Genomic DNA, 53,667 nt, shown 5'->3' with positions numbered 1-53,667 from the left:
ACTCTCCTACTTGTTAAAAATTTCATCCTGATAATTTTAAAATTATTAGGATGGATGTTTTTAAGGTTGTTAAACTCTTTTTAGATTGCAATCATTCTTTTAAAGTATTTTAAAAACTCAGCTAAGATTAACAATAAATCATTTTAAATTATTTTAATACGATTAAAAAGAAGTGAAGAGGATTGAAGATTAATACATTTGGTTGCGAAGGGGAGATTTGAACTCCCGACCTTCGGGTTATGAGCCCGACGAGCTAACCACTGCTCTACTTCGCGGCATATAAGATATTTGAAATATAAAATAAGAAGTGGATGGGGTAAAGGGATTCGAACCCCTGAATGACAGGACCAAAACCTGTTGCCTTACCGCTTGGCGATACCCCAATAAATATTTTTTAAAAGTGTAATTATAGTGAATTTTAATTTATTTGTCAAGCAATTTAAGTTATAATTTTAAAAATTTTAAGGAAATAAAGATGAAATTTGTTAACGTAGAACAAGCGATTAGGGATTTACAAGCAGGGAAAATGCTTGTAATGGTAGATGCAGAAGATAGAGAAAATGAAGGCGATTTAATCTTTCCTGCGCAATTTAGCACTCAAGAAAAAGTAAATTTCATGATAAAAGAAGCTCGTGGTGTGGTTTGCGTAGCTTTAGATGAAACTTTGGCAAAAAAATTTGAACTTCCTTTAATGGTGCCTAAAAATACTTCAAACCACGAAACCGCTTTTACCATAACCGTAGATGCAAAAGATGCTACAACGGGAGTTAGTGCTTATGAAAGAAATATGACTATACAAATTTTTGCTGATGATAATGCTAAAGCGAGTGATTTTGTAAGACCAGGACATATCAATCCTTTAATCGCAAAAAAAGGCGGAGTTTTAGAACGCACAGGTCATACAGAAGGTACGGTTGATCTTTGTAAATTAGCAGGATTAAAAGGTGCTTGTGTGATTTGTGAAATCGTAAAAGATGATGGAGATATGGCAAGAAGAGAAGATCTAGAATTTTTTTGCCAAAAGCATGATTTAAACATGATAGCCGTAAGTGATCTTATAGAATATCGCCTAAAACATGAAAGCCTTATTAAGCTTGAAGAAAAAAGTCAAAGTGTTTTAGCAGGCTTTAAAGCAGAAAAATTTATCTTTAGCGATCATAATCAAACCCAACATATAGCTTTTTGCTTTAAAGATATAAAAAAATGTGAAAATGTTAAATTTCATATCAGTGGTAGTGATTTTGAGCTTTTAACTTCAGATAAATTTTCAAAACTTTTAGAGCAAATCAAATTTCTTAGTGAAAATGGTGGCGTTATAGTTTTCATGCAAGGAGAAAAATCCAGTACCACTCAATACAAAAACTATGGTATAGGAGCACAGATTTTAAGATATTTTGGTATAGAAGAAATTAAACTTTTATCTCAAAGTTGTGATAAAGACTATATAGGCTTAGAAGGTTTTGGTTTAAATCTTAAAGCTTGTAATTTTAACTAAAAAGGAAAAAAATGACTTTAAAAGAACAAATTTTAAACGATATCAAAGAGGCAATGAAACAAAAAGATGATTTTAAAAGAGATAGTTTAAGAACTCTAAATGCAGCTTTTAAGCAAATAGAAGTGGATGAAAGAATAGAATTAGATAATGAAAGAATTTATAAAATCATTGCAAGTGAAATCAAAAAACGCAAAGACGCAATCGAACTTTATCTTAAGGCAAATCGTGAAGATTTAGCACAAAAAGAACAAAATGAAATAAGTCTTTTTGAAATTTATCTGCCTAAACAACTAAGTGATGAGGAGTTAACTTTAGCCTTAAAACAACTTATAGAAGAATTGGGTGTAAGTTCACTAAAAGAACAAGGTTTGGTAATGAAAGAAGCTAAAATAAAATTAGGTGCGAGTGTTGATGGTAAAAGACTTAATTTAGCACTTAAAGAGCTTTTACAATAATTTTTTGGAGTGTTATTATGAAAGAGTTAAGCGGTTCAGCAATGATTTGCGAGGCTTTAAAAGAAGAAAATGTTAAAATTGTTTTTGGCTATCCTGGAGGCGCTGCGCTTAATATTTATGATGAAATTTACAATCAAAAGTATTTTAAACATATTTTAGTGCGTCATGAACAAGCGGCTTTGCATGCTGCTGATGCTTACGCAAGAATGAGCGGAGAAGTGGGCGTAGCTATAGTTACAAGCGGACCAGGTTTTACAAATACTATTACAGGCCTAGCTACGGCTTATAGTGATTCTATCCCTTTAATATTGATTTCAGGGCAGGTGGCAAATTCTCTTATTGGTACAGATGCTTTTCAAGAAATTGATGCAGTAGGTATTTCAAGACCTTGTGTAAAGCATAATTATTTAGTTACTTGCATAGAAGAGTTTCCACGCATTTTAAAAGAGGCTTTTTATATAGCAAGAAGTGGTAGACCTGGGCCTGTGCATATAGATGTGCCAAAAGATGTAAGTGCAACTTTGGGACTTTGGGAATATCCTAAAGAAATTTCTATGAAAACTTATAAGCCTGTTTATAAGGGTAACTCAAAGCAAATTAAAAAATTTGCAGAGCTTTTAAAAGAAGCAAAAAGACCTTTATTTTACTTGGGTGGAGGTTGTATCAGTTCTAATGCAAGTGAGCAAATCAGAGAGCTTGTAAAATTTACAAAAATTCCAGCAGTTGAAACCTTGATGGCGCTTGGAACTTTAAGAAGTGATGATGTTTTTAATCTCAAAATGGCAGGCATGCATGGAAGCTATGCTGCTAATATGGCTTTAAGTGAGTGTGATTTGCTTGTGAGTGTAGGAGCGAGATTTGATGATAGGATTACAGGAAAAACAAGTGAATTTGCCAAACATGCGACTATAGTTCATGTTGATATTGATCCTAGTTCTATTTCAAAGATTATCAATGCGCATTATCCTATAGTAGGAGATATTAAAGAAGTTCTTAAAGAGCTTTTAGAAGAGCTTAAAAAGGAAAATTTCAACACAACTTTTAAAGAATGGCACGAAACTTTAAAGCGTTATAATGAACTTTATCCACTTTCTTATGAAGATAGCAATGAAGTTTTAAAACCGCAATGGGTGATTGAAGAATGTGCGAAGATGGCTCCTGATGCAAGGATTATTACCGATGTGGGTCAGCATCAAATGTGGGTAGCACAGTTTTATCCTTTTAATTATCCAAGACAGCTTGCAACAAGTGGAGGGCAAGGAACTATGGGATATTCTTTGCCTGCTGCTTTGGGTGCAAAGCTTGCTGTGGATGAAGAAGTGGTGATTAATTTCGTAGGTGATGGATCGGTTTTAATGAATATCCAAGAGCTTATGACTGCTCGTGAGTATGGTATAAAAACTATAAATATTATTTTAAATAATGCCTTTTTAGGTATGGTAAGACAATGGCAAAGTATGTTTTATAAAGAGCATTTTTCACAAACAGATTTAAGCACTCAGCCTGATTTTATCAAAATTGCTCAAGGCTTTGGTTGCGAAGGTTATGAAATTTCAAGCAAAGAAGAATTCATTCAAGCTTTTAACCAAGCTTTAAAAAGTGATAAAACCTCTCTTTTAAATGTAAAAATTGATCGCTTTGAAGATGTTTTACCTATGGTGCCTGCAGGAAGTGCGATTTATAATATGATTTTACCAAAGGCAAAGGATAGACAATGAGAAGGGTTTTATCGGTAATTGTTTTAAATGAGCATGGGGTTTTATCTCGTATAGTAGGACTTTTTTCAGGAAGAGGTTATAATATTGACTCGCTCACAGTAGCACCTTTGGAAAATAAAGAATTTTCGCGTATTAATATAGTCACTTCAGGAAATGAAAGAACTTTTGAGCAGATAGTCAAACAACTTCATAAGCTTATTCCTACTTATAAAGTGATAGAAAGTGAAGAATTTATTGACAAAGAAATGGCTTTGGTGAAAATTCCTTTAAATGAAAATTTAGGTGGACTTGATGCCGTTTTGAAAGCTTATAATGGTACTATTGCAAATAGTAATGAGAATTTTTTGTTTTTAATGGTTGCTGATGATGCAAATCGCATTGATAATTTTTTAAAAACAATTAAAAAATACAATCCTAGTGATATAGTTCGCAGTGGATCTGTTTTGATGGAGATTAAATGAAATTAAGTGAAATAGCAGAATTTTTAAGCTTAGAGTATAAAGGTGAGGATATAGAAATCAGTGCTTTAAATTCTTTATTGAAAGCAAATTTTACAGAGCTTACTTATTGTGATGGTGAGAAAAATACCAAAGATATACCTCACACAGGAGCTGCTGCTATTTTAGTATCTAAAGAATATGAAAATTTAGTACCTAAGGACACTAAAGCTTTGATTACTCAAAATCCACATTTGAATTTTGCTTTTTTAAGCAAGCTTTTTGCTAAGCCTTTGATAAGCACAGCTAAAGAAAAAGTGCAAAATATCGCAAAAAGCGCAAGAATTATGCCTAATGTCTATATAGGTGATAATGTAAATATAGGTGATAATGTAATCATTATGGCAGGAGCTTATATAGGCGATAATGTCAGCATTGGTGATGAGAGTATTATCCATCCTAATGTAGTGATTTATAATGACACTAAAATAGGTAAAAAATGTCATTTGCTTGCCAATTGTGTAATAGGAAGCGATGGTTTTGGTTATGCGCACAATAAAAGCGGCGAACATTATAAAATTTATCATAATGGCAATGTGATTTTAGAAGATTTTGTAGAAGTGGGGGCTTGTACAACTATAGATAGAGCAGTTTTTGATAGTACTATTATCAAAGCAGGCACTAAGGTAGACAATCTAGTTCAAATCGGACATAATTGCAATATAGGTCAAAATTGTATCATTGTAGCACAAACTGGAATTTCAGGTTCAAGTGAGTTAGGACGCAATGTTATTATGGGTGGTCAAAGTGCAACGAGTGGACATTTAAAAATAGGCGATTTTAGTACTATAGCTGCAAGAGGCGGTGTGAGTAAAAATTTAGAAGGCGGGCGCGTTTATGGTGGTTTTCCTATCATGCTTCAAAAAGATTGGCTAAAACTTCAAGCTAAAATAGCAATAAATTTTAAAGAAAAATCACAAGATTAGCATCGCATCGCCATAAGAGTAAAAGCGATATTTTTCTTTTATGGCAAGTTCATAAAGTTTTAAACACTGTTCTCTACCGATAAAAGCTGAAACTAGCATGATAAGAGTAGATTTTGGTAAATGAAAATTGGTCAAAAGATGATTTTGTCTTATAGGTGGATTTTGCGGGTGTAAAAAAAGATCACAAAAACCATTTTTTGTTTTAGTTCTTGCGTAATATTCTATAGTTCTTGTTACCGTTGTTCCTACGCCTAAAATAGCTTGTTTTGAATCTATAATTTCACATGCTTGCTGCGGAATATTAAAAAATTCGCTATGCATTTTATGCTCTTGTATATTTTCACATTCTACGCTTTTAAAGGTTCCAGCTCCTACATGTAAGGTTAAATGGTAAATTTCGTGTTTTTTTCTTAAATTTTCAAGCATAGTCTCACTAAAATGTAAACTTGCAGTTGGAGCAGCTACCGCGCCTAAATTTTTTGCAAAGATACTTTGATAATCTTTCAAATCACTTTTTTCATCCTCCCTTTTAATATAAGGAGGCAAGGGTATATGTCCTATCTTGTCAAGCAGGTTATAAAGATTTGAGGTGTCTAAGGTTTTATCATTTTGAAAAAATTGAACTTTTCGAAGACCATCATCTAAAAGTTCTACAACGCGCGCTTTTAAATCCTCTTTAAAATATAAGATTTCATCTTTTTTAACACGCCCTTTAATTTGAGCTAGAAAAAGCGGATTGTGAGAATTTAAAAAAGGTTGATGTAAGAAAAGCTCTATTTTTCCTCCGCTTGCTTTATTGCCATAAATTCTTGCTTTAATAACTTTAGTATCATTGAAAAAAATCGCGCAGTTGGGTAAAAAGTCTTGTAAATTTTTAAAAGTAGTGTGAAAAATTTCTTTGTTTTTGCGATCAAAAACCAAAAGCCTAGCATCTTCTTTTGGATTTGTAGGATAGTTGGCTATGAGTTCGTTAGCTAGAGTGTAATCATAGCTTGAAAGAAGTAAGTCTTTATTCATCGCTTTCTTTATCTTTTGGGGCAGGATTTACCTTTTGAACAATTAAAATAGAAAGTCCATAAAGTCCACAAAGTGGTCCTGCCATTAAAAATTGAGATAAAACATCAGGTGGAGTCATAAAGGCTGAAAAAACAAAAATAACTAAAACAGCTATGCGAAAATGGCGTTTTAAAAAACTATCATCTATAAGCCCGATTTTAGCAAAGAAAAAGGCAATTACAGGCATTTCAAAAGCTAAACCAAAAGCCACAACAACTTTTGTAAAGAAATCTACATAAGTTCCTATGGTAATCACAGGATTAAAATCTTCATTTAAACCAAAATTAATCAAAAATTTAAAAGCCAAAGGCACTACAACAAAATAGCAAAAACAAGCCCCTAAGGCGAACATAATGCTTGCAAAGCTAACAAAAGGCACCACAAGGCGTTTTTCATTATCGTAAAGTCCCGGAGCTACAAATTTCCAAAATTGCCAAAAAATTACAGGTAAAGAAAAGATAAAGGCCGCAAAAAAACTAACTTTCATTGCAGTAAATAAGGCTTCTTGTACTTCAATTACATTCACATGTTTGGCTACTTCGGGCAAAACAGCTATAAGTGGAGCTTTTAGAATATCTAAGATATAGCTTCGTAGAGCAAAACATACAATAAACATAACTACAATGCAAGCAACGCTTATAAAAAGGCGTTTTCTAAGTTCTATTAAATGAGGTCTTAATTCTTCAAACATTTATTTTTCCGTTTTATCTTGTGTTTCTAATTTGCTAAGATTTGGTTTTTCTTCTGTATTTAAATTTTGTCCGCTAAGGTTATTTTTTGTGTTATCATCTCTGCTATCAAAGGTTAAATCTACCTTTGTTTTATCTAAAATATCTCTTTTAAGGTCATCAAATTCTTCAAAACTGAGTTTTTTGCGTATGTTTTCATTAGTGCTTGAAAATTCATCTTTGTATTTCTTAGCTTCTTCTTTTAAGTCATTGATGCGTATTTCTTTTTCTATGCTTGATTTTGCATCATCTATGTTGCGTTTTACAGCTTTTAGAATTTTTGCTATTTGTACTATAGCTTCTGGAAGTTTATCAGGCCCTAAGACTAAAATCGCTACAACTAAAATAACTATAATTTCACCAAAACTCATTAATCGTTACTCTTTGATTTGATATTTTAAATAAATATTTTACTTAAAAAACTTAAATTTAAGATGAGAGATATAAAGCAAGCTCATCGCTAATGAGAAAATTAGGATTAAAATATCTTTTATTTTTGTAAAAAAGTTTTTTTTCTTTTAATAATATATTTATTTTGTCTTTTTGCCATTGATTGAGTTTTGTTTCATCAATCCCTACTATACTTCTAAGTCCTAAAAATAGGTGTTCTAAATTCAAGTCTTTAAAACTTAGCTGCTCTATAGATCTAAAAGTGGGATTTTCTATGTAATTTTTTAAATTTTTTGCTGTATAAAAACGCTTGTTTTCATAAAATCCTACCGCACTTAATCCACAAGCTAGGTAGTTTTTTCCTTGCCAATAAGCAAGATTATGTTTGCAAATTTGGGCTTTGGTTTTTGAAAAATTACTGATTTCATATTGAAAAAAGTCAAGCTCTAGGAGTTGTTTGATGAAAAATTTCATTAAATTAGGAGCATTTTTTTTAAAGTGTTCTTTTTTGGCAAAGGCTGTGTTTGATTCTATGGTTAAATTATAAGCACTAAGGTGTGTGATTAAAGCCTTGATTTGTTTTAAGTATAAGAGTTCAAATTCAAGCATTTTTTTATTGTCTAATTTTGTATCATAAATAAGATCTAAATTGATATTTTTAAAACCTACTTTATTTGCGTTTTCTAATGCTTTGATAATCATTTCTTGATTATGAATTCTTCCAAGAAAGTGAAGTTTTTTAGGATGAAAACTTTGAGCTCCAAAAGAAATGCGATTAACTCCTAGATTTTTCATATTTTTAAGCCAATTTAATGTTGCTGAGTTGGGATTAGCTTCGCATGAAATTTCTACATTTTTATCTAGTAAAGGATATAAAATTTTAAAAATATCTTCATAATTATACGCATCAACACAACTTGGTGTTCCTCCGCCTATGAATAAGGTTTTAATTTGATTTGATTGAATGTTAAATTGTTTTAATTGAAAAACAATATCTTCTTTTAAAGCCTTAAAATAGGCTTTTTCATAATCATTTTTTTTCAAACTTGTAAAAGCACAATAATTACATTTGCTTTCACAAAATGGAATATGGATATAAAAATGCATAAAAACCCTAAAATATTTTATTAAATTTTTTTAATGTATTTTAATAAAAATTTGATTTGATTTAGGTTAAAATTATTTCCTTTAAATTAAGGAAAAATATTGTGGAAAACGAGAAAAATTATAGACCAAATGTTGCAGCTGTTATTTTGTCAAGTTCTTATCCTTTTGAGTGTAAGATTTTTATAGCTAGAAGAAGTGATATGGATAATATTTGGCAATTTCCACAAGGAGGTATTGATAAAGGTGAAAGTGTCAAAAACGCTTTATTTAGAGAACTAAAAGAAGAAATAGGCACCGATGAGGTTGAAATCATTGCTGAGTATCCAGAATGGTTGAGTTATGATTTTCCGAGTAAAATTGTTAAAAAAATGTATCCTTATGATGGACAGATTCAAAAATATTTTTTAGTGCGTTTAAAGCACAGTGCTACAATCAATATCAATACCAAGCATCCTGAATTTGATGATTATCAATTTGTGAGTGTTAAACAAATTTTTGAAATGATTAATCATTTCAAAAAAAATATTTATGTTAAAGTGATCAAATATTTTGAAGAGAAAGGTTATATCTAAAATGCTTATAGTTCAAAAATATGGTGGAACAAGCGTTGGAACACTTGAGCGTATCGAAGCAGTAGCCAATAGGGTTATCCAAAGTGCGCAACAGGGTAATCAACTTGTTGTTGTAGTATCTGCAATGAGTGGGGTGACAAATACTCTTATCGAGCAAGCTGAATATTTTAGTAAAACTCCTAATGGCAAAGATATGGATATGCTTTTAAGTAGCGGAGAGCGTGTAACAAGCGCTTTACTTTCTATTGCTTTAAATGAAAAGGGTTATCCTGCTATATCATTTTCTGGGAGAAAAGCAGGAATTATTACAGATAGTGTTTTTACAAAGGCAAGAATTCATCATATTGATACAAAAGCGATAAAATCAGAACTTCAAAATGGTAAAATAGTCGTTATAGCGGGTTTTCAAGGTGTAGATGAGGAAGGTAATGTAACTACTTTAGGGCGTGGCGGAAGCGATTTAAGTGCTGTGGCAGTAGCAGGTGCCTTAAATGCGGATTTGTGTGAAATTTATACCGATGTTGATGGGGTCTATACAACAGATCCAAGAATTGAACCAAAGGCAAAGAAATTGGATAAAATTTCTTATGAAGAAATGCTTGAACTTGCAAGTTTGGGTGCAAAAGTTTTGCAAAATCGTTCTGTAGAGCTTGCAAAAAAATTAAATGTTAACTTAGTAACCAGAAGTAGTTTTAACAATAACGAAGGAACAATGATAACAAAGGAAGATGGAATGGAACAAGCTTTAGTAAGTGGTATTGCTTTAGATAAAAATCAAGCAAGAGTGACTTTAAGAAATGTAGAAGATAAACCTGGAATCGCAGCTGAAATTTTTTCTGTTTTAGCAAATGAAAATATTAATGTAGATATGATTATACAAAATGTTGGAGTTGATGGTGCTACAAATTTAGGTTTTACAGTTCCTCAAAATGAACTTGAATTAGTCAAAAATGCTATGCAAAAAATTTTAAGTCCAAAAACAACCATAGAAAGCGATAGCGCTGTGGTAAAAGTTTCCATAGTGGGTGTAGGTATGAAGTCGCATTCAGGGGTGGCAAGCAAGGCTTTTAAAGCTTTAGCTGATGAGGGTATTAATATCGGTATGATTTCTACTAGTGAAATAAAAATTTCGATGATAGTTCATGAAAAATACGGAGAACTTGCAGTTAGAGCACTACATGAGTGCTATGGGCTTGATAAATAAATGAGTGATTTTTTAAGCTTTACTCTTGAAAATATTCGCAATGGCGGAGCTTTTATGGCATGGTTGGAGTCGCGTCGTTTAGAATGGGCTCCTTTGATGGCTGCAAGACTTAAATATCTTTTAGAGGGACGCACTTTTGTCTTAATGTGTGATGAACAAAGATCTTGGTATGAAGAGTATTTTTTAAAAAATATAAATTCAAAAGCCGCTCGTCCCATGCTTCCTTTTGTGTCGTTAAATTCTTTATGTAAAAAGAAAGTGCAAAGTTCAGAGGATATAGCTTTGCTTAACGACTTGCTTGACATTTCTTTTCCTAATGGTTATGTGTATTTTTATATAGGAAGTGCTTCTGATAATAAATCTTTAATCGCTAAATCAAGAGATGATAGTTTATTGTGGCTTTTTGATGAGCAGTTGCAAGATAGTTTTTATTTAAATTCTAAAGATAAAGACTTGGATATCAAGCTTATTAGTTTATATCAACTTTTTGATGTAAGTTTGGATGCAATATTATTTTCCAAGGTGCAATTAGGATAAATATTTTGTTTATTAGTAAGATTATTATCAGTGAAGATTTTTTAGGTATTAAAGAAGAAATGATTAATAATTTTGGTATTAAAAAATTAAGATTTTTTATGCCACAAAATGAATTTTTACTCGATGATGCAAGAGCAGTTGAAAAAGAAAGCTATATCGCAGAAACTGAAGAAAAAATTATTGTTTTAATGGCGGATTCTTATAGGGTAGAAGCACAAAATTTTTTACTTAAACTTCTTGAAGAACCTCCAAAAAATATTAAATTTCTTATCGTGGTACCTTCTAAAAATTTACTTTTGCCCACTATAAAATCACGTCTTATTTGTGAAAAAAGAAAAGTTGAAAAGGAGGTTAAACAACTTGATTTGGATCTTAAAAGAATGGATTTAAGAATGCTTTTTGATTTTTTGCAAAAAAATGAAAATTTGGATAAAAATGAACTTATGGAACAAATTGCATTACTTGCTAAAGAATGTGTAAAATATAAAGATTTTAATGCTGAAGAATTAGAGTTCTTTTATGAAAGCTATGAGCTTGCAAAATTAAATTCTAAAAGTGGGGTGCTTTTAGCTACTCTTTTGCTAAATTACTATACAAAGAAATAAAATGAAATTTTTTAAAATCAATCCAAATACCGATTTTAATTTACTTTGTTCTTTCATAAACCCTCATAAAATGGGGCAAAAGATTATGAGTAAAAAAACAAAAATTCATTTTATTTTTATCAAAGATATTTCTACTCCTGCAGCAAATATTTTAAAACAAGATGCCTTAAGAGTAGGAGCTGAGCTCATCACCCATAAAGAAATAATTACCGCAAAAATCACTCATTCAAATGCACTTTTAATGGCAAGTAAAGAACAAATTCAAAAACTTATTGCTAAAGAAAAACTTCAAGATTTTGGACTTAAAAATTTGGCTCTTTTTTTGCAAAAAGATTTTTTAAAACCAAAAAAAGCTGAGCTTATGGCAGTGATTAATGTCAATGAAGACAGTTTTAATGCAAAAAGTCGTGTGAGTGAAGAAGACTTTGAAAAAAGGCTTAATGACTTTCTTGCTTTAAAGCCTGAGTATATCGATATAGGTGCGGTTAGTTCGAGACCTGGGAGTGAGTATTGTGGCAAGGAAGAGGAATTTAAAAGACTAAAAAAAGTACTTGATTTAATTTATGAGAAAAATTATCATGAAAAAGCGATTTTTAGTTTAGATAGTTTTGATGAATATTGTCTAGAATATGCTTTAAATAAGGGTTTTAAACTTATAAATGATATTACAAGTTTAAGAAATCTTAATCTGGCTAAACTTGCAAGTAAATATGAGGCAAAATATTGCTTAATGCACATGCAAAACAATCCGAATAACATGCAAGATAATCCTTTTTATGAAGATTTGCTCGATGAGATGACTTTGTTTTTTAAAGAAAAACTTGAACTTTTAGAAAGTTTTGGAGTAAAAGAAAGTATTTTAGATGTAGGTATTGGTTTTGGAAAGAGTGCGGAACATAATATGATTTTAATCAAACACTTAGAGCATTTTTTGCAATTTAATAAACCTTTACTTATAGGTGCGAGTCGCAAAAGTGTGATTAATGCGTATTTTCAAAGCGAGATTAAAGATCGTTTAGCAGGAACTTTGTATTTGCATTTAAAGGCTTTTGAAAATGGTGCTAGTATTATAAGAGTGCATGATTTATACGAGCACAAACAACTTTTTGCTTTAGTGCAGGCAATGGACAATATAGGAGTTTAGATGAAAAAAGAAGAGTATTTAGAAAAAGTTGCTTTAGCAAATTTGTGGATGAGGGCATATTATGAAAAAGATGAACCCTTGGCTAGTGATGAAGAATACGATGCTTTAATCAGAGAATTAAGAGTTTTTGAAGAACAAAACAAAGATGAAATTTCAAAAGACTCTCCAACGCAAAAAATAGCTCCTGCCATACAAAGCGAGTTTAAAAAAATAGCTCACTTAAAGCGTATGTGGTCGATGGAAGATGTGTTTGATGAGAGTGAGCTTAGGGCTTGGGCAAAACGCACAAAATGTGAAAAAAACTTTTTTATAGAGCCTAAATTTGATGGAGCGAGTCTAAATTTGCTTTATGAAAATGGTAAATTAGTAAGCGGTGCCACTAGAGGTGATGGCGAAGTGGGCGAGGATATAACACTTAATGTTTTTGAGATAGAAAATATACCTAAAAATATAGCCTATAAAGAAAGGATAGAAATTCGTGGAGAAGTGGTGATTTTAAAAGATGATTTTGAGAAAATCAACGAAAAAAGAGCTCTTTTAAATCAAAGTTTATTTGCTAATCCACGCAATGCTGCAAGCGGGAGTTTGAGGCAGCTTGATACAAGCATCACTAAAGAAAGAAATTTGAAATTTTATCCTTGGGGAGTAGGGGAAAATACCTTAAATTTTACTAAACATAGTGAGGTGATGCAATTTATCAGAGAGCTTGGTTTTTTAAAAGATGATTTTGTAAGACTTTGCGCTAATTTAGATGAGGTTTTAAAAGCTTATGATGAGCTTTTAGCTTTAAGAGAAAAAAAGCCTATGATGATGGATGGAATGGTGGTAAGAGTTGATGATCTTGCGCTTTGTGAAGAATTAGGCTATACGGTAAAATTTCCAAAATTTATGGCAGCTTTTAAATTTCCTGCACTTGAAAAAACCACGCGTTTAACAGGGGTAAATTTACAAGTAGGAAGAAGTGGGGTGATCACTCCTGTGGCGGTTTTAGAGCCTGTAAATTTAGATGGGGTTGTAGTAAAATCAGCCACCCTTCATAATTTTGATGAGATTGCAAGACTTGATGTTAAAATCAATGATTTTGTAAGCGTGATAAGAAGTGGCGATGTTATCCCTAAAATTACTAAGGTTTTTAAAGAGCGTAGAGAAGGTTTAGAGATGGAAATTTTACGCCCTAAACTTTGTCCTACTTGCCAAAGTGAGCTTTTGGATGAAGGAACTTTAATAAAATGTCAAAATATAGATTGTGAAGATAGACTTGTAAATTCTATCATTCATTTTGTTTCTAAAAAATGTCTTAATATCGATGGACTTGGAGAAAATATAGTAGAACTTTTATACAAGCACAAAAAAATCACTACACTTGAGAGTATTTTTCATTTAAAATTTAGTGATTTTGAAGGTTTGGAAGGCTTTAAGGAAAAGAAAATCAACAATCTTTTAAATGCTATAGAACAAGCAAGAGAATGTGAGCTTTTTCGTTTTATCACAGCTTTAGGGATAGAGCATATTGGCGAGGTTGCGGCTAAAAAATTAAGCTTAAGTTTTGGTAAAGAGTGGCACAAGCAAAGCTTTGAAGCTTATGCCAATTTAGAAGGTTTTGGAGAGCAAATGGCTTTAAGTCTTTGCGAATTTACGCGCGTTAATCATACAAGAATTGATGAGTTTTACAAGCTTTTAAATTTGAAAATAGAAAAACTTGAAATCAAAAGCGATGGTGTGATTTTTGGTAAAACTTTTGTGATTACAGGTACTCTTTCGCGTCCAAGAGATGAGTTTAAGGCTTTGATAGAAAAGCTTGGGGGTAAGGTAAGCGGCTCGGTTTCTAAAAAGACTGACTATGTGCTTTTTGGAGAAGAGGCAGGTTCTAAGCTTAGTAAGGCTAAAGAGCTTGAAGTAAAATGTATAGATGAAAGTGCTTTTAATGAACTTGTTAAAGAATAGTTCTTATATTTTAACACTTTTAAGCCTTTTTGGATTTTTGCTAACTTGGCAAAGGAGTGCTTTTTCTCTGTTTTTTTTAATTCCTATTTTCTTAACACTTTTTTGGGAATTCTTTTTATTTTTAAAGCTTAGAAAAAATATTATAAAAGAAGCTACTTTGATTAAGGGAAGTTTGTTTTATCGTATTAGTATGGGGGATTTTTATCTTTATATTTTTAGTTTTTTCTTGGCGATTTTTGGACTTATTTCTTTATTTTTAAATTTTTTAAATCTTGAAAAAATTGATTTAGTTTTTATATTTATAATTTTGCCTTTATTGATGATATTTTTAAAAAAAGAATTGCATTTGCAATTTGTAAATAATGCTTATAATGATTTTAGAATAGTTGTTATCGCTAGTTTTTTTACCGCTTTATTTTATGCATTTTATGGGCTTTTTTTTACTTACAATGAGCTTTTAAATTTAGAACTTTTTTCTAGGAAAATCATTGCTTATAAGAGTGCTTCTTTTGTTTATTTTGATTTTTTATCTGAATTTTTGTATTTTGTTTCAAATTTAAAACTTTTTATTTTTTCTCATTTTGGATATTTGAGCTTTAGAGCTTTAAATTTTATTTTTGATTTTTTTAATTTTTTTATGTTTTGCTCTCTTTTGGCTTTTGTTTTTAATTTTGTTTTGAAAATAAACATAAAAATAATTGTTTTATTTTTATGTTTTATCATGGTTTTAGGAAGTTATTTTTTAAAAGAGCAAAGAAATAATGCCTTAAAATCTGAACAAGAACAAATACTTTTATGGATGAATAATTTTAATTTTTTAAAAGATAATAACTTAAGTTTAATTCAAAAAGAAAAAGATCTTTTTGAAAAAGATCTTAAAGATCTTAGAGAAATTTTTAAAAAAAATGCTTTTGAAATAGGAATTTGGTGGTTTTCTAAAGAAAAAGAAGACTTGGAAAAAAGAATAAATGAGAGTTTAAAATGAGATTTGATTTTTTTGTTTCAAAGCGTTTAAATATCAGTAGAAATAAAGCTTTAGAGCTTATAGAAAATGAAGAGATTTTACTTAATGGTAAAAGTTTTAAAGCTTCTTTTGATGTGAAAAATTTTTTAGAAAATTTAAAAAAAACGCAAGATTTAAATCTTGAAGATATACTTTTAGCCAATGAGTTAAAATTGGATCTTTTAAGTGAAATTTATGTTTCAAGAGCAGCTTTGAAATTAAAAAATTTTTTAGAAGAAAATGATATTGAAATAAAACATAAAAATTGTCTTGATATAGGATCTAGCACGGGCGGTTTTGTGCAAATTTTACTTGAAAATCAGGCTTTAAAAATCACTACTCTTGATGTGGGTAGTAATCAACTCCATCCAAGTTTAAGAGCAAATGAAATAATTATCTTGCATGAAAATACAGATCTTAGAGCCTTTAAAAGTGAAGAAAAATTTGAACTTGTTACTTGTGATGTGAGTTTTATTTCTCTTATTAATTTACTTTATTATATTGATAATTTAGCTTTAAAGGAAATTATTTTACTTTTTAAACCTCAGTTTGAAGTGGGAAAAAATATCAAAAGAGATAAAAAAGGTGTTTTAAAAGATGACAAGGCAATCTTAAAGGCAAGAATGGATTTTGAAAAAGCATGTGCTAAGTTAGGTTGGCTTTTAAAAAATACGCAAAAATCAAGCATTAAAGGAAAGGAAGGTAATGTTGAATATTTTTACTACTATATCAAAAATTAATATTACTTCTTTAGCTATAGGTTGTTTTGATGGTATACATTTAGGGCATCTAAAACTTGTAAAATGTTTAGATGAGAATGGGGCTTTGTTGGTTATTAATAAATTTAAGGGTCAATTTCTTTGTTCAAATCGTCAAAAAGAAGAAATTTCAGGAAAAAAAGTTATAGAAGTGGATTTTGAAAGTATAAAATCTTTAGATGGTAAAGATTTTTTAAGCTTTTTGAAAAAAGAATTTATCAATTTGAAATTTATAGTAGTGGGATATGATTTTTCTTTCGGGAAAAATAGGGCTTATAGTGCTAAAGATATTGAGTCTTTAAGTGGGATAAAAACTATAATAGTTGATGAATTTAGTATAGGCGGAGTAGGTGTTCATGCAAGTTTAATTAAGGATTTTTTATCAAAAGCAAATTTACAAAAAGCAAAAGAATTTTTAGGAAGAGATTATAGTATTAAAGGAAAGTTGATTAAAGGACAAGGTTTGGGCTCTAAAGAACTTTTTGCGACTATAAATTTAGATTGTAAAGGCTATTTTTTGCCTCAAAATGGTGTTTATGCTACTTTGTTAAAAAGCCAAAAAAATATTTATAAAAGTGTGAGTTTTTTAGGTGTAAGATCAAGCGATGAAAATTTTGCCATAGAAAGTCATATTTTAGAGGAATTGGGTGAAAATTTCACACAAGGGGAGTTTTTCGAACTTGAGTTTATATCTTTTCTAAGAGAGAATCAGAAATTTCAAGATCTAAAAAAACTTAAAAATCAAATTGCCAAAGACATAGAACAAGCTAGAGAATTATTAAGGAAAAATGATGAAAGATGAACTTTTTAAACAAAGCCCTAAAAAACAATTTGAATTTGATAAAAGCGTGGCTAGTGTTTTTGATGATATGATTAATCGTTCTGTACCATTTTATAGGGAAAATTTAGAACTTTGTGCTAATTTATTGGCTAAAATTTTACTTGCAAATGCAAGTATTTGTGATTTGGGCTGTTCAAGTGCTAATTTTTTGATTTTGTTGGCAAATCTAAGAAAGGATTTTAAACTTTTTGGCGTGGATAATTCTGCTTCTATGCTTGAAGTTGCAAAGTCAAAAACTAAAGCTTATGGACTTGATATAAGTTTTTTTGAAGCTAATTTATGCGAATTTGATTTTTTTACTTGCGATGTTTTTGTGGCAAATTATACCATGCAGTTTATTCGTCCTCCTAAAAGACAGGAATTGCTTGATAAAATTTATAAAAATTTAAATCCTAAAGGCATTTTGATTATGAGTGAAAAAATCCTTTATGAAGATGCTTTTTTGTCTAAAAATATCATAGAACTTTATGCAGACTACAAAGAAAAACAAGGCTATTCTAAATTTGAAATTGCAGCTAAAAGAGAAGCCTTAGAAAATGTTTTAATTCCTTATAGTCAAAAAGAAAATTTAAACATGCTAGAAAAGGCAGGTTTTAAGAAAATAGAAAGTATTTTTAAATGGGCAAATTTTGAAACTTTTATAGCTTTTAAGGATTAGAGATATTTTCATTTTCCCATTCATCTTTTGGAAAACCTACCTTATACGCATTAACACAATCTTGACTGATGATAGCTTTGTGCCTGCATTCTAAACTTCTTTTTTTTGCTTCTTCAGGGTGATTTTGATAATATTCTACACTTTTGGTTTGTTCGCATGCTGCAAAAAATATACCAATAAGGCTTAAAAAAAGAGTTATTTTCATGGTAATTTTTCCTGTGTTATATTAATATCATCACTAAAGATAGAACTTTGATGGTTTTCTGTTGTTTTGGAAGGATAAATTTCAGAAGGTGTTTCTGCTATGGGCGGCATTATAATACTTTCATTATTTTCTGAACTTTGGTTAATATCTTTTGTGATTTTTTCTTTTTTTAAATCATTTTGTTTTAAAGCTTCTAATATCTGATTATCAGATTTTTTTGGTGTGTTTGGACTGTATTTACTCTCTTCATTTGTTGGCTTAATACCAATTTCTAATGCATTAATACAATCTTCGCTAAGAGTTCCGCTTTCTTTGCATTCTTTTGCTTTTTCTTTTGCTTCGCTAGGATGATTTTTGTAGTAATTTTCTGTTTTGCTATCGCAAGCTGTTATATTAATAATTATTAAAATTGTAAGTAAAATACTTAGTCTTTGCATTTATCAATCTCCTAAAAATTTTTAGCATCTTAGCAAACTTGTATAAAGCAACGATAAATTATTTTTCTTCATTATAAGAAAAAATAGGTAAAGACCATTGATATTTGATAGCTAAAAGCCTTGCAATAACTCCTATAAAAAGAGTTAAAAGTGTGCAAACTAGAGCATTAAGCTCAAGCCACATTATTAGAGAATAATAGATTGCTCCTGCAATTATGGCAATTCCTGCATAAATTTCTTTTTGAAATACCAAAGGGATTCTCATACATAAAATATCTCTTAAAATTCCACCAAAAACACCCGTAATTACAGCAGCAGCAACGGCTATGATAAACCCATGATTTTGATCTATGGCTATTTGAGCTCCAAGTATGCTAAAAACAACAAGTCCTATAGCATCAAGAGTTAGAAATAAAGTTTCAAGTTTGGTTACTACACGTGGAATTTTTGTGGCTATAAGGGCGCAAAAACAGATTAAAATAATATATTCAGGATGTTTAACCCAAGTTAAAGGATAATGTCCTAAAAGCACATCTCGTATGCTTCCACCTCCAATTGCTGTTACGAGAGCAATAAAAATAACTCCAAAAAGGTCCATTTTATGGCGTCCTGCAGCTAAAGCCCCTGTCATTCCTTCTGCGGAAATACCTATGATATAAAGAGTGGTTATTGTAAGAGCATTTATCTCCATAATTTATACCTTAAAATTTATCACAATTTATTTGATACTGTTTAATATTTTCATCATTTACTTCGTGGTTTGGTACTTGATAGCATTCTTTAAATTTCGGAGTTTTAATAATTTTTACATAAAAACTTGGTATAGCAATACGGTTTTTAATGTATTGTGGTTCTTTATCGTAAAGTACCAAATTTAAAACCTCGATACTTTGAAATTTGAAAGCCAAATTTCTTTCTCTTTGCTCGATTTCATTCCAAATTTTATTATTTATTTGTGCAATTTGTGGGGTAATATTACTCATTAAAAATACTGAATTTTGAGCAGCTTTACTAAAGCTAAAAGAAGCATTGGGTGCAGTGTGTCCTCGCGTGTAGCCGCTGTTTTTATAATCACTCCAAGTAGTGCGGTATTTTTTAGGAATATTTGTATCATCTTCAAAGCGAGGGCGTTTTTTAATTTGTTTATTTTTTAAATTTGAAGCTTCTACTTTATAAGCAACGGCTTTTGTACCTTTGAGTTTATAATCATAGCAATTTAGATAAAAAAACTTATCTAAGATTTGCGAGCAATTTATGTTGTTAAAATAAGAAGAAAAAACAGCACTAGGCTCGTAAGATTCTAAGGCGAAAATATTAAGAAATATAGCGAGTAAAAAGATGAAAATTTTCATTTAAGTTCCTTATCTTTACTTTTGCAAAGATGATTTAAAAAACATTCTTTACATAAAGGTTTTTTAGCTTTACAAGTGTAGCGTCCAAAAAGAACCATGGCTTGATGAAGATAGTTAAGATTATCTTTAAATATGCGTGTTAAATCTTCTTCTGTAGCTTCTGGAGTTTTTGCTTTGCTAAGTCCTAAGCGGTGAGAAACTCTAAAAACATGAGTATCTACAGCCATGAAATTTGCTCCACACCATTCTATTAAAACCACATGGGCGGTTTTTTGTCCCACGCCTGCTAAGGATTTTAATTTCTCTTCTTCAAGGGGAATTTCTCCGTCAAAATTTTCACAAACTGATTTTGCCATTTTTATAAGATTTTGTGCTTTATTATTAAAAAATGAACAAGTTTGTATGTAGGTTTTAAGGCTTGATAAATTTGCATTTGCAAGAGATTTGATATCAGGATAAGCTTTAAAAAGATCAGGAGTGATGAGATTAACTCTTTTATCAGTGCATTGGGCTGAAAGCATCACACAGACTAATAGTTCGTATAAATTTGAAAATTTAAGTTCTGTTACAGGTTTCTCAAAATGTTTTAAAAAAAGCTCTTTGATTTCTAAATTTCTTTTCATTTTTTAATTTTAGTTAATTAGCTTTAAACCAAGTTTAGATATAATCGATTTTATATACATTTTATTAAAAAGGAAACCCAATGAAAAAAATTTCTTTAGTTGCAGCAGCTTTGATTGCAGGTGTAGCTTTAAATGTAAATGCAGCTACAGTAGCCACTGTTAATGGCAAGAGCATTAGTGATACAGAAGTAAGTGAATTTTTTGCCCCTATGCTTAGAGGACAGGATTTTAAAACTTTGCCAGATAATCAAAAAAAAGCTCTTATTCAGCAGTATATTATGCAAGACTTAATTTTGCAAGATGCTAAAAAACAAAATTTAGAAAAAGATCCTTTATACACAAAAGAACTTGATCGTGCAAAAGATGCAATACTTGTTAATGTTTATCAAGAGAAAATTTTAAATACAATTAAAATTGATGCGGCTAAAGTTAAAGCTTTTTATGATCAAAATAAAGACAAATACGTAAAACCTGCGAGAGTGCAAGCAAAACATATCTTAGTAGCGACAGAAAAAGAAGCTAAGGATATTATTAACGAACTTAAAGGTTTAAAAGGTAAAGAACTAGATGCTAAATTTAGTGAGCTTGCTAAAGAGAAATCAATTGATCCAGGTTCAAAAAACCAAGGTGGTGAGCTTGGTTGGTTTGATCAATCAACTATGGTAAAGCCTTTTACAGATGCTGCTTTTGCACTTAAAAATGGTACTATTACTACAACTCCAATAAAAACGAATTTTGGCTATCATGTAATCTTAAAAGAAAATTCGCAGGCTAAAGGTCAAATCAAATTTGATGAAGTAAAACAAGGTATTGAAAACGGACTTAAATTTGAAGAATTTAAAAAAGTTATCAATCAAAAAGGCCAAGATCTTTTAAATAGTGCTAAAGTGGAATATAAATAATGGGTGTTTTAGACATTGTAAAAGCAGGGGTGATTAGCGGAGATGAGCTTAATAAAGTTTATGACTATGCTAAAGCAGAGGGTTTTGCTATCCCTGCTGTTAATGTTGTAGGAACTGATTCTATTAATGCAGTTTTAGAATCTGCAAAAAAAGTTAACTCTCCAGTTATTATCCAGTTTTCAAATGGTGGGGCAAAATTTTATGCAGGGAAAAATTGTCCTAATGGAGAAGTTTTAGGTGCAATTAGTGGGGCTAAACATGTACATTTACTTGCTAAAGCTTATGGTGTACCTGTGATTTTACACACTGATCATGCCGCAAGAAAACTTTTACCTTGGATTGATGGGCTTATTGAGGCAAATGCACAATATAAAAAAACCCATGGACAAGCTTTATTTAGTTCCCATATGCTTGATCTTAGCGAAGAAAGTTTAGAAGAAAATCTTAACACTTGTGAAGTCTATCTTCAAAAACTTGATGCTTTAGGTGTCGCACTTGAAATAGAACTAGGTTGTACAGGTGGCGAAGAAGATGGAGTGGATAATACAGGTATTGATAATTCTAAGCTTTATACCCAACCAGAAGATGTAGCACTTGCATATGAAAGACTTGGAAAAATTAGTGATAAATTTTCAATTGCAGCAAGCTTTGGAAATGTACATGGAGTTTACAAACCAGGAAATGTTAGCTTACAACCTGAAATTTTAAAAAATTCGCAAAAATTTGTCAAAGATAAATTTGCTTTAAAAAATGATAAGCCTATAAATTTTGTATTTCATGGTGGTAGCGGTAGCGAGCTAAAAGATATTAAAAATGCAGTAAGTTATGGCGTAATTAAGATGAATATTGACACAGATACCCAGTGGGCTTTTTGGGATGGGGTACGTGAATATGAACTTAAAAATAGGGCTTATTTGCAAGGACAAATTGGAAATCCAGAAGGTGATGACAAGCCAAATAAAAAATACTATGATCCGCGTGTTTGGTTAAGGAGTGGTGAAGAAAGCATGATAAAGCGTCTTGAAGTCGCTTTTGAAGATTTAAACTGTATAAACAAAAACTAAGCATTTTAAAGGCTTAGTTTTATTTTGTTTTAAAAATTTTTATCAAATTAAGTAGCAATCTTTAAAATAAAATTTTTATTGAGGTATTGGTTTCATGGAGATTAAATCAGATGAAATTTCAGAACTTGTTTTGCCTGAAGGCAAAGATGCAAGAGGTTCTTTGGTTTATTTTAAAATTATTTTTATTCCAGCTTTTCTTTATATTTTGATTTTATTAGGTTATTTTAATGTAATTGATTTTAAGGTTGAATTACATACGGTTATTATGACAGGTGTGATTTTTTTTACAGCATTGATTTTTGCTAGACATAGTGCTGAGTATGCGTATAGTATTTTTGAGCAACAAAAAGATGAATTTAAACAGGCTTTAAAAAGACATATTATGAGGCATTTTCTTGCCATAGGGAAAGACACGAAATCAAATGCCAATTTTGATGACTTTGCTTATACATATATTAAAGGTGCAAGAAATGAGAATTTTGCTAGTATAGGTTCGGCAATTTTTCCAATGATGGGAATTTTAGGAACTTTTATCAGCATAGCTTTTTCAATGCCAAATTTTAGTTCTAGTGATACAGCCGCTTTAGAACAAGAAATTGCAGATTTGTTAAGTGGAGTAGGAACTGCTTTTTATGTTTCAATTTATGGAATTTTTCTTGCATTATGGTGGATGTTTTTTGAAAAATATGGTAAAAGTAAAATAGATCGTTTACTAAATCGTCAAAAAAACGCTACAAGTGGATTTTTTTGGACAAAAGAAGAGCTTGATCAAAGATATTTAACTGAGAGTTTGCAACATTTTGAAAAAATTGGAGCAATTTTTAAACAAGTTAGCAATGATGATTTTTTTGCAGAGCTTGATCATGCTATTGATAGAAAATTTGGCATTTTTCAAGATATGCTAAATGTAGAAGAAAAAGCTATTAGATTAAGTAGTGAACACATCAAACAAACCATGGGTGAGCTTAGTAAAGCACAAAGAGATCAACGCGATCTTGGAAAGCTTTATAGTGAAATGTTAAATGGCATAGGTTTGCTCAATCAAAATTTGAAAGAAATCAATACAAGAATGTCAGAACAATATAATCGCTTGCTCGATATCAGTAGTGATAAAATTCATCATCTTGATAAGACGCTAAGTGCATTCGATGAAAAAGTAGAGCGTTTTGGCAAAAATTTTGAACTTTATGAAAAAGCAATGTTGGAAAGTCAAGAAAAGGTTTTTGAGGGATTTAAAGCAAGCTTGTTTGAAGGTATGCATAAATTTAAGGAAGTATATGAAGAAGAAAAAAGTATCGATGCTAAAATCAAAATGATGGATGAGCTTAAAAAAGAAATGAAAGCACTTGATGAAGAAACAAGTCAAATGATGAGTAAGCTTTCTGGGGATGGAAATCAAAATAAAGAAAATGAAACCAAACAAATAGAAGATTTTTCAGAGTCTAAGACTGAAGAAAATCAAGATGAAATTCAAGCAGAAATATCTAAGCAAGAAAGCAATGATGAGTTAAAAAATGAAGATAAAGAAAATAAATGAAAAATGAGTCAAAAGAAGATAGCAATTTTTGGATAGCTTATGCTGATTTAATGGCAGGATTGCTGTTTGTTTTTATTTTGCTAATAGGTGCTATTGTTGTAAAATATGTTTTAACTCAAAGTGATTTAAAAGAAATTAAAGACAATCTCAATAAACAAGAGGCACGCTTAGAGGAGAGCAAAGAAGAGCTTAGAAATAAAGAAGCTATAGTGTTTAAACTAAGTTCTGATTTAAACAATGCTTCTAGTGCTTTAAATCTTGCTAATTCTCAAAAAGCAGAATTAGAGGCTAATATTACAAATTACAAGCAGTTAAGTAAAGATTTGAACTCAACTTTAGATAATAAAGATAAGCAAATTTTGATTTTACTAGGTCAATTAGAGAAAAAAGATGAAGAGCTTAAAAATTTACAAGAAGATTTTCAAAAAGCTAAAGAAAAGGTGCAAAATCTTGGTTTGATTCGTGAAAATTTAAGCAAGGAATTGCAAAGCAAACTTGATAATAATATCACTATAGATGAAAAGACAGGATCTATTTCTTTGCCTGCTGAAGTACTTTTTGATAAAGATTCTTATGTGTTAAAAAATGAAGCAAAGGCAAGTTTGAGAAAAATCTTAAGCGAATATTTTGATGCTATTCTTGAAGATCCAAAAATTTTTTCTAACATTGAAAATATCATTATTGAAGGACATACTGATAGTGATGGATCTTATATTTATAATTTAGATTTGTCGCAAAAAAGAGCTTATGAGGTGATGAATTTTATCTATACTTTTTATAAGAGTGATAAGCTTCAAAAGCTTTTAATGGCAAGTGGACGTTCTTTTTCGGATCCTGTGTTTGTCAACGGAGTTGAAGATAAGGATAAGAGTCGTCGCATAGAGATAAAATTTAGCATTAAAAATGATAATGCTTTAAAAGATGTAGAAAAATTCTTTGAATTTCATTAAAACAATTAGTCCTATACAAAAAATCAATTTTAACGGATTTGAATTTTATATTAAAAGAGATGATTTATTAGGAGAAATTAATGGAAATAAAGCTAGGAAACTTGCTTTTTATATCCATCAAAGATATCCTAAAAATCAATCTTTTATAAGTTATGGAGGAAGCCAAAGTAATGCTTTGGCGGCATTAAGTATTTTTGCTAAACAAAGATCATATAAGCTTGTTTTTGCTTGTGAAAAAATTTCTACTTTTCTTAAGAATAATCCTTGTGGAAACTATGCTTTAGCTTTAGAAAATGGTGTTGATTTTGTAGAAAATATCCATTCTTTATCCTTAAAGCAATTTGCCTTGTCTTTGTGTAAAAAAGATGATATTTTTATAGAACAAGGCATGGCTAATTTAGAAGCTCAATATGGCTATATGGAGCTTGCTCAAGAAATTCAAATGCAAAGTCAAAGTTTAAAGCTCGATTTTGATATTTTTTTACCTTCGGGTACAGGCACTTCGGCAGCTTTTTTGGCAAAGTATTCTAAATTTAAAGTATTTACTTGCGCTTGTGTAGGTGATATTAAATATCTTAAAAAACAAATTTTAACATTAGATCCAAGCTATGATTTTTCAAATTTAGAATTTTTAACAAGTGATAAAAAATATCACTTTGCTAGACCGTATAAAGAATTTTATGAGCTTTACATGGATTTAAAGTTAAAGTGCAATATAGAATTTGACTTGTTGTATGATATTTTAGGATTAAGTATAGCATTAAAACAAGAGTGGAAAAAACCATTGCTTTATATACATCAAGGTGGAATTTTAGGAAATTCCACTATGTTAGAGAGATATAAATTTAAAAAATTAGTTTAAAATTCCATAGATAAAAATGATTAAAATAATCAAAGGTACTATATATTTTACATAATAAAACCAAATTCCAAACCATGAACTTTTAAGTGTATTGTTATTGCTAAGTTCTTTTAGACTTTCTTGTTTGCCTAAAATCCAACCTACATAAATGCAGCAAAAAAATGCAGTTAAAACAAACAAAATATTTCCACTAATGAAATCAAAACTATCAAAAATGTTTTTTCCTTTGATGATAACAATATCACGCCAAGGCCCATAAGTTAGAATACAAGGAAGATTGCCAAGTATGAAGATAAACCCTAGAGTTAGGTTAATAGAAAGATTTTTAGAATATTTAAATTTTTCTTCTAATACGCTAATAATAACTTGATAAATTGGCAAGCTTGTGGTTAAAGCTGCAATCAAGAGTAAGACAAAAAATAAAATACACACAATGGTACCAAAATGGATATGAGAAAATGCTATAGGTAAAGTTTCAAAAACCAAAGAAGGCCCGCTATCTGGAGCAAGTCCTGCTGAGAAAAGTGCTGGAAAAATCATAAAACCAGCCAAAACAGCTATAATGGTATTTAAAACCCCTGTATAAATAGCGGTTTTTGCCATATTTTCATTTTTATTAAGATGAGATGAAAGTGTTATCATCACCCCAAAACCTAGGGATAAAGCAAAAAAGACTTGCCCTAAAACATCGATTAAAAGTTTTGATGATAAAATTTTACTAAAATCAGGTTCAAGATAAAATTTAACTCCAGCTATAGCTCCATCAAGGGTTAAATTGCGTCCCACAACAACAATAAGACAGATAAATAATAAGGGCATTAAAAATTTGACGGATTTTTCTATACCATCTATAATGCCTCTTTTTAAAATAATATAATTAATAATTACAAAAACAGTGGTAAAAATACCAACTCCTAAAGGATTGAAGGCTATTTTGTCGTTAAAAAACTGATGAGTAAATTCTTTGCTTACTACATTGGCAAGACTAAAATTCCCTAGGGTTAATTCCCAAATATAAACTAAAACCCATCCTCCAAGTACCATGTAGTAAGCCATTATGCCAAAGCTTCCTAAAAGTCCCATATATCCAATACTTTGCCATTTTTGTTTGAAAGCATCTACGCTATTTGTCATCGCTTTTCTGCCTATGACATTTTCAACTAAAATAACAGGAATGCCTATGATAATCATGGCTATACAAAAAACTAATACATAAGCGCCGCCACCATTTTCTCCTACAAGATAGGGAAAACGCCAAGTTGCTCCAAATCCTATGGTTGCTCCAGCAACTGTTAGAATATAAGTTAGTGTGCTACTCCATGTTTGTCTTTGCATGATTATCCTTTCAAAAAAGGATTATTTTATCTAAAAATAACTTTAAAAACTTATAAGCTATCCATATAGCTTGTATCGTAAGTATTTTTTAAGCGTTTGTGTATCGTTTCGTGCCAATTTTGAGATATGAGAGAGTTTAATTTTTCTAATTTATCTAATTAAATTTGGATTTTTCTTAAGAATTTGATGTGGGGAGTAAAAAAGTTGATTGAGTTTAAATATACTAAGTGAAGTAGATTTTTTTTCTAAAATTTTAATGTTTTCATACTTTCGTATTTGTTCAACTTGTAAAACTTTATAATACCATCCACTCAAGCCCATTTTAAAAATTTCATGTGTAAAATTTGAATTATTGTGAATTCTAGAAATTTTTACACAAGGTTTTCTAGGTTCGCTTACTTGCAGTTTTGCATTTGAAATTTGATGTATATCATCTATGCAAACATTTTGTTCATAAAGCCCATCGATGCTCAAATTTTCACTCATTGAGCCAAAATTTAGCTTTTTATTAAGAAATCTTTCTCATATAGGATAGTTTTGACAAGAGTTGGCAAAAATACCTTATGGTAGCCTCCGTGATGAATTTTATTAGCTATTTGATCATCTAAAATACCCAGAAAATCAATCTATGTTTTTTCTAGGTAAATATCTTTAATAAATGCGTTTTGGAAATTTTTATGGTTTTTTTAATTTTCCCTATTTGCAAACTTTGAATTTTCATGGTTCTAGTTTTTTTAATAAATCATCAGCACTGATAAAACCCGTGATTTTTAATTTTTCTTTTCCATTTTCAAAGAAAATTAAAACAGGTGGGCCAAAAACATTAAATTCTTTCATGGTTTTAATTTGTTCATTATTATTTTCGCTTACATCAACTTTGATAAGTTTGTAATTTTGCATTTTTTGTATGATTCTTTCATCGCTAAAGGTTAATTCATCTAAAAGTTTGCAATTTTCACACCAAGATGCAGTAAAATCAAGCATTATGGGCTTTGTATTTGTTTGTATTTCTTGCTTTAATTGTTCAAAATTACTGATATAATCATAGCTTAGAGCAGGTTTTGAGGTAGATGTAGTATTGAAATTTAAAGGATTTAAGAAATTTTTAACCCCAAAAATTCCCCCTAGGAAAATGCTTAGAGAATAAGCTAAAATAAGAATTAAAATACTTTTTTTAATTTTAGAAATTATCGTAAAACTTTTTTCAAAAATTCCCATAAAAACACTAAAAAATACACCTAAAATTCCATAGGCAATTAAAATGTAATTTTCTTCAATAATTCTAGAAAGTATCCAAATAGCCATAGCCAACATAACAAAAGCAAAGAAAATTTTTACTTTTTCCATCCAAAAACCAGGCTTAATAAAACCTAATCCTAAGCCTATGAAAAGCAAAGGTATACCCATGCCAAAACTCATGATAAAAAGTGCACTACCACCTAATAAAGCATTGCCTGTATTGGCTATATAAATTAAAGCACCTGCTAAAGGGGCTGCTACGCAAGGACCTACTATTAAAGCAGATAAAAATCCCATAATAGCTATACCTACAACTCCCTTTCCTTTTTCGCTTTTTTTATGTATAAAGGTTTGAAATCTTAATGGTAATTCGAAACGAAAAGCTCCAAACATAGCAAAAGCAAAAGCTATGAAAATTAGAGCAAAAAGAATTAAAATAATAGGTTTTTGCAAAATTCCTTGAATACTTGCTCCTAGAAAACTTGCTATAACTCCAGCAATAGCATAGGCTAAAGACATGAAAAAAACATAGATAAAAGAGAGAAAAAAACTATATTTTTTTGAAAATTTAGCATTACTTTTTGCTACGATAAGAGAAGATAAAATCGGAATCATAGGTAAAATACAAGGCGTTAAGGAGAGTAAAAGTCCATAGCCAAAAAAACTTAGCAAAATCCAAAAAAAGTTATCTGTTGCTAAAAAATTTGCTATAGAGCTTTCTTCAGATTCAATTTTAGTTTTTTTATCTGTTTTTTGAGCTTTATAAGGTTTTGAAATTTCAAAAGTATCTTTTTTAGAAATGAGATCAAAGTACCAAGTTTGAGGATTATAACACAAGCCTTGTTCAGAACAACCTTGAAATTCGAGTTTGATTAAATTTGTAGTATTTTTTGCAAAGCGCTCTAGTAGTAAATTTGGCAAAGCTAAATTTAATTTTTGATAATAAACATTTTCATTGCCTCTTGTAGAGCTTTGAGGTAAATTAATCAAAGAACTTATATCTTTTTCATTTATATATAATTTAAGTTTATTAGAATAAAGATAAATATCTTTTCCAAGTTCAATATCAATTGAGATAGAGTTATTATAAGAGTTTGATTTTACATTAAAAGCTTCATTTAAAGACAATATAGAAGCAAAACATAAACAAAAACTTAATAAAATAATACCAAAAATACGCATAAATTTCCTAAAAACTTATTTTTCCTTTATCTTTAGCTTCAATTATAATTTATTATGGTAAATTTGCTTTAAATACTTTATAAAGGTTTGAAAATGCAAGAAAATAATTCTCTAAAAACACAAGGGGCTGTTAAAAAGAATGAAATTTATATTTCCGTTAAAAGAAAGAAAAGTACAATAGAATATGAAAAAGATTTAAAGAATTTGCAAATTGAACTTTTGAAATTTCAAAATCATGTTAAAGCCAAGGGTTTAAAGGTTCTTATACTTATAGAAGGACGCGATGCAGCTGGAAAAGGTGGGGCGATTAAACGTTTGATTGAGCATTTAAACCCGCGTGGTTGCCGCGTTGTGGCTCTTGAAAAACCTAGCGATGTGGAAAAAACACAGTGGTATTTTCAGCGTTATATAGCACATTTGCCCTCAGCCGGTGAGATTGTGATTTTTGACAGATCTTGGTATAATCGTGCAGGAGTAGAACCGGTGATGGGTTTTTGCACACCGCAACAACATAAAGATTTTTTAAGAGAAGTGCCTTTGTTTGAAAATATGATTTCAAATAGTGATATTACTTTTTTTAAATTTTATTTTTCGGTATCAAAAGATGAGCAAAAAAAACGTTTTGAAAAACGCCGAAGTGATCCACTTAAACAATATAAATTATCTCCTGTAGATCAAAAATCGCAAGAATTATGGGATAAATATACTTTAGCTAAATACTCTATGCTTTTAGCATCTAATACCCCAACTTGTCCTTGGACTATTATTTCTTCTGATGATAAGAAAAAAGCAAGATTAAATTTATTGCGTTTTATACTTTCTAAGGTAGAATATCCAAATAAAAAAACTGGAGATTTTTCCAAAATTGATGCAAAATTAGTGCGTAGTGGAGAAGAAGAAATACGAAAAATGGAGGCGAATTTGGAAAAACTTGACAGTAAAAAAGCAGATGAAAAAATAAAAGATTTAGATTAAGGAAAAGAATGCATAAGCTGGTTGAAAATTTAGCACTAAAGTACTATGATAAAGTAGTTGATTTAAGACATCAAATTCATATGCATCCTGAGCTTGAATTTGAAGAAGAAAATACAGCTCATTTAGTGTGTAAAATTTTAGATGAGTTTGGCATTAAATATCAAAAAAATATTGCAAAAACAGGAATTTTAGCTATTATAGAAGGAAAAAAGAAGAGTCAGAAAAAACCAAAATGCGTTCTTTTAAGAGCGGATATGGATGCTTTGCCTGTACAAGAAAAAACTAATCTAAGTTATGCTTCAAAAATTGATGGTAAGATGCACGCATGTGGACATGATGGACATACAGCAGGACTTTTGGGAGCTGCTTTGATATTAAATGAGCTCAAAGATGAATTTTGTGGCACGATTAAATTTATGTTTCAGCCCGCAGAAGAGGGAAGCGGTGGAGCTAAACCTATGATAGAATCAGGTGTATTGGAAAATCCTTATGTTGATGCAGTTTTTGGTTGTCATTTATGGGGGCCTTTGCTTGAAAATACTGCTCAAATTGTAAGTGGTGAAATGATGGCTGGAACGGATATTTTTGATTTGGAATTTATTGGCAGAGGAGGACATGGAGCTCATCCGCACACTTGTATAGATCCTATAATTATGGCAACGCAATTTGTAAATAATATACAAAGTGTTGTTTCTAGGCGTTTAGCCCCTTATGAAGCAGGGGTGATTACCGTAGGTCAAATTTGTGCAGGAACTACTTATAATGTTATTCCTACAAATGCTTATTTAAAAGGAACTGTGCGTTTTTTAAATGATAAAACACAAGATATTTTAAAAAGTTCTCTAGAAGAAGTGGTTGCTGCTACGGCAAAATCTAATGGTGGAGATTATAAGCTTAAATATACTAAAGAATTTCCTCCATTGATTAATGATGAAAAAGCTGCTTTAATAGCAAGAAAAGCTTTTGCAAAGGTCTTAGGAGAAGAAAATATTATTATTTCTTCTAAGCCTGACATGGGGGCTGAAGATTTTGCTTTTTTAACACGAGAAAGAATGGGGGCTTATGTATTTGTTGGAATTTCAAAGGATTTAAATCATCCAGCTTTGCATCATAGTTCTACTTTTTGTTGGGATGATGAAAATTTAAAAGTTTTAATGCAGGGTGATGTGATGATGGCTTTAGAATTTTTAAATTTATAAAATAGAATTAAAAATTCACAAAAAATTCACAAAAAATGAGTAAAATTTAATCTTGATTTTTCTTTAGGATTTGTTATTATGAAAAAGAAGATTGTTTTAATCATTTTAATTGCAATACTTGGAAGTGTTGGGGCTTATTTTATTTTTTTTAATAATGATGAAAAAATCAGCTATTTAACTCAAAAAATACAAAAAAAAGATATATCTCAAACCATAGAGGCAGTAGGAAAGGTATATGCCAAAGATCAAGTCGATGTGGGTGCTCAAGTTAGTGGACAAATTATAAAACTTTATGTTGATGTGGGAACTCATGTAAAGCAAGGTGATTTGATCGCTCAAATTGATAAAGATAAACAACAAAACGATTTAGATATTACAAAAGCTCAGCTTGAAAGTGCTAAGGCTAATTTAGAGAGTAAAAAAGTTGCCCTTGAGATTGCGAATAAGCAATATCAAAGAGAGCAAAAACTTTATGCAGCTAAAGCAAGTTCTCTTGAAAATTTAGAAACTCAAAAAAATAATTATTATACTTTAAAAGCCAATGTTGCAGAGCTTAATGCTCAAGTAGTTCAGCTTGAAATCACTCTTAAAAATGCACAAAAAGATTTAGGTTATACAACCATTACTGCTCCTATGGATGGTGTTGTGATTAATGTAGCTGTAGATGAAGGACAAACAGTTAATGCTAATCAAAACACTCCTACTATAGTCCGTATAGCTAATTTAGACGAAATGGAAGTAAGAATGGAAATAGCAGAGGCTGATGTGAGTAAGATAAAAGTAGGAACAGAGCTTGATTTTTCTTTGCTTAATGATCCTCAAAAAACTTATCATGCTACTATTGCAAGTATAGATCCAGCTGATACTGAAGTGAGTGATTCTAGTACAAGCTCAAGCTCATCAAGTTCGAGTTCTTCAAGCTCAAGCTCATCAAATGCTATTTATTATTACGCAAAATTTTATGTAGCCAATAAAGATGATTTTTTGCGTATTGGTATGAGTATACAAAATGAAATTGTCGTAGCGAGTGCAAAGGCTGTTTTAGCAGTGCCAACTTATGCAATTAAAAGCGATCCAAAAGGCTATTATGTTGAAATTTTAGAAAATCAAAAAGCTGTTAAAAAATATGTCAAACTTGGCATTAAAGATTCTATCAACACTCAAATTTTAGAAGGTGTAAATGAAAATGAAGAATTGATAGTAAGTTCAAGTGCTGATGGCTTAGCTCCTAAAATGAAGTTGAGATTTTAATGATTTTTCTTAAAAATATTTGCAAGAATATAGGCGAAAATGCCATTTTAAAAAATGTAAGTTTAAGTATAGAAAAAGGTGAATTTGTTGCTATTATAGGACAAAGTGGAAGTGGTAAAACTTCACTTTTAAATATCATAGGAACATTAGATGCGCCAAGTAGCGGAACTTATGTTTTTGATGAGTATGAAGTCACTAAACTTAATAACGACGAAAAAGCAAGATTAAGGCGTGAAAAAATAGGCTTTATATTTCAAAGATATAATCTTTTAAGCTTGCTTAGTGCTAAAGAAAATGTTTCTTTACCTGCAGTTTATGCGGGAAAAAATTTACAAGAAAGAAGTCAAAATGCTAAAAAACTCTTAAATGATTTAGAATTAGTTCACAAGTTAGATTCTAAACCGAATGAATTAAGCGGAGGGCAGCAACAACGCGTTTCTATAGCAAGAGCTTTAATCAATGGTGGAGAGCTTATTTTGGCTGATGAGCCAACGGGAGCTTTGGATAGTAAAAGCGGTATTATGGTGCTTGAAATTTTACAAAAACTTAACGCACAAGGTCATACTATAGTCTTAGTAACTCACGATCCAAAAATTGCAGCACAAGCTAAAAGGGTTATAGAGATTAAAGATGGAGAAATTTTAAGCGATACTAAAAAGGAAAAAGCTCAAGAAAAACTTATTTTAAAAACAATGCCCAAAGAGAAAAAAACACTTACTTTGCTTAAAAATCAAGCCTTTGAGTGTTTTAAGATAGCTTATTCTTCCATACTTGCACACAAACTTCGTTCTATTTTAACTATGCTTGGAATCATCATAGGTATTGCTTCTGTAGTTTGTGTTGTAGCTTTGGGGTTGGGCTCTCAAGCTAAGGTGCTTGAGTCCATTGCAAGACTTGGAACAAATACTATTGAAATTCGTCCTGGAAGGGGTTTTGGAGATTTGCGTTCGGGTAAAACAAGGCTTAATTTTAGCGATTTAGAAACGCTAAGATCCCTAGAATACTTAGAAGCAGTGGATGCTCATTCAAATACTTCAGGAGTAGCAACTTATACTAATATTTCTTTAAGCGCAAGAGCTGAAGGAGTGGGGGTAAATAATTTTGCTATAGAAGGCTTAAGGATAGATGCGGGAAGAATTTTAGATAATGATGATGTAAAAAATAGCACCAATGTTGCTGTATTGGATTTTAATGCTAAAAAAAATCTTTTTCCTGATGAAAAAAGTGAAAATATTTTAGGTCGTGTGGTACTTTTTAATTCTCAACCTTTTAAGATCATAGGAGTTTTACAAAAAGATACAGACAAACCTATAGAAGATAATGTAGTGCGTCTTTATATACCCTATACAACACTGATGAATAAGCTTACAGGAGATAGAAATTTGCGTGAAATCATAGTTAAGGTTAAAGATGATGTGAGTTCAACTTTGGCTGAAAATGCTATCATAAGAATTTTAGAAATTAAACGCGGACAAAAGGATTTTTTTACTTTTAATTCTGATACCTTTAAGCAAGCTATTACAGCAAATAAACGCACTACAACCATACTTACCGCTTGTGTGGCTGTGATTGCTTTGATTGTTGGGGGTATAGGAGTGATGAATATCATGCTTGTTTCTGTAAGTGAAAGAACAAGAGAAATAGGCATACGTATGGCTATAGGGGCTAGAAGAGAAGATATTATGATGCAGTTTTTAATCGAAGCGGTTATGATTTGTACTATAGGGGCGATTTTAGGTGTGATTTTATCGATTTTTATTATTTTTGCTTTTAATACTTTAAGTACGGATTTTCCTATGATTTTAAATGCTTATTCTGTGCTTTTGGGACTTTTAAGTTCTATGTTTATCGGTGTGGTTTTTGGTTTTTTCCCTGCAAGAAATGCAGCAAATTTAAATCCTATTAGTGCATTATCAAAGGAATGATATGAAAATAATACTTAGCATTTTTTTAGCATTTTTCTTGAGCGCTTGTGGTGCAAAACTTAGCTTGCCTAAAGAAGTTGATTTAACTCAAGAACAAATGAAAGATTTAAATCTCACTTATGATTGGTATAAATCCTATGATAATGCAAAATTAAATGAATTTCTAAATTTTGTTTTATTGAATAATAGTGATATTAATATTGCTAGAAAAACTTTGCTTTCAGCTTTGGCTAGAGCTGATTTGATTGATTATGATTTATATCCGACTTTAAGTGGAAATTTGGGTTTTGGTGGAGATAAAGATTTAAATTCAGGCAAACAAAGTAAAAATTTCAATAATTCTTTAAATTTAAGCTATGAGCTTGATATTTATGGCAAATTAAGAGATAGCGCAAGTGCAAGTGAATTTAGTGCGAAAGCAAGTGCTTATGATCTTGAAAATTTAAAAATAAGCATGATCAATACAGCTTTAAATAATGTGTTTGAGCTGGCTTATTTTAACGATGTAGATAAATTGCTTCGAGTCTATCTTTCAAATTTAGAACAAATGAAAGAGCTTTATAGCTATAAATACAAGCTTGGAAAAATAGAAGAATTAGATCTTTTAAACATAGAACAAAGCTTATTAAGAGCTAAACAAAATTTATTAAGCAATGATAAAAATCGTAATTTACTCATAAAAAATTTACAAGATTTATTGGCAAAGCAAGAAGGTTTTGCCTATATAGAGTATTTTAAAACTTTATCTTTAAATGATTTTAAAACCTTAAGTCCTGATTTTAATATACCTTTAAAAGCCTTAGCATACCGTGCAGATGTGAGGTCTAAACTCAATAGCTTAAAATCAGCTTTTAAGGATTATTCTTCCATGCAAAAATCTATTTTGCCTAGCATTTCTTTAGGTGGAGCATTAAGCGGAAGTGATAAAAAAATCGATGATAGTTTTAAATTTGAAATTTTAAGTGGCAATGTTAAGATTTCTTTACCTTTCTTAGATTATGGTAGAGTAAAGCAAAATATCAAAATTTCACAATTTACTTATGAGCAACTTTTAATTTCTTATGAACAGGCTTTGCAAAGTGCGATGAATGAATTTGCATTGAATTATAAAGACTATCAAAGCGACACCTTGCTTTTGCAAAATTTGCAAAATATTAACATTAAACAAGAGCTTATCGCTAAGGCGTATTATGAAAAATATATTTTAGGAAAAAGCGAATTAAAAGATTATTTGGATGCAAATAATACTTTAAATTCTACCCAGCAAGAATTTTTAAGAGCTAGATTTAATCTTTTAAAAACCATTAATTCTTACTATCAAATCACAGCTTTAAGTTTTAATGATGAAAACTTAGAATTTCCTAAGTATTAAATTTAATAATCGATGATATTTTTTAAATCCTCGAGTAACTTTTTAGCCATCAGCTCATAGCCTTTTATAGTAAGATGTACATCATTGAGCGAAAGCTTTTGTTCTATCCATTTGTTTTTTCCCCCACTATCTTGCATAAACTGATGCATATCAAAGATAAGAGTTTTTTCTTCTTTAGCAACTTCATATAATGCTTTGCGTATGGTAAAAAAATCAGGAGCAAGCTTATAGTTTTTACCCTGTTTTTGAACTACGGTTGGTGGAGAGATTAGCATGATAACAGCGTTTTTATTGTAAGTTTTTAAAATGCTAATCCATTTTTTTAAGTTATTTTTGAATTTTTGTTTTTCAAACCCTTTAAAGAGTGCATCATTAGAACCATAAGCAAGAATAATTAAATCATTGTGTAAAAGTACTAGTTCTTTTTTTACAACTGCTTGATTCCAAGAGAGCCATAAATCACTTTTGGCACCATTGATTGCAATGGTATCTAAGAAAACATTATTATTTTTATTTGTGATGAAATATCCTCCTAGCTCAGCATCCTTTTGTAAGGCTGAAATTTGCAAAGGAAGATCAAGTTCTAGTTCTTTATAGGACCATTTATTAATTTGTGTGGTTCTTAACTTATAGCTTCGGTTTTTTGCATCTTTGATGCTAAAAGCATTGGTATTTTGTTTGGCTTTAAATAAAAACCCTATTTTGAATTTTTTTTTATCTAAGGTTGTATCAAGGTTGATTTTTGCACCTTTGATTTTTGCTTTGGCTATTATCCCACCTAGTGGAAAATTATGTCCAGCATTAGCAGGATTTCTTGAGTTTAAAATTTCAAAGTTTTTATAAGAATAAACAAGATTAAGATTTTGCTGATATTTAGGTTGTAAAGGATAGGCAAAACCTATAGAGTTAGAGCGGATTAAATATCCTCTCATGACACGCGGAAAGAAATCAGCCGCCATATGAGAATCTCCATAAATTCTAATTCCTATCTTTTGATTTTTTTCTAATTTTTTTTCTAGATTTTTAAGATCTTTTTTTGATACATAATTTGTTAAAGCAGGGTGATTTTTGTTTTGATTGAGTATGGAATCTATTGTGTCATTTGTATTTAAATTTTGTGCATAAGAGCTAGTAAAAATAATAAAAAACAATAAGATAATTTTAAATTTATTTACTAGCATTTTCTTCCTTAAGTTTTATGTGTTCTAATAAAAGTTTAGACATTTCTCTTGCGCCACTTGGAGTAAAATGAACCCCATCATCTGTTCTTACTTTTATACTTCTATTGTTTTCATCTTTTATATAAGCTGAGTATTCATCATTGACACTAAAAAATAGCTTAGTGTTGATAAAAATTTCTTTATTTTTAAGAATTTCATCGCTGTAAATTTTATTGAGCACTTGTATTTTTTTGTTCAAATCTTCTTTTTTTACAGGAGGGATTTCAAACCAAAAAACTTTGGCTTTATGTTTTTTAGCGATTTTAATGATTTCATCTACACGATTTGTATAAATATCTATCCAAGAAGGGGAACCAAAACGATGGTAATTTCCTCCTTTTTTAATATCCCAAGGATCATTAGCGCCAAGAAGAACAACAAGATATTTAATATTTGAGTTTTTAACAAAAGCTTCATTGGTCGCTTTTGACCAGTTAAAATAGGATTTATAAGAAAGGCCTGTATTTTGTTTACTAAGATCGGTTACCTTAAGATTTAAATTTCTTAAATCTCTATTTAAGGCTATTGCAACACCTTGCATTAAAGAATCTCCGATAAATAAAAACTCATCTCCATTTTGCAGTTCTAATTTAGTATTATCGATAAAACTAATATTTGCATCTTGAACTAAAGTTAGATTTGCTTCTTTATGAGAAGTGTTTTCATCATTTTCTAAAGTGTTTAAAACTTTATCTATTTTACTTAAGTTTTCATCTGTTGATTTATTTTCTTGATTTATAGTTTCTTCATTAGCTTGAGGTAAGGGTTCGTTGCTTAAAATTGCACGAATTTGTTCTAATTTAATTTTGAAGCCATTGGCTTCTTTTAAAAGATCATTATGGGGATAGAATGCAAAGTGATATTTTTGTTCTATATAAGAGCTAATGCTCTGATTCATAACTACAACAACCAAGCCAAGCACTATAATCAAAATGAAGAAAAATCTAACTGCACTCATCTAAAAACTCGAATAAATAAAATCAGGAATTCCATCTGGCATAAAAGCAAAAACCAAAAGTAAAATAAAAGCTATGATAAAAGGTTTTAGTAAAAATGGAGTAAGGTTTAAAATCTTAATGCAATATTCTTTAAAATTAATAAATAAAGGATAAATCATAAAAAGAACCCCAAAAGCAACCAACATATAAATATCATCATAAGATGGAATTTGGAAGAAATTATAATAACAAGCTTTAAAATATTCTATTGCATCTTCTAGATTTTTGCTATAGTAAAAGAAAATCCAAGTAAAACATACAAATTGAAAGGTTAAAAATCTTCCTAAAGCTGGAATTTTTTGTAAACTAAATTTGCTTAAAGCTAGCAAATGTATAAAAACTATGCCAATACCATGCAATAAACCCCAAACAATAAAAGCAAGTGTATTGCCATGCCACATACCTGAAAGTATAAAAGCGATGAGTATGTTAACTATAGTGCGTGGCATTCCTTTTCTATTGCCCCCTAAAGGTATATAGATATAATCTCTTATAAAGGTTGAAAGACTGATATGCCATCTAGTCCAAAAATCTTTTAGGTTTTTTGCAAGATAAGGCATGTTAAAGTTAGACGGAAGGGTAAAACCTAACATTAAAGCAAAAGCACAAACTAAATCAACATATCCGCTAAAATCACAGTATATTTGAATCGCATAGGCGTAAATTGCGCTTAAAAGTTGTATGAAATTATAAGATTGTGGAAAGTCTAAAATACTTTTAGCATAAATTCCAAGGTAATTAGCTATTAAAACTTTTTTAACTATACCAAAAACAAGCAAGATGATGATTAAATTTGCATGTTTAAATTCGCGTTTTTGATAGGCCTGTTCAAAGAAAAAAGAACTTCGCATAATAGGCCCTGAAAGTAGTGTTGGAAAAAATGATAAGAAGGTTGCCAAATTTAAAAAACTTTCTAAACGGCGTTTTTGATAAACTTCTACAAGATAAGTGATAGAAGTAAAGGTATAAAAACTAATTCCTATTGGAAATACTAAATCAATATTTAAAAATTCTAAACCGAAAAAATTTAATATCTCATCAACACTTCCTTTGATGCTAGGAAAGTATTTAAAAAAACACAAATTTAAAATAATAAAAGCCATACAAGTAGCGAAAATATAACGCTTGCGACGCACAAAAATTAGCAAGGCAAAATAATGTATAAAAAAGGTATATATAAATAAAACCAAGGCGAAATAAGGATTGATTAAAATATAAATAATATAAGAGAAAATTAAAATTAAAATATTTTGTATTTTGTAATCATTTTTAAAAGTCCAATAAATAGCAAAAAAAGCTATCATTAAGATACTAAATTCTAAAGAAAAATAAGTCATACCTTATAATCCAAAGCGAGATTCGCCCATAGTAGGGCAAAGATTATTTTTTTCTGCTTAATGCAATATTTTTGATGTATTGATCAGCTAAATAAAGTCCATTTCCGTGTTCTCCGATTAATTTAATCTTGTCAACTATACCGCGGAAAAGTGCTTCTTCTTCGTGTTGTTCGCTTACATACCATTGTAAGAAATTAAAAGTAGAATAGTCTTTATGTGTTAGCATGTGTTCAACTAAAGTATTGATTGATTTTGTGATAAATTGCTCATGTTCATAGGTTTTTTCAAAAACATCAAGCAAGGATTTGAAATTTTGTTCAGGCTGTTTTACTTCTTGAAGCTCTACATGAGAATCTGTTTCATTAAGATAAGTGATAAGCTTTTTAGCATGATCGCTTTCTTCGCTTGCATGTGCAAACAAGAAGGCTCCAGCTCCATCAAGACTGTTTTCATAGCACCAAGAGCTCATACTAAGATATAAGTTCGCTGCATACATTTCTTTGTTTATTTGTTCATTGAGTAATTTTACAACTTCTTTAGAAAGCATTCTTATCTCCTTATTAAAATTTAAAATGTTTTATAATGATATATTATTTTTTTAAAAACAAGCTAAATTTTTTGATAGTTAAAAATTATATTTAAGAAAAATGCAAAATAAAAAATGTTTCCAAAATGTTTCCAAGTTTTTTTAAACTTCCATTACTTTTTTTAAAGTTAAGGAGAAAAAATGAAAAAAATTCTATCTTTAAGTGTGGCAAGTTTTGCGCTTTGTGGTGCTTTAAATGCAGCAGATTTAAAAATCGCAGGTTCATCGACTGTGTATCCTTTTACTTCTTTTGTAGCTGAAGAATACGCTTCGATTAAAAATACAAAAACTCCTATAGTAGAGAGCTTGGGAACAGGGGGTGGATTTAAGGTATTTTGCGAAGGAACTACTGATATTTCTAATGCTTCAAGACCTATGAAATTAAGTGAATTTGAAACTTGCAAAAAAGCAGGAGTAACTGATATAGTAGGGATTATGATAGGTTATGATGGTATAGTTTTAGCTCAAAATAAAACCAATGCTCCATTAAATATCACAAAAAAAGAACTTTTCTTAGCATTGGCAAAAGAAATTCCACAAAATGGAAAACTTATACCAAATCCTTATACAAACTGGAATCAAATCAATAAAAATTTACCAAATCGTAAAATTAGTGTTTATGGTCCACCATCAAGTTCAGGAACAAGAGATACTATAGAAGAGCTTGTTATGAGTGATGTGTCTAAAAAAATTCCTGAGTATAAAGGCGAGTATAAAACTTTGCGTCAAGATGGTGCTTATATCCCAAGCGGTGAAAATGATAATCTAATCGTTTCAAAACTTACTATTGATAAAGATGCTTTTGGAATTTTTGGTTATAGCTTTTTAGTGAGCAACTCAGATAAAATCAATGTCGCTACTATCGATGGTGTTACACCAAGTGAAGAAAATATTGCAGATGAAAAATACGAACTTGCAAGAAGCTTGTTTATTTATATCAATGCTAAGAAAAATCCAAAAGAAGCCTTTGATTTTGCAAAAATTTACATGAGTGATGATTTGGCAAAAAGTGGCGGAGAACTTGAAAAAATAGGACTTGTTCCTTTAAGCGATGATAAATTAAAAGCTTCTCAAAAACATATAGAAGATAGAAAAATTTTAAATGATGAGCTTGTAAAAGCTGGAAAAGTTTTTTAAGGAAAAACTTTGCTAAAAGAAAAAATAATCAAATTTGCACTTTTTTTATGTGCTTTTGTAAGCGTGATAGTAAGCTTTGCTATCATGCTTACAATTTTAATTGAAGCTTTAAAATTCTTTCAAAAAGAAAGTGTTGCTACCTTTTTATTCTCAAGTCAGTGGGCAGCTGATGCAGCTTTTATGAATGCAGATGGCACGAGCAAACAAGGTGTTTTTGGAGCGCTATCGCTTTTTTGGGGAACTTTTTATATTTCATTGATTGCTATGCTAACGGCTTTACCTTTAGGGGTTATGTGTGCTATATATTTAGGTGTTTTTACTGGCAAAAAATCTAAAAATTACTTAAAACCTATTTTAGAAATCATTGCAGGGATTCCTACTGTTGTTTTTGGATTTTTTGCAGCTATAGTCGTAGCGCCTTTTATAGTGTGGTTTTTTTCTTTATTTGGCATACAAGCAAGTTTTCAAAGTGCTTTAGGCGCAGGTTTTATCATGGGGATCATGATAGTGCCTATAGTGGCTTCGTTATCTCAAGATTGCATTGAAGCAGTAAGCGAGAAAAGGATTAATGGCGCTTATGCTTTAGGTATGACAAAAAAAGAAGTGGTTTTTGCTGTGATTTTACCTGAGGCTATTCCTGGTATAGTTGCAGCTTGTCTTTTAGGACTTTCAAGAGCCTTAGGCGAAACTATGATAGTGGTAATGGCAGCTTCTTTGCGTCCAAATTTAACGATGAATTTTTTAGAAGATATGACAACAGTAACGGTAAAAATCGTAGAAGCTTTAAGCGGAGATCAAGCTTTTGATAGCTCTTTGGCTTTAAGTGCTTTTTCTTTAGGTTTGGTGCTTTTTATCATCACTTTAATCATCAATATGTTTAGCGTTTATCTCATCAATCGCTTTCACAAAAGGAAAAATTTATGAAAAAACTTTTTAAAAAAAGACAAAAAGCTTCAAAGTCTTTTAAAAGACTTTGTAAAATGGGGCTTTATATTAATTTAATTTTTCTTTGTATCTTTTTAGGAAGTGTGGGTTATCTTGGAATTGGAGCTTTTAAGCAAACTTATATTTTTGTAGAGGCTAATAGAAATTCTCCTGTTTATGATCTTTTATCTCGTGCTGAGCAAAGAAAAATAAGAACAGGGCAAATCACTGAAAAAACTTGGCTTTTGGCAAATTCAGAAGTGGATCAATATATGAAGCAAAAATATAATCGCCTTAGTGAAAAACAAAGAACTTTAGTCGATGATCTTGTGCAAAAAGGCGATATAGAGCTTAAATTTAATAGCAATTTCTTTTTAAATGGGGACTCAAAATCTCCTGAAAATTCAGGAATTTTATCTTCAGTTGTAGGGACTTTGCTTGTTATGCTTGTTTGTATGGTTGTGAGTGTTCCTATAGGCGTTGCAGCAGCAATTTATTTAGAAGAATTTGCACCGCAAAATTTATTTACACATTTTATAGAAGTGTGTATTAACAACCTTGCAAGTATTCCAAGTATCTTGTTTGGACTTTTAGGACTTGGAGTGTTTATCAATCTTTTTGGAATGCCTCGATCAAGTGCTTTAGTGGGTGGGCTTACTTTGGCGATCATGAGTTTACCTATTATCATTGTTTCAACCAAAGCGGCTTTAAAAAGTGTGGACATTAACATGAAAAATGCTGCTTATGCCTTAGGTATGACAAAGGTTCAAATGGTAAAAGGTATTATGTTGCCTTTGGCTATGCCTATGATTTTAACAGGTTCTATTTTGACTTTAGCTGGGGCTATAGGCGAGACTGCACCTTTGATGATTATCGGTATGATAGCATTTATCCCTGATGTAGCTAGTTCGATTTTTGATCCAACTAGCGTTTTGCCTGCTCAAATTTACTCATGGTCAGCTATGCCAGAGCGTGCATTTTTAGAAAGAACAGCAGCGGGTATTATTGTGCTTTTAGGACTTTTAGTCGTGTTAAATCTTAGTGCGATATTATTAAGAAAATATTTTCAAGGAAAATTAAAGTGATAGCAAAAACAACAAATTTAAATTTATTTTATGGAAAAAAACAAGCTTTATTTGATATCAATATGCAAATAGAACAAAACAAAATTACCGCACTCATCGGTGCTTCAGGATGCGGTAAATCCACTTTTTTGCGTTGTTTTAACAGAATGAATGATAAAATCGCAAAAATCGATGGTTTGGTAGAAATTGAAGGAAAAGATGTTAAAAATCAAGATGTAGTAGCTTTGCGTAAAAATGTAGGCATGGTTTTTCAACAACCTAATGTTTTTGTAAAAAGCATTTATGAAAATATCTCTTATGCACCAAAACTTCATGGTATGATTAAAAATAAAGATGAAGAAGAAGCTTTGGTGGTGGATTGTTTGCAAAAAGTAGGACTTTTTGAAGAGGTTAAAGATAAATTAAAGCAAAATGCTCTAGCTCTTTCAGGCGGACAACAACAACGCCTTTGTATCGCAAGAGCTTTAGCAATAAAACCTAAGCTCTTGCTTTTAGATGAGCCAACTTCCGCACTTGATCCTATTAGCTCAGGTGTTATAGAAGAGCTTTTAAAAGAATTAAGTCATAATCTTTCTATGATTATGGTAACGCATAACATGCAACAAGGCAAACGCGTGGCTGATTATACTGCATTTTTTCACCTTGGAGAGCTTATAGAATTTGGTGAAAGTAAAGAATTTTTTGAAAATCCAAAACAAGAAAAAACCAAGGCTTATCTAAGCGGTGCTTTTGGATAATAAAGCCACTTTTTAGCGGTTTTTTATTTTAAGAAAAATTTGTTAAAATTTGCCTTTTATCTTTGTAAGGCATTAATTATGGCAAAAAAACAACTTTCTTTAACAAGACTTAGTATTCCTATATTTTGGGATTTGCTTTCTAAGTATTTAACTGTGATTATCAATACTGCTATGGTGTCTCATTATTCTAATTTTCTTGTCGGTGCTATGGGGGCTGGAAATCAAATTTTAGATCTTTTTATCACTATTTTTTCATTTTTAAGTGTGGGTTGTAGTGTGGTGATAGCTCAGGCTATTGGTGCAAAAGATCATGTTTTAGCAAGAAAAGTGATTCATCAAAGTTTGTTTTTAAATGCGCTTTTAGGCTTTGTGTGTGGCGCGCTTATTTTATGGCATGGGAAGTATTTGCTTTATCTTTTAAAAATCCCACAAGAATTGCTCAAAGATAGTGAAATTTACTTGCATATGCTTGCAATTTGTTTGTTTTTTGATGCCATAGGAATTGTTTTAGCTGCTATTGCAAGGGTTTATAATATGGCTTATTGGGTCATGCTTATAGGCTTTTTGATGGATATAGTGGTGATTTGTGGAAATTATTATGTTTTGCATCATACAAAATCAGAACTTTTTGGAGTGGGGCTTAGTAATATTTTTGCTCGTATTGTTGCTATAGTGGCTTTACTTGTGATACTTTTTTATAAACTTAAAATTCATCTTAAAATCAAAGAAATGATAAAACTTGAAAAAGAGGTATTAAAAAAGGTTTTAAATATAGGTGGATTTTCAGCAGGGGAAAATCTTTTGTGGATAGTCCAATACACTATAGCTTTTGCTTTTGTAGCAAGCTTAGGCGAAGCAAGTTTGAGTGTGCAAACGATTTATTTTCAAATTTCAATGCTTATCATGCTTATAGGACAAGCTACAAGCATAGCTAATGAAATCATAGTAGGTAAATTAGTCGGTGCTAGATATGAAAATATCGCTTATAAACATGCTTGGCGTGCTTTGTATTTTAGTGTGGTGGCAAGTGCTTTAGTGGCACTTTTGAATTATCTTTGCCAAGATTTTACTATGCAAATTTTAGGACTTAAAGAAGAGTTAAAAAATTTAATGATACCTTTATTTGCCCTTTCAATCTTTCTTGAAATTTCACGAACTTTCAATATAGTCATGGTTAATTCCTTACGTGCAAGTGGCGATGCTAAGTTTCCATTTTTTAGCGGACTTGTTTTTATGATGGGAGTATCTTTGCCTGTGGGTTATGTGCTTTGTTTTCATTTTAATCTTGGAATTTTAGGGGTTTGGATAGGATTTTGTGCGGATGAGTTTTTGCGTGGAATGGTAAATTCATACAGATGGAAAAGCAAAAAATGGCAAGGCAAAGCTCTAGTTTAAAATCATTTACTTATAAAGATGAGTGTTATTTTTATTCTAAAAAACGCATAAAAACTTTAAGATTAAGGCTAAATGAAAGGGGTGAATTTGTTCTTAGCATTCCTTATTTTTGCACTTTTAAAAGTGTTTATGAGTTTTTAGATAAATCAAGTTCTTGGATAAATGAGGCAAAAAAAAGATTTGAAAAAAAAGTTTTAAAAGATGATGAATTAATCTTTTTAGCTAAAAAATATAAAATTATATTTGATGAAAATGCTAAAAAAACTTATTTTGATAAAGATAAAATTCTTTGTCAAAATAAAGCAAAATTAGATTTATTTTTAAGACAAAATGCCAAAAAGATTTTTACTTTTTATCTTAAAAAATGGAGCCAAAAAACAGGTTTATTTTACACGCATTTAAGCATTAAAAATATGAAAACGCGTTGGGGTTCATGTAATCACAATAAAGCTTATATTAACTTAAATTTAAAACTCATTCAAAAGAGTTTAAGGGCTATTGAATATGTGATTTTGCATGAAATAAGCCACTTAAAATTCCCCAATCACAGCAAAGAATTTTACGCTTTTATGGAGCATTTTATGAGCGATTTTAGACAAAGAGAGAAAGAATTTTTAAGTTAAAAATGTTATATTTATAGTTTATTTTTCAAAAAAGGCATAATATGACTTTGAATTTTGATTTTATTTATAATGCAGATAATAATATTTTTGAATATTTATTGCGTTTTTATGCGAAAAATTATAACTACACCCTTAGCAAAGAAGAAAATATTTATCATTTTTCTATTGATGCAGATGAAGAAAATTTAAAGACTTTTTGTGATTCTTTAAATTTCATGAGTCATAGTGTTTTTTTGAAAAAATTTGATGTAAAAGCGGGGCAGGATTTTAACCCTTGTATGCCAGAGGATAAAGAATTTTCAAGATTTTCTTATATTACTCATTTAAATTCTAATGCCTATCAAGAAAAAAAACTTTTAAACAAAAACGAGTGGGGCGTGTTTTGTGAGTGTGAATTTTCAAGCAATTTATCAGAATTTGAAAAAATCAATGAAGAAAATTTCAATACTTTTTTAAATCTTGCCTTTGATTTGTTAAGTCAAGAAAAAAAGATTTATTTAAAAGATAAAAATGGCATTTATGAATTTTCTTTGTTTAAGAACGAATTTATAGGAGATTTTTTACTTCCTTGTGATATTAAGGCTATAAATTCAGTTTTTGTTTGTTCAAATGAAAATTTAAAACTTCTTGCAAGTTTAGAAAAACCTTTGATGAAGCTAAGACTTAATGCCATGTTTAGAAAAAATCACAATCTTGATTTTAATGATTTTAAAATCAGACTTGCTAGAGATTTGTTTTGCTTTGCTTTAGGTTTAAAACTTTTTGAAAATGAATATAAATTTTTAAGCGTAAAAAAAATAGAAGAATATCAAAAAGATTTTTATATCAGTGCTTTAGATGAGCAAGTGGTGGTTTTGGAAGGCTTTGAATTTATCAATGCTAAGGCAAGAGAGCTTATTTTTTCTAAAGAAGATAAAAATATGGCAAGAATTTCTTATCTTGTAAGCCGTTATAAAGAAAAAGCTTTTATTTTAGAGCTTAGCAAAGATTATGAAGATATTTTGCTTATTAACAAAGAGCTTAATTTGCTTAAACTTTGCTTACCAAAACACAGCAAAGAACTTTATGAAGAGATTAAAAAAGATGAAATTGGTGCAAGGCTTTTAGAAAATTTTAGCAAGGAATTTCCTCTTTTAGATGAAAATTTTGAGCTTCAAAACAATTTTTATTCCTTGCTTGGCTTGGTAGGCAGAGTGCTAAATTTGGGTAAAAATTTACAAGAGAGTGCTAGTGAGCTTTTAAAAATTGCTGATGAATCAAAAATGCCTCGTGGAGTAAAGATTGATTATCGCTTGAAAGAAGATAAAAGTTTTGATTATACAAGAACTTTAAGATCTACTATGAGTTTTATGTTAGCAGGTGTGGATAGTGCTAATATCGCTTATGGAGCGGTTGAGAGTTTGGCTTATTTCTTACGTGATACTTATGATGAATTAAGAGAGAAAAAGCAAAGCGACTTAGCGCTTATAAGTGGCTCTTTGTTTGAACATAAATCTTTGCTTAAAAATACTTTAAAACATCTTAAAAATTGTCAGTTAAGCGATGTGCCACTTAGGGTATAAGATCAAAATTTCAGGCTTGGTGCAAGGGGTGGGTTTTCGCCCTTTAGTTTATGAACTAGCTTTGAAATCAAAGCTTTTTGGAGAGGTAAGAAATGATGGTTTTGGGGTAGAAATCATCCTTGCTTGTGCTCAAAAAGAATGTGAAAATTTCATAGAAAATTTAAAAAATCATCTTCCACCTTTAGCAAGAATAGATAAGCTTATAATGACGCAAATTTCTATTTCAAACTATGAGAATTTTAGCATTACTCCTTCTTTAGAGAATACAAAAAGCACGCCTATGTTAAGTGATTTTGCGCTTTGTAAGGAGTGTAAAAAAGAATTTTTTGATGAAAAAAATCCACGCTTTTTATATCCTTTTATCACTTGCACGCATTGTGGGCCACGCTTTAGTATTATAAAAAGTCTTCCTTATGATAGGATTAATACTTCCATGCAAGAATTATTGATGTGTGAGTTTTGTAAAAGCGAATATGTAGATCCTAAAAATAGGCGTTTTCATGCCCAGCCCATCAGTTGTCCTAAGTGTAAAATCAATGTTTTTCTTAAAAATCCAAAGGGTGAAATTTTAGCCAAAGATCAAGAAGCTTTTATGCAAAGTGCGAAGTTTTTAAAGGAAGGTAAAATTTTAGCCATTAAAGGCATGGGCGGTTTTCATCTCATGTGCGATGCTTTTAATGAAGAAGCTTTAAAAACTCTAAGACTTAGAAAAAATCGCCCTAAAAAACCCTTTGCTTTGATGTGTAAAGATTTACAAAGTGCTAAAGAACTTGCCTTTATAGATGAAAAAGAAGAGGCTTTGCTTGGTGGGGTTTTAGCTCCTATTGTGATTTTAAAGGCAAAAAAAGCCTTTTCTTTAATCGCACCTGATGTTGATAAAATCGGTATTATGCTAGCTTATACGCCTTTACATCTTTTGCTTTTTGAGTATTTTAAAGGAAGCCTTGTGGCAACAAGTGCAAATTTAAGCGGAGAAAGTATCATTAAAGATGAGTTTAATTTGTGTCAAAAACTTGATAAAGTTTTTGATTTTTATTTGGATTATGATAGAGAAATTATCAACGCAAGTGATGATAGCATAGCTCAAGTGGTAAATGGTAAAACTATGTTTTTGCGTACTTCAAGGGGTTTAAATCCTTTTTATTTGGAAAGAAATTTTAATAAAAAAGGCACTTTTTTAGCTTTGGGTGCGGAGCTTAAAAATGAATTTGTGATTTTTTATGAAAATAAACTTTTAATTTCTCCTTATATAGGGGATTTGAAAAGTCTTGATGTACATGAGAGATTTTTTAAACTTTTAGAATTTTTTAAACAAAATTATGATTTGAAATTTGATGCGATTTTGTGCGATAAACACCCGCATTTTAGCTATGCAAAAGAATTTGAAGAAAGGATTAAAATTTCTCATCATTATGCGCATTTTTGTGCGGCTTATTTTGAATACGAAGAAAATTTTGCAAAAGATGAAAAGGCTTTAGCTTTTATTTGTGATGGAACAGGTTATGGCGAAGATGGCAAAATTTGGGGTGGAGAAGTTTTTGTAGGAAATTTAAAAGAATATGAAAGAATTGCACATTTTGAAAATTTCACTCTTATAAATAGTGATATTAAAAATATACAAAATTTGGCTCTAAGTCTTATTTTTCATTATGATTTAGAAGATAAGGCTAAGGAGTTTTTAGCAAAAATTCCAAAAATTAAACTTGAAAATCTTAAAAAAATTTATTCACATTCTAACTTACAAACAAGCTCTTTAGGACGCATTATCGATGCTTTTGGAAGTATTGTTTTTAACTTAGAAAAAAGTTCTTATGAAGCCCAAGTTGGCTTAATGTGTGAAGCTTTTTATGATAAAAATCTTGATTTTTCTTACAAGCTTTTTGTAGAAAAAGGGCAGGTTAATTTTAAAAATTTAATTTTAGGGGCTTTGCAAGATGAAAAAACTAAAGCAATTACAGGTATGTTTAATGCCTTAGCAAATTTTATCATAGATTTTAGCAAAGATTATGATTTAAAAGTGCTTTTAAGTGGAGGAGTTTTTCAAAACAAAACCTTACTTGAAATTTTAAAAGCTAAAAATTTTGATTTTTTTGTACCTTTAAAATATCCTTGCAATGATAGCTCCATAGCCTTAGGACAAATGGTGCATTTTTTAAATTTAGAAAAATAAAGCAAATATTCTAAAAACTCATAATTTTTTAATGCTTTTAAGGTTAAAATGAAACAAAAAATATATAAGGAAAGAAAATGTGTAAAGATTGCGGCTGTTCTATAAATTCAAGCCATACGCACGATCATCATCATGATCACCACCATGAAAATCTAAGTTTAAAAGAAAGTAAAACCATAGAAGTGATTTCTAAAATTTTAAGCAAAAATGATGAAGAAGCTAAGCACAATAGGGCGCATTTTAATGAAGCTAACACGCTTTGTATTAATTTAATGAGTTCTCCAGGTAGTGGAAAAACTACGCTTTTAGAAAGTACGATCAAGGCTTTGAAAAATGAACTTAAAATCGCTGTGATTGAAGGGGATTTAGAAACCAATAATGATGCTCTAAGAGTAAAAAATGCCGGAGCTTTAGCGTATCAAATCACTACAGGACAAAGCTGTCATTTGGATGCTTTTATGGTGCATGAGGCTTTGCATCATTTGGCAATTGATGATGTGGATTTGCTTTTTATAGAAAATGTTGGAAATTTGGTTTGTCCTGCAAGTTATGATTTAGGAGAGCATTTAAATGTAGTTTTGCTTTCGGTAACTGAAGGAAGTGATAAACCGCAAAAATATCCTGTGATGTTTAAAAAGGCTGATATAGTTTTAATCACAAAGGCAGATTTGGCTCATCATTTTGATTTTGATGTTAAAGAGGCAATTAAGTTGATTAAAGAATTAAATCCTAGAGCAGATATTATCACTCTTGATGCAAAAAATGGTACTAATATGGAGCTTTGGTATAAGGTGCTTAAACTTAAAAAGGAGCTTTTTTAATGTGTTTATCTATACCTTCTGAAATTTTAGAAATCGATGAGTTAAACAATGCTTTAGTACAAACTTTAGGTGTGAAAAGAAAAGTTAATTTGGATTTGATTGATGAGCCTTTAAAACAAGGCGATTATGTCTTAATCCATGTAGGCGTTGCTATGGAAAAAATCGACAAAGAAGCTGCACTAGAAAGCATTAAAACCTATCAAGAAATAGTAGAAAAAATGAATAGCGGAGAGATAAAAAGCGATGAAGGAGATTTGGGTTTAAATGAATTTCATCGATGAATTTAGAGATAAAGAAAGCATTTTAGCTTTAAAAAAACTCATAGAACAAGAACTTAAAAATCCTATTAACATCATGGAAATTTGCGGTGGGCATACACATAGTATTATGAAATATGCCCTGCCTTCTATTTTGCCAAAGGAGATTAACTTTATCCATGGGCCAGGATGTCCTGTTTGTGTTATGCCAAGAGTTCGCATTGATACAGCTATCAAGTTAGCCTCTATGAAAGATACGATTTTTTGTACTTTAGGAGATCTTTTAAGAGTACCTGGAAGTGAAATTTCTCTGCTTGATTTAAGAGCTAAAGGGGTTGATGTTAGAGCACTTTATTCTCCACTTGAAGTTTTGGAAATTGCTAAGCAAAATTTAAACAAAAATATCATCTTTTTTGCTATAGGTTTTGAAACTACTACGCCTATGAGTGCTTTACTTCTTCAAAAGGTTATAGAAGAAAAAATAAATAATGTCTTTTTTCATATCAATCATATCACAGTTCCAGCACCTGTAGAAGCGATCATGAATGATGAAAATGTAAAAATCAATGCTTTTTTAGGCCCTTCTCATGTGAGTGTGATAACAGGTTATGGTATTTATGAGCCTTTAGCAGCAAAGTTTAAAACCCCTATAGCAGTGAGTGGTTTTGAGCCAGTTGATATTTTAGAGAGTGTGTTAAATATTATAAAACAAAGCAATGAAGGCACTTTTAAAGTGTACAATCAATACAAAAGAGCCGTAAGCAAAGAAGGTAATGTTAAAGCGCAAAATTTAGTAAAAAAATACTTTAGAGTGTGTGATTTTGAATTTCGTGGTTTAGGGCTTATTAAAGATGGGGGTTTGGAGCTAAAAGAAGAATTTAGCACCTATGATGCGAGTAAAAAATTTGATTGCGCGGTGCAAAGTAAAAATGAAAGCAAAGCCTGTATTTGTGGGCAAATTTTAAGAGGTTTGGCCAAGCCTTATGATTGTAAAGTTTTTGGTAAGGCTTGTACGCCAAGAAGTCCTATAGGAAGTTGTATGGTTTCTGGCGAGGGTGCTTGTGCGGCGTATTATAAATACTCAAAGGTGAATGTATGAAAAATATTTCCTTAGCCCACGGAGGTGGCGGAGAAGAGATGAACGAGCTTTTAACTAAGCTTTTTAAGATCTTTGATAATGAAATTTTAAATGCAAATAATGATGCAGCGATTTTAGGAAATTTGGCTTTAAGCACGGATTCTTTTGTTTTAAGTCCGATTTTTTTAGATGAAGAGGTCAATATAGGCAAACTTTGTGTTTGTGGTTCTATTAACGATGTTTTGATGGTAGGCGCTAAGCCAAAATATCTAAGTTTAGGGCTTATCTTAGAAGAAGGTTTTGAGCTAGAAAAACTAGAACGCATTTTAAAAAGCATTAAAGAAGAATGTGAAAAATGCGGAGTTATGTTAGTTTGTGGCGATACTAAAGTTGTTCCTAAGGGCAAAGCAGATGAAATTTATATCAACACTACGGCCTTAGGTGAAATTATTTCTAAAAAAGAAAGTAAAAATATCAAAGCAGGGCTTAGCATACTTCTTTCAGGTGATATAGGAAGGCATGGAGCTAGTGTTTTAATTAAAAGAAATGAGTTAGAAGCTGATGTTAAAAGTGATTGTAAGGCTTTGGATAAAGAGGTTTTAGAGCTTTTAGAAAAAGATATAAAGGTTGTAGCAATGAGAGATGCTACTCGTGGGGGGCTTAGTGCGGTTTTAAATGAGTGGGCAAAGCAAAGCGGAAATGATCTTTTGATCTTTGAAGAAAAAATCATCGTTCAAGATGAGGTTTTAGGACTTTGCGAGCTTTTTGGTTATGAAGCTTATGAGCTTGCAAATGAAGGCACTTTCATACTTTGCGTGGAAAAAGAAGATGAGTTAAAAGCCTTAGAAATTCTAAAAAAATACAATGTAAATGCGAGTATTATAGGAGAAGTTTTAGAAGAGAAAAAAGCACGTGTGATCTTACAAAACGCTTATGGGGCAAAACGCTTTTTAGAAAGTCCTAAAGGCGAACTTTTACCAAGAATTTGCTAATGCACGAATTAAGTATAGTAGAATCTTTAATCGAACTTTGTGAAGAAAATGCCTTAAACAATAAGGCTTACAATGTGCAAGAAATTTATGTAAAAATCGGGCGTTTGAGTGGTATAGAAGTGGATCTTTTTAAGCGTTGTTTTGAAACTTTTAAAGAAAACTCAAATATTTGTAAAAATGCTAAACTTTTTATAGAACTTGCTCCACTTGAAATTTTATGCTTAAAATGTGATCAAGTAAGCATTTTAGAAGAAAATGTTTTTAAGTGTCCTAAATGTCAAAGTATAGAATATAAAATCACACAAGGTGAGGACTTACACCTTATGCGACTTGTGATGAAATAATACATTGCGATGCTCGATTAAATTATAGTTAATCTATAGATAAAATATCTAAAAAATACAAAATCAAAAATTTTAAATTTTTATCCAAAATATAAAAACTAAAAAAATACACTTTTAAATTTATTTTAAATATAATTTACAAATACCACAAAAATATTTACAACATTTCATACAAATTTACTCTCATTAAATTAATTTTTTTATATAAAATAAAATTTAAATTGAAATTTTATAATTATATAATAATCAGTATTTAATTATACTTTAAGTTTAAATATTTTATTATTCCACTATTTTATTTTTATATTTTATATTATTATTAAAAAATAAATAATATGAAATTAATTTCAAAA

Annotated in this window: 52 protein-coding genes, 2 tRNA genes and 2 pseudogenes; 38 read left to right on the top strand and 18 right to left on the bottom strand. The window is 30.4% G+C overall.

Features of this window, described 5'->3' with window-relative positions; translation table 11 throughout:
• Positions 1 to 199: 199 nt before the first annotated feature.
• Positions 200 to 275: transfer RNA gene (locus tag AJ939_RS04140), tRNA-Met, on the bottom strand.
• A 33-nt stretch (positions 276 to 308) separates the two neighbouring features.
• Positions 309 to 383: transfer RNA gene (locus AJ939_RS04135), tRNA-Gln, on the bottom strand.
• Positions 384 to 475: 92 nt separating this feature from the next.
• Between AJ939_RS04135 and AJ939_RS04130 the strand changes: the two genes are divergently transcribed.
• From AJ939_RS04130 to lpxD, 5 genes are read left to right on the top strand one after another with little or no spacing between them, the layout of a single operon-like run.
• Complete coding sequence (locus AJ939_RS04130) at positions 476 to 1,495, top strand: bifunctional 3,4-dihydroxy-2-butanone 4-phosphate synthase/GTP cyclohydrolase II (protein WP_070233245.1); 1,020 nt, start codon at positions 476 to 478, stop codon at positions 1,493 to 1,495.
• An 11-nt stretch (positions 1,496 to 1,506) separates the two neighbouring features.
• Positions 1,507 to 1,950, top strand: coding sequence for a GatB/YqeY domain-containing protein (locus tag AJ939_RS04125; protein ID WP_002852081.1), 444 nt, complete (start codon positions 1,507 to 1,509; stop codon positions 1,948 to 1,950).
• 17 nt (positions 1,951 to 1,967) lie between these two features.
• The gene (locus AJ939_RS04120; protein WP_002881862.1) at positions 1,968 to 3,668 is read left to right on the top strand and encodes an acetolactate synthase large subunit; all 1,701 of its coding nucleotides are present in this window, start codon (positions 1,968 to 1,970) and stop codon (positions 3,666 to 3,668) included.
• Positions 3,665 to 4,129, top strand: coding sequence for an acetolactate synthase small subunit (gene ilvN / locus AJ939_RS04115; protein WP_002852211.1), 465 nt, complete (start codon positions 3,665 to 3,667; stop codon positions 4,127 to 4,129). The genes AJ939_RS04120 and ilvN overlap by 4 nt, the downstream gene beginning before the upstream one ends.
• Positions 4,126 to 5,091, top strand: a complete 966-nt coding sequence (gene lpxD, locus AJ939_RS04110) for a UDP-3-O-(3-hydroxymyristoyl)glucosamine N-acyltransferase (RefSeq protein ID WP_070276038.1) — start codon at positions 4,126 to 4,128, stop codon at positions 5,089 to 5,091. The genes ilvN and lpxD overlap by 4 nt, the downstream gene beginning before the upstream one ends.
• On the opposite strand, the gene queA is transcribed toward lpxD, so the two are convergent.
• The 4 genes and pseudogenes from queA to hemW all read right to left on the bottom strand — a co-directional run bounded on the left by queA (position 5,080) and on the right by hemW (position 8,372).
• Positions 5,080 to 6,108, bottom strand: coding sequence for a tRNA preQ1(34) S-adenosylmethionine ribosyltransferase-isomerase QueA (queA, locus tag AJ939_RS04105; RefSeq protein ID WP_002881861.1), 1,029 nt, complete (start codon positions 6,106 to 6,108; stop codon positions 5,080 to 5,082). The two genes, lpxD and queA, sit on opposite strands and share 12 nt — an antisense overlap.
• Positions 6,101 to 6,838, bottom strand: coding sequence for a twin-arginine translocase subunit TatC (gene tatC, locus AJ939_RS04100; RefSeq protein ID WP_002856930.1), 738 nt, complete (start codon positions 6,836 to 6,838; stop codon positions 6,101 to 6,103). The genes queA and tatC overlap by 8 nt, the downstream gene beginning before the upstream one ends.
• Positions 6,831 to 7,246, bottom strand: a pseudogene (gene tatB / locus AJ939_RS04095) (Sec-independent protein translocase protein TatB). Before tatB ends, tatC begins: the two are co-directional and overlap by 8 nt.
• A 58-nt stretch (positions 7,247 to 7,304) precedes the next feature.
• Positions 7,305 to 8,372: a radical SAM family heme chaperone HemW gene (gene hemW / locus AJ939_RS04090; protein WP_002881855.1), complete on the bottom strand. Its 1,068-nt coding sequence runs from the start codon at positions 8,370 to 8,372 to the stop codon at positions 7,305 to 7,307.
• A 101-nt stretch (positions 8,373 to 8,473) separates the two neighbouring features.
• Here hemW and AJ939_RS04085 point away from each other — a divergent pair, with 101 nt between their 5' ends.
• From AJ939_RS04085 to cmoA, 10 genes are read left to right on the top strand one after another with little or no spacing between them, the layout of a single operon-like run.
• Positions 8,474 to 8,944, top strand: coding sequence for an RNA pyrophosphohydrolase (locus tag AJ939_RS04085; protein WP_044794063.1), 471 nt, complete (start codon positions 8,474 to 8,476; stop codon positions 8,942 to 8,944).
• A 1-nt stretch (position 8,945) separates the two neighbouring features.
• A complete protein-coding gene (locus AJ939_RS04080; protein ID WP_002880294.1) occupies positions 8,946 to 10,148 on the top strand; it encodes an aspartate kinase in 1,203 nt (400 codons plus the stop codon).
• Positions 10,149 to 10,685: a HobA family DNA replication regulator gene (locus AJ939_RS04075; protein WP_002861289.1), complete on the top strand. Its 537-nt coding sequence runs from the start codon at positions 10,149 to 10,151 to the stop codon at positions 10,683 to 10,685. It abuts the gene before it with no gap.
• Between the two features lie 5 nt (positions 10,686 to 10,690).
• Positions 10,691 to 11,290, top strand: coding sequence for a DNA polymerase III subunit delta' (locus AJ939_RS04070; protein WP_070276039.1), 600 nt, complete (start codon positions 10,691 to 10,693; stop codon positions 11,288 to 11,290).
• Between the two features lies 1 nt (position 11,291).
• Positions 11,292 to 12,434, top strand: coding sequence for a dihydropteroate synthase (folP, locus tag AJ939_RS04065; protein ID WP_070276040.1), 1,143 nt, complete (start codon positions 11,292 to 11,294; stop codon positions 12,432 to 12,434).
• Positions 12,435 to 14,378, top strand: coding sequence for an NAD-dependent DNA ligase LigA (ligA, locus tag AJ939_RS04060; protein WP_070276041.1), 1,944 nt, complete (start codon positions 12,435 to 12,437; stop codon positions 14,376 to 14,378). It abuts the gene before it with no gap.
• Positions 14,359 to 15,363 (top strand): hypothetical protein, encoded by a 1,005-nt coding sequence (locus AJ939_RS04055; protein WP_079860498.1) that lies wholly within the window; start codon positions 14,359 to 14,361, stop codon positions 15,361 to 15,363. The genes ligA and AJ939_RS04055 overlap by 20 nt, the downstream gene beginning before the upstream one ends.
• A complete protein-coding gene (locus tag AJ939_RS04050) occupies positions 15,360 to 16,121 on the top strand; it encodes a TlyA family RNA methyltransferase (RefSeq protein ID WP_002880301.1) in 762 nt (253 codons plus the stop codon). Before AJ939_RS04055 ends, AJ939_RS04050 begins: the two co-directional genes overlap by 4 nt.
• Positions 16,087 to 16,941 carry a bifunctional riboflavin kinase/FAD synthetase gene (locus AJ939_RS04045; RefSeq protein WP_070233256.1) on the top strand — a complete coding sequence of 285 codons (855 nt, stop codon included), beginning with the start codon at positions 16,087 to 16,089 and terminating at the stop codon, positions 16,939 to 16,941. Before AJ939_RS04050 ends, AJ939_RS04045 begins: the two co-directional genes overlap by 35 nt.
• The gene (gene cmoA / locus AJ939_RS04040) at positions 16,928 to 17,638 is read left to right on the top strand and encodes a carboxy-S-adenosyl-L-methionine synthase CmoA (RefSeq protein WP_072225838.1); all 711 of its coding nucleotides are present in this window, start codon (positions 16,928 to 16,930) and stop codon (positions 17,636 to 17,638) included. Before AJ939_RS04045 ends, cmoA begins: the two co-directional genes overlap by 14 nt.
• On the opposite strand, the gene AJ939_RS04035 is transcribed toward cmoA, so the two are convergent.
• Genes AJ939_RS04035 through nth form a run of 5 tightly spaced genes read right to left on the bottom strand, consistent with a single transcriptional unit; the run spans position 17,628 to position 20,255 of the window.
• Positions 17,628 to 17,849: an EexN family lipoprotein gene (locus AJ939_RS04035; RefSeq protein WP_072225837.1), complete on the bottom strand. Its 222-nt coding sequence runs from the start codon at positions 17,847 to 17,849 to the stop codon at positions 17,628 to 17,630. The two genes, cmoA and AJ939_RS04035, sit on opposite strands and share 11 nt — an antisense overlap.
• Positions 17,840 to 18,280 (bottom strand): EexN family lipoprotein, encoded by a 441-nt coding sequence (locus AJ939_RS04030; RefSeq protein ID WP_070248223.1) that lies wholly within the window; start codon positions 18,278 to 18,280, stop codon positions 17,840 to 17,842. Before AJ939_RS04030 ends, AJ939_RS04035 begins: the two co-directional genes overlap by 10 nt.
• Before the next feature lie 58 nt (positions 18,281 to 18,338).
• Complete coding sequence (locus AJ939_RS04025; RefSeq protein WP_002861298.1) at positions 18,339 to 18,971, bottom strand: trimeric intracellular cation channel family protein; 633 nt, start codon at positions 18,969 to 18,971, stop codon at positions 18,339 to 18,341.
• Positions 18,972 to 18,981: 10 nt separating this feature from the next.
• Positions 18,982 to 19,632 carry a DNA/RNA non-specific endonuclease gene (locus tag AJ939_RS04020; RefSeq protein WP_070276043.1) on the bottom strand — a complete coding sequence of 217 codons (651 nt, stop codon included), beginning with the start codon at positions 19,630 to 19,632 and terminating at the stop codon, positions 18,982 to 18,984.
• Complete coding sequence (gene nth, locus AJ939_RS04015; RefSeq protein ID WP_044779333.1) at positions 19,629 to 20,255, bottom strand: endonuclease III; 627 nt, start codon at positions 20,253 to 20,255, stop codon at positions 19,629 to 19,631. The genes AJ939_RS04020 and nth overlap by 4 nt, the downstream gene beginning before the upstream one ends.
• Before the next feature lie 80 nt (positions 20,256 to 20,335).
• Here nth and peb4 point away from each other — a divergent pair, with 80 nt between their 5' ends.
• The 5 genes from peb4 to AJ939_RS03990 all read left to right on the top strand — a co-directional run bounded on the left by peb4 (position 20,336) and on the right by AJ939_RS03990 (position 25,570).
• Positions 20,336 to 21,157, top strand: a complete 822-nt coding sequence (gene peb4, locus AJ939_RS04010; protein ID WP_002931939.1) for a peptidylprolyl isomerase PEB4 — start codon at positions 20,336 to 20,338, stop codon at positions 21,155 to 21,157.
• A complete protein-coding gene (gene fbaA / locus AJ939_RS04005) occupies positions 21,157 to 22,221 on the top strand; it encodes a class II fructose-bisphosphate aldolase (protein WP_002931943.1) in 1,065 nt (354 codons plus the stop codon). Before peb4 ends, fbaA begins: the two co-directional genes overlap by 1 nt.
• Positions 22,222 to 22,315: 94 nt before the next feature.
• Positions 22,316 to 23,758 carry a MotA/TolQ/ExbB proton channel family protein gene (locus AJ939_RS04000; RefSeq protein WP_070209851.1) on the top strand — a complete coding sequence of 481 codons (1,443 nt, stop codon included), beginning with the start codon at positions 22,316 to 22,318 and terminating at the stop codon, positions 23,756 to 23,758.
• On the top strand, positions 23,755 to 24,708 hold the full coding sequence (locus AJ939_RS03995) for an OmpA family protein (RefSeq protein WP_002852313.1): 954 nt from the start codon (positions 23,755 to 23,757) through the stop codon (positions 24,706 to 24,708). Before AJ939_RS04000 ends, AJ939_RS03995 begins: the two co-directional genes overlap by 4 nt.
• Positions 24,695 to 25,570: a 1-aminocyclopropane-1-carboxylate deaminase/D-cysteine desulfhydrase gene (locus tag AJ939_RS03990; RefSeq protein ID WP_053872869.1), complete on the top strand. Its 876-nt coding sequence runs from the start codon at positions 24,695 to 24,697 to the stop codon at positions 25,568 to 25,570. The genes AJ939_RS03995 and AJ939_RS03990 overlap by 14 nt, the downstream gene beginning before the upstream one ends.
• On the opposite strand, the gene AJ939_RS03985 is transcribed toward AJ939_RS03990, so the two are convergent.
• The 3 genes and pseudogenes from AJ939_RS03985 to dsbD all read right to left on the bottom strand — a co-directional run bounded on the left by AJ939_RS03985 (position 25,562) and on the right by dsbD (position 29,326).
• Positions 25,562 to 26,905, bottom strand: coding sequence for a sodium-dependent transporter (locus tag AJ939_RS03985; protein WP_070209852.1), 1,344 nt, complete (start codon positions 26,903 to 26,905; stop codon positions 25,562 to 25,564). The genes AJ939_RS03990 and AJ939_RS03985 overlap by 9 nt on opposite strands.
• A 50-nt stretch (positions 26,906 to 26,955) precedes the next feature.
• Positions 26,956 to 27,626, bottom strand: a pseudogene (locus AJ939_RS03980) (MOSC domain-containing protein).
• Positions 27,623 to 29,326 carry a protein-disulfide reductase DsbD gene (dsbD, locus tag AJ939_RS03975; RefSeq protein WP_070233267.1) on the bottom strand — a complete coding sequence of 568 codons (1,704 nt, stop codon included), beginning with the start codon at positions 29,324 to 29,326 and terminating at the stop codon, positions 27,623 to 27,625. The pseudogene AJ939_RS03980 and the gene dsbD overlap by 4 nt, the downstream one beginning before the upstream one ends.
• 93 nt (positions 29,327 to 29,419) lie before the next feature.
• Between dsbD and ppk2 the strand changes: the two genes are divergently transcribed.
• The 5 genes from ppk2 to AJ939_RS03950 all read left to right on the top strand — a co-directional run bounded on the left by ppk2 (position 29,420) and on the right by AJ939_RS03950 (position 36,048).
• Entirely contained in the window at positions 29,420 to 30,301 is an 882-nt protein-coding gene (ppk2, locus tag AJ939_RS03970) for a polyphosphate kinase 2 (RefSeq protein WP_070233268.1), read from the top strand.
• A gap of 8 nt (positions 30,302 to 30,309) precedes the next feature.
• Positions 30,310 to 31,500: a M20 family metallopeptidase gene (locus tag AJ939_RS03965; RefSeq protein ID WP_070276044.1), complete on the top strand. Its 1,191-nt coding sequence runs from the start codon at positions 30,310 to 30,312 to the stop codon at positions 31,498 to 31,500.
• A gap of 78 nt (positions 31,501 to 31,578) precedes the next feature.
• Entirely contained in the window at positions 31,579 to 32,751 is a 1,173-nt protein-coding gene (locus AJ939_RS03960; RefSeq protein WP_070276045.1) for an efflux RND transporter periplasmic adaptor subunit, read from the top strand.
• Complete coding sequence (locus AJ939_RS03955; RefSeq protein ID WP_070276046.1) at positions 32,751 to 34,676, top strand: ABC transporter permease; 1,926 nt, start codon at positions 32,751 to 32,753, stop codon at positions 34,674 to 34,676. Before AJ939_RS03960 ends, AJ939_RS03955 begins: the two co-directional genes overlap by 1 nt.
• 1 nt (position 34,677) lies before the next feature.
• Positions 34,678 to 36,048: a TolC family protein gene (locus tag AJ939_RS03950; protein WP_070276047.1), complete on the top strand. Its 1,371-nt coding sequence runs from the start codon at positions 34,678 to 34,680 to the stop codon at positions 36,046 to 36,048.
• A 2-nt stretch (positions 36,049 to 36,050) separates the two neighbouring features.
• Here the strand turns inward: AJ939_RS03950 and AJ939_RS03945 are convergent, their stop codons facing one another.
• The 4 genes from AJ939_RS03945 to ctf are packed head-to-tail and all read right to left on the bottom strand — an operon-like array spanning position 36,051 to position 40,150.
• The gene (locus AJ939_RS03945) at positions 36,051 to 37,229 is read right to left on the bottom strand and encodes an SGNH/GDSL hydrolase family protein (RefSeq protein ID WP_070276048.1); all 1,179 of its coding nucleotides are present in this window, start codon (positions 37,227 to 37,229) and stop codon (positions 36,051 to 36,053) included.
• A complete protein-coding gene (locus tag AJ939_RS03940; RefSeq protein WP_070276049.1) occupies positions 37,216 to 38,226 on the bottom strand; it encodes a GDSL-type esterase/lipase family protein in 1,011 nt (336 codons plus the stop codon). The genes AJ939_RS03945 and AJ939_RS03940 overlap by 14 nt, the downstream gene beginning before the upstream one ends.
• On the bottom strand, positions 38,227 to 39,603 hold the full coding sequence (locus AJ939_RS03935) for an MBOAT family O-acyltransferase (protein WP_070276050.1): 1,377 nt from the start codon (positions 39,601 to 39,603) through the stop codon (positions 38,227 to 38,229).
• 43 nt (positions 39,604 to 39,646) lie between these two features.
• On the bottom strand, positions 39,647 to 40,150 hold the full coding sequence (gene ctf / locus AJ939_RS03930) for a non-heme ferritin (protein WP_002852256.1): 504 nt from the start codon (positions 40,148 to 40,150) through the stop codon (positions 39,647 to 39,649).
• A 180-nt stretch (positions 40,151 to 40,330) separates the two neighbouring features.
• Here ctf and AJ939_RS03925 point away from each other — a divergent pair, with 180 nt between their 5' ends.
• From AJ939_RS03925 to hypA, 13 genes are all read left to right on the top strand, one after another.
• Positions 40,331 to 41,326: a substrate-binding domain-containing protein gene (locus tag AJ939_RS03925; RefSeq protein ID WP_070274095.1), complete on the top strand. Its 996-nt coding sequence runs from the start codon at positions 40,331 to 40,333 to the stop codon at positions 41,324 to 41,326.
• A gap of 9 nt (positions 41,327 to 41,335) precedes the next feature.
• On the top strand, positions 41,336 to 42,250 hold the full coding sequence (gene pstC / locus AJ939_RS03920; protein WP_070276051.1) for a phosphate ABC transporter permease subunit PstC: 915 nt from the start codon (positions 41,336 to 41,338) through the stop codon (positions 42,248 to 42,250).
• A complete protein-coding gene (gene pstA, locus AJ939_RS03915; protein WP_070209861.1) occupies positions 42,247 to 43,335 on the top strand; it encodes a phosphate ABC transporter permease PstA in 1,089 nt (362 codons plus the stop codon). Before pstC ends, pstA begins: the two co-directional genes overlap by 4 nt.
• Positions 43,332 to 44,072 carry a phosphate ABC transporter ATP-binding protein PstB gene (gene pstB / locus AJ939_RS03910; protein ID WP_002776307.1) on the top strand — a complete coding sequence of 247 codons (741 nt, stop codon included), beginning with the start codon at positions 43,332 to 43,334 and terminating at the stop codon, positions 44,070 to 44,072. The genes pstA and pstB overlap by 4 nt, the downstream gene beginning before the upstream one ends.
• Positions 44,073 to 44,150: 78 nt before the next feature.
• Positions 44,151 to 45,467 (top strand): MATE family efflux transporter, encoded by a 1,317-nt coding sequence (locus tag AJ939_RS03905; protein WP_070276052.1) that lies wholly within the window; start codon positions 44,151 to 44,153, stop codon positions 45,465 to 45,467.
• A complete protein-coding gene (locus AJ939_RS03900) occupies positions 45,443 to 46,090 on the top strand; it encodes a M48 family metallopeptidase (RefSeq protein ID WP_070274121.1) in 648 nt (215 codons plus the stop codon). The genes AJ939_RS03905 and AJ939_RS03900 overlap by 25 nt, the downstream gene beginning before the upstream one ends.
• Positions 46,091 to 46,131: 41 nt before the next feature.
• Positions 46,132 to 47,652, top strand: a complete 1,521-nt coding sequence (locus tag AJ939_RS03895) for a hypothetical protein (RefSeq protein ID WP_070233275.1) — start codon at positions 46,132 to 46,134, stop codon at positions 47,650 to 47,652.
• Positions 47,633 to 49,822: a carbamoyltransferase HypF gene (gene hypF / locus AJ939_RS03890; RefSeq protein WP_070276053.1), complete on the top strand. Its 2,190-nt coding sequence runs from the start codon at positions 47,633 to 47,635 to the stop codon at positions 49,820 to 49,822. The genes AJ939_RS03895 and hypF overlap by 20 nt, the downstream gene beginning before the upstream one ends.
• Positions 49,823 to 49,899: 77 nt before the next feature.
• On the top strand, positions 49,900 to 50,643 hold the full coding sequence (gene hypB, locus AJ939_RS03885) for a hydrogenase nickel incorporation protein HypB (RefSeq protein WP_070276054.1): 744 nt from the start codon (positions 49,900 to 49,902) through the stop codon (positions 50,641 to 50,643).
• Positions 50,643 to 50,924: a HypC/HybG/HupF family hydrogenase formation chaperone gene (locus AJ939_RS03880; protein WP_002776342.1), complete on the top strand. Its 282-nt coding sequence runs from the start codon at positions 50,643 to 50,645 to the stop codon at positions 50,922 to 50,924. Before hypB ends, AJ939_RS03880 begins: the two co-directional genes overlap by 1 nt.
• Positions 50,908 to 51,999, top strand: a complete 1,092-nt coding sequence (hypD, locus tag AJ939_RS03875) for a hydrogenase formation protein HypD (RefSeq protein ID WP_070276055.1) — start codon at positions 50,908 to 50,910, stop codon at positions 51,997 to 51,999. The genes AJ939_RS03880 and hypD overlap by 17 nt, the downstream gene beginning before the upstream one ends.
• Positions 51,996 to 52,970, top strand: a complete 975-nt coding sequence (hypE, locus tag AJ939_RS03870) for a hydrogenase expression/formation protein HypE (RefSeq protein WP_002787379.1) — start codon at positions 51,996 to 51,998, stop codon at positions 52,968 to 52,970. Before hypD ends, hypE begins: the two co-directional genes overlap by 4 nt.
• Positions 52,970 to 53,314: a hydrogenase maturation nickel metallochaperone HypA gene (gene hypA, locus AJ939_RS03865; protein WP_060786187.1), complete on the top strand. Its 345-nt coding sequence runs from the start codon at positions 52,970 to 52,972 to the stop codon at positions 53,312 to 53,314. The genes hypE and hypA overlap by 1 nt, the downstream gene beginning before the upstream one ends.
• Positions 53,315 to 53,667 lie beyond the last annotated feature (353 nt).

Origin of the sequence: Campylobacter sp. BCW_6889 (genome assembly GCF_001762535.1) — a bacterium.
Lineage (GTDB): Bacteria > Campylobacterota > Campylobacteria > Campylobacterales > Campylobacteraceae > Campylobacter_D > Campylobacter_D jejuni.
The sequence above is the reverse complement of the archived record's forward strand: the minus strand, read 5'-3'. Positions and strand labels throughout refer to the sequence as shown.

Excerpts from the sequence above, each read along its gene's own strand:
- AJ939_RS04130 (WP_070233245.1), top strand. The coding sequence starts at position 476 with ATGAAATTTGTTAACGTAGAACAAGCGATTAGGGATTTACAAGCAGGG.
- AJ939_RS04125 (WP_002852081.1), top strand. The coding sequence starts at position 1,507 with ATGACTTTAAAAGAACAAATTTTAAACGATATCAAAGAGGCAATGAAA.
- AJ939_RS04120 (WP_002881862.1), top strand. The coding sequence starts at position 1,968 with ATGAAAGAGTTAAGCGGTTCAGCAATGATTTGCGAGGCTTTAAAAGAA.
- ilvN (WP_002852211.1), top strand. The coding sequence starts at position 3,665 with ATGAGAAGGGTTTTATCGGTAATTGTTTTAAATGAGCATGGGGTTTTA.
- lpxD (WP_070276038.1), top strand. The coding sequence starts at position 4,126 with ATGAAATTAAGTGAAATAGCAGAATTTTTAAGCTTAGAGTATAAAGGT.
- queA (WP_002881861.1), bottom strand. The coding sequence starts at position 6,108 with ATGAATAAAGACTTACTTCTTTCAAGCTATGATTACACTCTAGCTAAC.
- tatC (WP_002856930.1), bottom strand. The coding sequence starts at position 6,838 with ATGTTTGAAGAATTAAGACCTCATTTAATAGAACTTAGAAAACGCCTT.
- hemW (WP_002881855.1), bottom strand. The coding sequence starts at position 8,372 with ATGCATTTTTATATCCATATTCCATTTTGTGAAAGCAAATGTAATTAT.
- AJ939_RS04080 (WP_002880294.1), top strand. The coding sequence starts at position 8,946 with ATGCTTATAGTTCAAAAATATGGTGGAACAAGCGTTGGAACACTTGAG.
- AJ939_RS04075 (WP_002861289.1), top strand. The coding sequence starts at position 10,149 with ATGAGTGATTTTTTAAGCTTTACTCTTGAAAATATTCGCAATGGCGGA.
- folP (WP_070276040.1), top strand. The coding sequence starts at position 11,292 with ATGAAATTTTTTAAAATCAATCCAAATACCGATTTTAATTTACTTTGT.
- ligA (WP_070276041.1), top strand. The coding sequence starts at position 12,435 with ATGAAAAAAGAAGAGTATTTAGAAAAAGTTGCTTTAGCAAATTTGTGG.
- AJ939_RS04055 (WP_079860498.1), top strand. The coding sequence starts at position 14,359 with ATGAACTTGTTAAAGAATAGTTCTTATATTTTAACACTTTTAAGCCTT.
- AJ939_RS04050 (WP_002880301.1), top strand. The coding sequence starts at position 15,360 with ATGAGATTTGATTTTTTTGTTTCAAAGCGTTTAAATATCAGTAGAAAT.
- AJ939_RS04045 (WP_070233256.1), top strand. The coding sequence starts at position 16,087 with ATGTTGAATATTTTTACTACTATATCAAAAATTAATATTACTTCTTTA.
- cmoA (WP_072225838.1), top strand. The coding sequence starts at position 16,928 with ATGATGAAAGATGAACTTTTTAAACAAAGCCCTAAAAAACAATTTGAA.
- AJ939_RS04030 (WP_070248223.1), bottom strand. The coding sequence starts at position 18,280 with ATGCAAAGACTAAGTATTTTACTTACAATTTTAATAATTATTAATATA.
- AJ939_RS04025 (WP_002861298.1), bottom strand. The coding sequence starts at position 18,971 with ATGGAGATAAATGCTCTTACAATAACCACTCTTTATATCATAGGTATT.
- AJ939_RS04020 (WP_070276043.1), bottom strand. The coding sequence starts at position 19,632 with ATGAAAATTTTCATCTTTTTACTCGCTATATTTCTTAATATTTTCGCC.
- nth (WP_044779333.1), bottom strand. The coding sequence starts at position 20,255 with ATGAAAAGAAATTTAGAAATCAAAGAGCTTTTTTTAAAACATTTTGAG.
- peb4 (WP_002931939.1), top strand. The coding sequence starts at position 20,336 with ATGAAAAAAATTTCTTTAGTTGCAGCAGCTTTGATTGCAGGTGTAGCT.
- fbaA (WP_002931943.1), top strand. The coding sequence starts at position 21,157 with ATGGGTGTTTTAGACATTGTAAAAGCAGGGGTGATTAGCGGAGATGAG.
- AJ939_RS04000 (WP_070209851.1), top strand. The coding sequence starts at position 22,316 with ATGGAGATTAAATCAGATGAAATTTCAGAACTTGTTTTGCCTGAAGGC.
- AJ939_RS03995 (WP_002852313.1), top strand. The coding sequence starts at position 23,755 with ATGAAAAATGAGTCAAAAGAAGATAGCAATTTTTGGATAGCTTATGCT.
- AJ939_RS03985 (WP_070209852.1), bottom strand. The coding sequence starts at position 26,905 with ATGCAAAGACAAACATGGAGTAGCACACTAACTTATATTCTAACAGTT.
- dsbD (WP_070233267.1), bottom strand. The coding sequence starts at position 29,326 with ATGCGTATTTTTGGTATTATTTTATTAAGTTTTTGTTTATGTTTTGCT.
- ppk2 (WP_070233268.1), top strand. The coding sequence starts at position 29,420 with ATGCAAGAAAATAATTCTCTAAAAACACAAGGGGCTGTTAAAAAGAAT.
- AJ939_RS03965 (WP_070276044.1), top strand. The coding sequence starts at position 30,310 with ATGCATAAGCTGGTTGAAAATTTAGCACTAAAGTACTATGATAAAGTA.
- AJ939_RS03960 (WP_070276045.1), top strand. The coding sequence starts at position 31,579 with ATGAAAAAGAAGATTGTTTTAATCATTTTAATTGCAATACTTGGAAGT.
- AJ939_RS03955 (WP_070276046.1), top strand. The coding sequence starts at position 32,751 with ATGATTTTTCTTAAAAATATTTGCAAGAATATAGGCGAAAATGCCATT.
- AJ939_RS03950 (WP_070276047.1), top strand. The coding sequence starts at position 34,678 with ATGAAAATAATACTTAGCATTTTTTTAGCATTTTTCTTGAGCGCTTGT.
- AJ939_RS03945 (WP_070276048.1), bottom strand. The coding sequence starts at position 37,229 with ATGCTAGTAAATAAATTTAAAATTATCTTATTGTTTTTTATTATTTTT.
- AJ939_RS03940 (WP_070276049.1), bottom strand. The coding sequence starts at position 38,226 with ATGAGTGCAGTTAGATTTTTCTTCATTTTGATTATAGTGCTTGGCTTG.
- AJ939_RS03935 (WP_070276050.1), bottom strand. The coding sequence starts at position 39,603 with ATGACTTATTTTTCTTTAGAATTTAGTATCTTAATGATAGCTTTTTTT.
- ctf (WP_002852256.1), bottom strand. The coding sequence starts at position 40,150 with ATGCTTTCTAAAGAAGTTGTAAAATTACTCAATGAACAAATAAACAAA.
- AJ939_RS03925 (WP_070274095.1), top strand. The coding sequence starts at position 40,331 with ATGAAAAAAATTCTATCTTTAAGTGTGGCAAGTTTTGCGCTTTGTGGT.
- pstA (WP_070209861.1), top strand. The coding sequence starts at position 42,247 with ATGAAAAAACTTTTTAAAAAAAGACAAAAAGCTTCAAAGTCTTTTAAA.
- AJ939_RS03905 (WP_070276052.1), top strand. The coding sequence starts at position 44,151 with ATGGCAAAAAAACAACTTTCTTTAACAAGACTTAGTATTCCTATATTT.
- AJ939_RS03900 (WP_070274121.1), top strand. The coding sequence starts at position 45,443 with ATGGCAAGGCAAAGCTCTAGTTTAAAATCATTTACTTATAAAGATGAG.
- AJ939_RS03895 (WP_070233275.1), top strand. The coding sequence starts at position 46,132 with ATGACTTTGAATTTTGATTTTATTTATAATGCAGATAATAATATTTTT.
- hypF (WP_070276053.1), top strand. The coding sequence starts at position 47,633 with ATGTGCCACTTAGGGTATAAGATCAAAATTTCAGGCTTGGTGCAAGGG.
- hypB (WP_070276054.1), top strand. The coding sequence starts at position 49,900 with ATGTGTAAAGATTGCGGCTGTTCTATAAATTCAAGCCATACGCACGAT.
- AJ939_RS03880 (WP_002776342.1), top strand. The coding sequence starts at position 50,643 with ATGTGTTTATCTATACCTTCTGAAATTTTAGAAATCGATGAGTTAAAC.
- hypD (WP_070276055.1), top strand. The coding sequence starts at position 50,908 with ATGAATTTCATCGATGAATTTAGAGATAAAGAAAGCATTTTAGCTTTA.
- hypE (WP_002787379.1), top strand. The coding sequence starts at position 51,996 with ATGAAAAATATTTCCTTAGCCCACGGAGGTGGCGGAGAAGAGATGAAC.
- hypA (WP_060786187.1), top strand. The coding sequence starts at position 52,970 with ATGCACGAATTAAGTATAGTAGAATCTTTAATCGAACTTTGTGAAGAA.